Below are 57,671 nucleotides of genomic sequence, written 5' to 3'. Positions count from 1 at the left end.
CTTGAGGCCGCCCTCGCGGTCGTACAGGCCGGTGCCGAAGCCCGGCGTCTTCAGCGCGTAGTCGATCGCGGTGTCGACCGGCGCCTTCACGGCGTAGTCGTGGGCGGTGGCGCCGTCACGGATCGAGTCCCAGGCGTCGGGGATGTTGATGAGACCCGCACCCTCCTCGTACGCCTGGACGCCCTTGATGTGGTCGGCGGTCGACGTCAGCGCGGTGCGCAGGGTGGCCGGGGTGAGGTCGAGGCCCTTCTGCTTCGCGGCGCTGATCAGCAGGGCGGAGGCGCCCGCGGCCTGCGGCGACGCCATCGAGGTGCCCTGGAGCATCGAGTAGCCGGCCGGCAGGGTGTAGCCCGCCTCGGCGACCGGGGCGCCCGGCAGCCAGGTCTGGGTGGAGTTGATGGAGGCGCCGGGCGCGGTCAGCGTCGGCGTGAAGCCGCCGTCCTCACGCGGGCCGCGCGAGGAGAAGGGCAGCAGCGCGTACTTCTTCTCCACCTGCGAGCCGTAGTTGGCTGCCCAGGTCTCCTTGGAGATGGAGGCACCGACCGAGATGACCTTGTCGGCCAGGCCCGGGTCGCCGATGGTGTTCGCGCCGGGTCCGGAGTTGCCCGCGGAGATCACCAGCTGGACGCCGTAGGTGTCGATGAGACGCGTGTAGAGCTCGCTGCGCGCGTTGTTGCCGTCGTTGAGCGCCGGCAGACCGCCGATGGACATGTTGACGATGTCGACGCCGCGGTTGGCGACGAGGTCGATCATGCCCTCGGTGAGCGCGACGTTGGTGCAGCCGCCGGTCCAGGTGCAGGCGCGCGAGGAGACGATCTTCGCGCCGGGAGCCGCGCCGTTCATCTTCCCGCCGAACAGGCCGTTCGCTGAGGTGATGCCCGCGACGTGGGTGCCGTGCTCGGACTCGATGACGCCGATGTTGACGAAGTCGCGCTTCTGGCCGACCCAGTCGCCGCCGTACGGGTCCATCGGGACGTCCTTGCGGATCTCCACGACGAAGGGCTGGCGCTCGACGACGTCCGTCGCCGGGTTGTCGGTACCGAAGTAGCCGATCTGGAAGCCGTCCTTGTACGGCTTCATCGGCTTGTCGTCGGTGAAGTCGCCGTTGTTGTTCAGGTCGACGGTGACCGTGCCCGCCGCCGCGTCGTAGAGCACGCCCCACACGTCGGTGGTGTCGCCGTCGCGGTTCGCGTCGCCCTTGGCGTCACCGCCGGCCGTCGCCGCCTCGCGGAAGGTGTTGATCTCGTACGAGCCCGCCGGCGCCGTCCATGTCCGGCCGCTGTACGTGAAGGTGGGCCCGGTCACGGGGGTGGTCATCGGGCGCCAGGTCGCGTCGCTGTCGAGGATCGGGTCCGTCGAGGTCACCCAGTCGACGATCTTGCGCTCGCCGGTGGTGGTCTTCTGGAGCGCGGGGTGGCCGAGGTCGACGCCCGAGTCCAGGATGCCGATGGTGACCCCGCGGCCGTCCGCCTTCGGGTGGTCCTTCACGAAGTCGACGGCACCCGTCTCGAAGGACGGGTTGTACGGGTTCTCGGCGGGGGTGTTCTTGCCGGGGGCGCGGGATGCGGTGGCCGTGGCGGTGTTGCTGCCGTGCTTCGCGGTGTCGGCGCTCGGCGTCGGGTCGTCCAGCGCGATCTCCTGGCGCAGGTCGATCCCGTGCACCGAGGACAGTTTCGCGGCGGCGGCGATGGCCGCGTCCGCGCGGCCCGTCGGGACGGTCGCCCGGACGTAGCCGAGCTTGTCGTAGGTGCGGCCCACCGAACCGCCCTTGACCGCGTCCAGCTCCTTGGCGACCTGCTCGGTCAGGCCGGGGGCCGTGGCGATCATCATCGTGACGTTCTTGTCGCCGTTGGCCTTGGCCTCGGTGAGGAGGTCGGCGTCGCTCGAACCGAGTTTGGCGGCGGCGGACTTGGTGCCCGGGTCGGCCGTGGGCGCGGCCGGGTCCGCGGAGAAGGCCATGGGTATCGGCCCGGCCGCGGAGAGGGCGGCCACCAGGCCGGCGGCCACGGCGATGCGGGCCACGCGTCTCGCGCCGGATATCGGAGCGCGCTGAGGGTCGGAGATCATCTGCATCCCTTGTAGGTAAAGGAACGAGCGTGGAGCGTCCGGTTCCGCCGGTTGTGACGGACCGGTCGCGACAGTCCGGTATGTGGGCCCGGATGACCGCTCAGCTTTACCTAAGGGGCAGTTGTTTGGGGAGAGTTGACCGAGGCGGGATGGAGTCATGGCGTACTTCCGCCATGCGCCACGTCGCTGATACGCCGTTATGGTTGGATATGCCGCGTGATCCAGGTGTCTGTCTTTGTCGATTCGGCGCCCTTTTGTGCGCGTGCTGTGGTGGGACGCTTCCGTGCGGAGACCGCGGGGTGCCGGTGGGCCTCGTCGCGCGCGCCGTTCCGGGGGGCGGGAGCCGCGCCGCGCACTGGCGATGACGCTCCCCCTACCCCGCAAGGTGAACGCGGAGTGACCGGCCCCCGGCGGTTCGGACAGGGCTCCATGGACGCGCAGGGTGCGCCAAGATCCACGTACGGTGATCGGTGCCGGGCGTTGCTGCCGAGTTAACGCGCAGGTCACCCCCGCTGCCAACGATCCATGGTGAGCGGGGCGTTCGTTCCTACCGCCCCGCGACCACAGCCGACGCGTTCGCACTCGGGGAGACCGCGCCATGTCGCGCACACGCTCTGTCGCCGCCGTACCCGCTCTCAACCGCCGCACCCTGCTGGCCGCCACCGGAGCCCTGTCGCTCTCCGCCGGCGTCGGCCTCGCCCTGCGCCCGGAGGCCCCGGCGCACGCCGCGACCCCGGCACGGGAGACCGTCGCCGACTCCGTCGCGCAGTCCGAGGCCCGGTCGGCGGCGGTCACTCCGCTCGCCCCGCCCGAGCTGGTCCCCTACACCCGCGGCACCACGCTGCGCGGCGTAGCCGTCCCGCGCTCCGGCACCCCCGGGTACCGGCGGCTCGGCGACGGCGCCGGCTGGCAGCGCGTCGTCCGGGACGAACTGGCCGCGGGCAAGCAGGGCCGCACCGACCGGCGTACCGCGCTCGCCTCGTTCGTGCAGCTCACCGACCTGCACCTGACCGACGCCCAGCACCCGCTGCGCCTGGAGTACCTGCGCGCCCAGAACAAGAGCTTCTGGCGTCCCCAGGAGACCCTGACCGTCGCCGGAGCCGTCTCCCTCGTGGAGCGGGTCAACTCCCTGCGCGGAGCCCCCGTCACCGGCTCCCCGCTGCACTTCGTCATGACCACCGGCGACAACACGGACAACAACTCCAAGACGGAGCTGGACTGGTTCCTGAAGGTCATGAGCGGCGGCCGCATCAGCCCGAACAGCGGCGACCCGCGGCACTACGAGGGGGTCCAGGCCAGCGGCCTCAAGACCTACTGGCAGCCGGACGCGGCCCTGCGCGACGCCGACAAGCAACTCGGGTTCCCGCGCATCCAGGGGTTCCTGCAGGCGGCCATCCGCGAGCTGCGCAGCCCCGGCCTGAGCCTGCCCTGGTACTCCACCGTCGGCAACCACGACGCCCTCCCGATGGGCTGCTACGGCACGCGGGGCGACTCGTACCTCACCGAGTTCGCCGTCGGCGGCAAGAAGCTGATGTCCCTGGGCGCGGCGGAGTGCGAGGCGCTCGCCAAGAGCATGAAGAAGGGCAGCAGCCCCAAGGGCGCCGAGGTCCACGCCCTGCTCAAGGCGCACACGCGGCAGATGCGCTCGGTCACCCCGGACGAGAACCGGGCCCCGTTCACGCCCGCCGAGTACCTCAAGGCGCACCTCGACCCGGCGCACACCGGCCCGGGCCCGATCGGCCACGGCTACTCCTCCGCGAACCTCTCCGCGGGCACCCAGTACTACACGTTCCGCATCGCCGAGGACGTCATCGGCGTCAGCCTCGACACCACCGACCCCGGCGGCCACTACGAGGGGTCCATCGGCACGACGCAACTGCGCTGGCTGGAGAAGGCGCTGCGCGACAACAAGGACGCCTACGTCATCGTCTTCAGCCACCACACCAGCAAGACGATGCGCAACATGAACGCCGACCCGGCCCACCCGGGGGAGAAGCGGCACGGCGGGGACGAGGTCGTCGCCCTCCTCGCGAACTTCAGCAACGTGCTGGCCTGGGTGAACGGTCACTCCCACAAGAACGACATCACCCCGCACGCCGCCCCGGGCAACCGCTCCTTCTGGGAGATCTCCACCGCCTCGCACGTCGACTTCCCCCAGCTCGCCCGCGTCATCGAACTGGTCGACAACAAGGACGGCACGCTCTCCCTGTTCACCACCCTCATCGAGTCCGCCGCCCCGCACGCCACGGACTTCTCCGACCTCAGCCAGACGGGCCTGGCCGCGCTCTACCGCGAGCTGTCCTTCAACACGCCCGGTGCCCGCACCGACCTCGCCGGCACCTCGCGCGACCGCAACACGGAGCTGATCCTCAAGAAGGGCTGAAAACCGCTCAACCCGCGCGGACCGGGCAACCCCGTGCCGCGCTCCCGGGTCCGTTCCCCCGACCACGTTCGACAGTGAGACGGGGGAAGACATGAGGGTACGTACGGGACTTGTGGGAGCGACCGCCGTGGCGATCGCCACGGCACTGGCGGGCACCGCGGTCGCGGCGCCCGCCGCGGGAGCGGGCCACGCGCCGACCCGGCAGGCCATGGAGGCGGCCGTGCGCGACGGTGTGCCGGGCGTGACGGCGACGGCCTCCGGCCGGCACGGCACCTGGGCGGCGACGGCGGGCACCGGAGACCTGCGCACCGGCGCTCCGCGCTCCACCGCCGACCACTACCGCGTCGGCAGCATCACCAAGACGTTCGTCTCCACCGTGCTGCTCCAACTGGAGGCGGAGGGGCGGCTGTCGCTGGACGACACGGTGGACCACTGGCTGCCCGGCGTGGTGCGGGGCAACGGCAACGACGGCAGGAAGATCACCCTCCGCCGGCTCCTCAACCACACGAGCGGAATCTTCGACTACACGGCCGACGACGACTTCGTGAGCACCTACTTCGCCAAGGACGGCTTCTTCCGGCACCGCTACGACACCGCGACACCGGAGCACCTCGTCGCGATCGCCCTGGCCCACCGACCGGAGTTCGCGCCGGGCACCTCCTGGAGCTACTCCAACACGAACTACATCCTCGCCGGAATGGTGATCCGCAAGGTCACCGGGCACTCCTACGCCACGGAGATCCGCGACCGCATCATCGAACCGCTCGGACTGCGCGGCACGTCGGTCCCCGGCACCACGGCGACGCTCCCGCAACCCAGCAGCAGGGCCTACTCCAAGCTGGCCAGGACCGCGACGGGACCGACGTACGACGTCACCACCCTCAACCCGACGCTCGCGGCCTCGGCGGGCGGCATGATCTCCGACAACGCCGACCTGAACCGCTTCTACACGGCCCTCCTGCGCGGCAGGCTGCTGCCGCGCAGGCAACTCGCCGAGATGAAGACGACGGTCCGCGTCGACGAGGTCCCGAACGCGGGCTACGGCCTCGGTCTCATCGACCGAGAACTGAGCTGCGGCGTCCATGTGTGGGGCCACGACGGCGGCATCCACGGCTCGACCTCCTCGGCCGTCACCACGGCCGACGGCCGGCACGCCCTCGCCTTCAACTTCAACGGGGACTGGTCGGGCGACAGCGACGCGGTGATCGAGGCGGAGTTCTGCGGGAAGCGGCCGGAGGCGGACCGCACGGCCCGGACCCCCTAGCCGCCGCAGGCCCTAGTCCGCGGTCGCCGCCGTGAAGGTCACCTTCGCGGTGTCGACCGTGGCCGCGTGCCGGCCCGGCGCGTCCTGTCCCCGCCAGTACAGGTTCGTGTGGGCGACGACCTCGGCGGGGGAGGGCGCGCCGTACGCGGTGAGGTCCTCCGTGGTGTGGGCGTCGCCGACCAGCGTGACGTCGTACCCGCGGGTGAAAGCGCCGTGCAGCGTGGAGCGGACACAGGCGTCGGTCTGGGCGCCGGTGACGACCAGGTGGCCGACGGCCCGCCGGGCGAGCACGTCCTCCAGGTCGGTGGCCTCGAACGAGTCGCCGTAGTTCTTGTGGACGAGGGGCTCGGTGTCCTCGCGGACCAGCTCCGGCACGTAGGTCCAGGCCTCGCTGCCGACCTTCATCTCGTCGTCGGAGTGCTGCACCCAGATCACCGGCACCGCCTCGGCGCGGGCCCTGGCGGCCAGGATGTTGATGTTCTCGATCACCTCGGCGCGGTTGTGGGCGGCGTCCACCGCGCCGTGCTGCATGTCGACCACCAGCAGTGCGGTGTTCGGGCGACCGGGCAGGGTCGTCATCGGGCTCTCCCGTCTGGCGTCCCGCTCGTCACGGCAGGCACGCCGGGCCATGGAACGCGTGTCGGCCCCACAGTAGAACGGCGCACTGACAACGCCTTCCGGGCAGGGGCCTTGCGAACCAGGGCCTTGCGAACCAGGGCACTCGGGCAAGGGCATTCGGACAAGGAGCGGGGACGGCGCACGGGAAGGGGCCCACGCCGTCGCGCGGGCCCCTTCCCTCCCCTCCTGCCGCACCCCGGTCCGTCACTACCGGGGCAGCACCACGACATGAGCCGCGGGATCGCGGTCGTCCGAAGCCATCAGCGCGGTACGGACGACCGTGGCCTGCTGCTCCATCGCCTCACGGAGCTTCTTCGGCGTGATGTGGACGACGGTGATCCCGAGCCGCTCCAGCACCTCGCGCTTGCGGGCGTACTCGGACCACAGCGCGTCCTCGTCCTGCCGGGGGGCGCGGGTGTCCAGCTCGACCGCCACCGCCTGCTCGGGCCAGTACGCGTCGAGGCCCCCGATGTGCGGGCCGCCGGGCAGCCGCAGGTCCACGTTCCACACCGGGTCGGGCAGACCGTGCTCGCGGACCATCCGGTACAGGCGGTCCTCCGCGATGGCCCGGCCCTCCGCCAGCAGTGAGTCCACCGCGTCCACCACGTGCGGGCGGCCGAGCAGCCGGGCCGCCGTCAACTCGCGCACCACGACCGCCGGTTCGCAGTGACCCCCGCGCACCGCTTCCGTCAGCAGCCGGCGCACGACGTCGGCGTCGGTGAGTTCCGCGACCGCGTCGGCGAGCGCGCGGGGCACCGGGGCGACCGGGACGCCGGTCACGAACGCGGGGGCGGGCAGCGAGGGTGTCCGCACGATCCGGACGCAGCCCGTCGAGCGCAGCCGCCGCAGCCGGGGCACCAGCACGTCGATCGTTTCGAGGGAGAGCAGCGGCGGCGCCGTGGTGAACCCGTGCAGGGCCAGCGCCGCCAGGCCGGTGACCAGCGCGTCCGCGAACGGCTGTGGGGCGTGCGGCTCCTCGGCGCCCGGCTGGACCGGGATGGAGGCCACCCGGTGGGGAGCGGGGGAGCGGGCGGTGTACAGCAGCGCGGCATGCAGCCGCTCCTCGGCGGTGGGCGGGCCGGGGTGGAGCAGGACCACACCCGGAAGGATCTGCTGCCAGGCTCCGCCCGCCCGGCACTGCTCGTTCGTCTCGGCGGCGCTGACGCCGTGGCTGCGCAGCTGAGTCGTGGTCAGGACCCGGCGCTGCACGTGGGACAGGTGACGGAGGGGGCGGGGGGAGAGCGGGGTGTTGTGGTTCATGATCCGGGGTTTCCCGCCCGGAAGCCGTCCTCTAACCGCTGTTACACGCTCGTCGACAAATCAGGACAAGCCCGTACTAAAGTACGGGCGTTCGAGTGCCGAAAGGCGCTGGTCCGGAGGGGAACTAATAGGGGTTACGGCTCTGAATACCTGTATTTCGTAACCAGTCCATCCGTCGGATGAAGTCACCGGAGAGGACACCGGACGAGGGCACCGGACGGGAGCATCGGACGCGGACGTGGCGAGGGCACCGGACGCGCGGAGCGCCGGTGCCCTCGAAGCGGTGTGCGTCGTGCGGGTGTTCAGCCCGCGGCGATGTCGCAGGCCTGACCGCGCAACGCCCGTGCCAGGTCGTCGCGGGACTCCAGCACGAGCCGGCGCAGCGCGGGGGCCGCGTCCTCGTGCGCGGCGAGCCACGCGTCCGTCGCCTCCAGGGTCTGCGGGGAGTCCTGGAGCCCGGGGAACAGACCCCTGACCACGTCCATGCCGATCTGGATGGACCGCTCCGCCCAGACCCGGTCGATCGCGGCGAAGTACCGGGCGGTGTAGGGCGCGAGCAGCTCGCGCCCGGACGGCTGGGCGAAGCCGGAGATGGTCGCCTCGACCAGGGCGTTGGACAGTGCGTCCGACTCCACGACGGCCGCCCAGGCCTGCGCCTTGACCGCCGCCGAGGGGCGGGCCGCCAGGCAGCGGACCTGGTGCCGCTTGCCCGACGCCGTGTCGTCGCGGGCGAGTTCGGCGGCGATCACCGGCTCGTCGGCCACGCCGTGCGCGGCCAGCGGCTCCAGGAACGCCCAGCGCAGTTCCTGGTCCACCTCCAGCCCGTCGATCTTCGCCGTTCCCTCCAACAGGCCCTGGAGCAGCTGGAGATCGGCCTCGCCCGACGCGACGTGGGCGAAGAAGCGGGCCCACGCGAGCTGGTGCTGGCCGCCCGGCTCGGTGAGCCGCAGCTCCTTGAGCGCGCCCTCGGCCAGCAGCCGTGCCCCCTCGGCACGCCAGTCGGGCGCCACGTAGTGGACGAGCGCGGCGTCCGCCCAGCCGTGCAGCGTCTGGAGGACGCCGATGTCGGACTCGCGGCCGGCGAAACGCAGCACGAGACCGATGAAGTCCCGGGCCGGCATCAGCGCGTCACGCGTGAGGTTCCACAGCGCCGACCAGCACAGGGCCCGCGCGAGCGGGTCGGTCATCTCGCCGAGGCCGTCCCGCAGGGTGTCCAGCGAACCCTCGTCGAAGCGGATCTTGCAGTACGTGAGGTCGTCGTCGTTGACGAGAACCAGGTCGGGGGCCTCGGCGCCGGCCAGGTCCGCGACGACCGTCCGCGGACCGTCCACGTCCACCTCGGCGCGCGCGTACCGGACGAGCGCGCCGTCGCCGCCCTCGCGCAGCGACTCACGCCGGTAGAGGCCCACGGCCACGCGGTGCGGGCGCAGTTCGGGGTGGGACTCGGCGGCCTCCTGGAGCACCGCCAGCTCGGTGACGCGGCCCTCGGAGCTCAACACCACCTGCGGAGTGAGGGAGTTGACCCCCGCCGTCTGCAGCCAGGAGCGGGCCCAGAGGGCCATGTCCCGTCCGCTGGTCTCCTCCAGCACCGACAGCAGGTCGCCGAGGCGCGTGTTGCCGTACGCGTTCCGCTTGAAGTAGCGGCGGGCGCCCTCCAGGAAGGCGTCCTGTCCGACGTACGCGACGAGCTGCTTGAGGACGGAGGCGCCCTTGGCGTAGGTGATGCCGTCGAAGTTGAGCTTGGCGTCCTGGAGGTCGCGGATGTCGGCGGTGATCGGATGCGTGGAGGGCAGCTGGTCGGCGCGGTAGGCCCAGGCCTTGCGACGGTTGGCGAAGGTGATCCAGGCGTCGGTGAAGCGGGTCGCGCCGACGTTGGCGAACGTGCCCATGAAGTCGGCGAAGGACTCCTTCAGCCACAGGTCGTCCCACCACACCATGGTGACGAGGTCGCCGAACCACATGTGCGCCATCTCGTGCAGGATGACGTTCGCCCGGGCCTCGTACGACGCCTGCGTCACGTTGCCGCGGAAGATGTACTCCTCGCGGAAGGTGACCAGGCCCGGGTTCTCCATCGCGCCGAGGTTGTACTCGGGCACGAACGCCTGGTCGTACTTCCCGAAGGGGTACGGGTAGTCGAAGTGGTCGTGGAAGAAGTCCAGTCCCTGCTTGGTCACCAGGAACACGTCGTCGGCGTCGAAGTGGGGGGCGAGGCCCTTGCGGCACATCGCGCCGAGCGGGATCTCCAGCGTCGTACCGTCGTCGAAGGTGCGCGTGTAGGAGTCCGTCACGTAGTGGTACGGGCCCGCGACGACCGCCGTGATGTACGTCGAGATCGGCTTGGTCTCGGCGAACCGCCAGACGCCGTCCGCGAGTTCGCCCGCGCCGTTGCTCCAGGCCGTCCAGCCCTCCGGTGCCCGGACCGCGAAACGGAACGGCGCCTTGAGGTCCGGCTGCTCGAAGTTGGCGAACACGCGCCGCGAGTCCGCCGGCTCGTACTGCGTGTACAGGTAGACCTCGCCGTCCTCGGGGTCGACGAAGCGGTGCATGCCCTCGCCGGTGCGGGAGTAGGCGCACTGGGCGTCCACCACGAGTTCGTTCTCCGCGGCGAGGTCCTCCAGCCGGATCCGCACACCGTCGAAGACCTCGCCCGGGTCGAGGTCCCGGCCGTTGAGCGAGACGGCCGTGACGCTCGGCGCGATCAGGTCCGCGAAGCTCGCGGCGCCCGGCTCGGCGCAGCGGAAGCGGAGCGTGGTGACCGACCGGAAGGTGCGGGGACCGCCGTCCGCGTCGCCGGGCTCCGTCTCGCCGATGGCCGAGCGCAGGTCGAGGAAGACGTCGTAGCTGTCGACGGACAGCAGTGCCGCCCGCTCCTGGGCCTCGTCGCGGGACAGGTTCTCACCGGGCACGGCTGCACTCCCTCATGGCGGCATAGACATGTGTGAACAGGACCGATCCTGCCATGTGCTCCTGTCACCGGACAGGGCGGCGCCGGGGCGCCGGCGGGACGGCGCGGGCGGGCGGGAAGGACGGAGCGGTGGCGCCGAGCGGGAATGGCGTGGACGGCCTCGTGCGTTGGACCCACAAAGACCGCGTTCCGAGGAGAGCCATGTCCGAGCAGACCGCTCAGCCCAGTTCCGGCAAGACCCCCGTCGACTTCTGGTTCGACCCGCTGTGCCCCTGGGCCTGGATGACCTCGCGGTGGGTGCTCGAAGTGGAGAAGGTCCGCGACATCGAGGTGCGCTGGCACATCATGAGCCTCGCCGTCCTGAACGAGCCGAAGCTGGACGAGCTGCCCGACCAGTACCGCGAGATGCTCTCGACCACCGCTTGGCAGCCGATCCGGGTCGTCACCGCCGCCTGGCAGAAGCACGGCGACGACATCCTGGGCCCGCTGTACACCGCGCTCGGCACCCGCATCCACAACGAGGGCGCGGGCCCGACCAAGGAGGCCATCGCGGCCGCCCTCGACGAGGTCGGGCTCCCCGCGGACCTGATCGACTACGCCGACCAGGACGACTTCGAGTTCGACGCCGAGCTGCGCGCCTCCCACAAGGAGGGCATCGAGAAGGTCGGCCAGGACGTCGGCACCCCGGTCATCGCCGTGCCCGGCGCCGACGGCGAGCAGATCGCCTTCTTCGGCCCCGTCGTCACCCCCGCGCCCAAGGGCGAGGAGGCCGCGAAGCTCTGGGACGGCACGCTCCTGGTCGCCTCGGTGCCGGGCTTCTACGAGCTCAAGCGCTCCCGTTCCGCGGGTCCGGACTTCAGCAACCTGTAGCCCGTCCCGGCCCGGCGCTCTCCGCCGGGCCGCCCGCTGTCCCCGGGGCCCGGCACGCGCCGGGCCCCGGTCGCGTGTCAGCCGGCGGCCTGGGCCTCGGGGAAGTCCCCGCCGTCCCGCCAGTTGATCCAGCGCTGGAAACGGCGGCAGCCCTTCCTGGTGCAGCGGTGAAAGGCGGCCGGGTCGTCCACCTCCAGGATCCGGCGCACGTGCGCCTCCTCGTCCTTGGTGAGCTTGCGGAACCGCTGCAGCGGCCCTCCGCAGTTCGGGCAGCGCACGTCCACGGCGACACCTCCGTGTGGAACCGGTCCGGGGGAGAGAGCGGGCACGAGGGCCGGAAGCGTCCGGGTGCCGGACGCCGGCCCCGCGAGCGTATGCGCTCCCTGGGTGGGCCCACGGTCCCAAAATCCGTCCCACGGCGACGCCCTTTCACCTCAAGCGCCCCCTGCGCAGCGGGTTCGGCCCCCATCGGGCGGCCTCGTCCGCACGAGGGCCCGGTTCCGGCCGCGCGTGTCCTGGAGTCGGGCCCCTTGTCCGCACCGGGGCGCAGGCCCGGGAACGGGAGAGCCCCCGCGAGTCATGTCCTCGCGGGGGCTTCCCTTCTTCCGCCCGCTCGGTGAAAGGTGAGAAGACGATCACGAGCAGGACGCTTCGACGTCCGGGCGCGTACGGACGGGCACGTACCCCGCCGCCACTATTGCGAATAGTTCGCAACTGCACGCTAGCAGCAACAGGAGGGGAGTGTGTGTCCGGGCGCGAACCGGATCTCCTGAGCTGTAGGAACCCCGCCCGGGTACGCCAAAGGGCCCCCACGCGACGTCGTCCTCGCGCGGGGGCCCCTTCGACGAGGCGGCAGGGCCGGTCAGGTGCGGGCGCGGGCCCGCTGGCGGACGTAGCCGACCGCCGCCAGGAACAGCGTCATGCCGCCCGTGGAGTAGAGCTGCACGCGGGTGTCCGGCTCCCGGGCCATCAGGACGAAGACGGCCACCATGCCGGCCAGCGCGACCCAGGTCAGCGCGGGGAACGCCCACATGCGCACGACCAGCTTCTGCGGCGCCTCCCGGTCCAGGTGGCGGCGCAGCCGCAGTTGGGAGACCGCGATGAACATCCAGACGACCAGGATCACCGCGCCGATCATGTTCAGCAGCCACGGGAAGACGTCGTCCGGGCGCCAGTAGCTGAGGACGACACAGGCGAAGCCGAAGACGCAGGAGACGAGCACGGCGATCCGCGGCACTCCCGACGAGACGCGGCCGAGCGCCTTCGGGCCCTGCCCGCGCTCGACCAGGGAGTAGGCGATGCGCGAGGAGCCGTAGATGTTCGCGTTCATCGCCGACAGCAGGGCCACGAGGATGACCACGTTCATCAGCTGCCCGGCGCCAGGAATGTCGAGGCGTTCGAGGGTGGCGACGTACGGGCCGCTGGCGACGACCGCCTCGGAGTCCCAGGGTACGAGCGTCACGATGACCGCCATCGAGCCGACATAGAAGAGCGCGATGCGCCACATCGCGGTGCGGACCGCGCTCGCGACGCCCTTGACCGGGTCCTGCGACTCGGCCGCCGCGATCGTCACGGTCTCCAGACCGCCGTACGCGAACACCGACGCGAGCAGGCCGATGACGAGCCCCTCACCGCCGTTCGGCAGGAAGCCGCCGTCGCCCGTGAGGTGCGCGGTGCCAGGCGCGTCCGTACCCGGCAGGACGCCGGTGATGGCCAGCACGCCGAGCACGAGGAACAGTGCGATGGCGCCGACCTTGAGCGCCGCGAACCAGAACTCGAACTCACCGAAGTTCTTCACCGAGGCGAGGTTGGCCACGCAGAAGACGACCATGAACAGGGCCACCCACGCCCACTCGGGCGTGCCGGGCAGCCAGCCGGTGACGATCTTCGCGGCGGCGATGCCCTCCAGGCCGACGGCCGTGCACAGCAGCACCCAGAAGGCCCAGCCCGCCGTGAAGCCGGCCCAGGGCCCGATCGCCCGCTCGGCGTGCGCCGAGAAGGATCCGGACGACGGATACGCGGCCGACATCTCGCCGAGCATCCGCATCACCAGCATGACGAGCAGACCCGAGACGGCGTACGCGATGACGATGGACGGACCGGCCGCGGCGATTCCGGCACCGGAGCCGACGAACAGTCCGGCGCCGATGACGCCGCCGAGGGCGATCATCGAGAGGTGGCGCTGTTTCAGACCGGGGGACAGGGGCGCCTCGGCGTCGGCGGAGCCGGGCGGGGTGTCGAGGGTGGTGCGGGACATGAGAGCGGGTGGTCCCTTACGTGCGAGTGCGTGCGAGCGGCAAAAACGCCCACAGTCTGGGCAGCCCCACCACCGGGAGGGCAAGGCCGCCCAGCATGCGGACGCGATCCGTACGGAGCGTGAGGTTCCGTTTACTTCGGGGTCGGGGTCGGGGTCGGGGTCGGGGTCGGGGTCGGGTCCGGCGGGGGTGGTGCGACCGCCGCGCACCCTTCGGCAGGACCGCCGGGATCCCTTTGGTGAGTCCCGACAGTCACGCCCGGCGCCGGAACGCGGCATGGACCACGTCACCGCAGTGACCAGCATCACTTCCGCACGGGTGTACCGGCCGTTCTTTGTGAGGAGCCCACCAAGCTCCCGATCCGCCCTTTGTCGAGCGCTGACGGTGATCACCCGTACGCCCCTGGGATAGCGTCACCGTGTCCCGACCTGCCCTCCCCCCGAACTCCTCAGGAGTCCGGGGGTATCCCCCTCGCCGGAGTCCCCATGAGCACCGCTGCCGTCACGTCCTCCCGACCCGGCGAGGTCCTCGCCGACCTCCTCCCGGCCTCCCGCGTCCGCGACGTCGCCCTCGTGATCGGCGGTGCCGCGCTCACCGGACTCGCCGCCCAGATCTCGCTGCCCGTCCCGGGGTCCCCCGTGCCGGTGACCGGCCAGACCTTCGCCGCACTGCTCGTCGGCACGGCACTCGGCGCGCGCCGCGGTTTCCTGTCGCTCGCGGTGTACGCGCTGGTCGGCATGGCCGGCGTCCCGTGGTTCGCGGGCGGCGGCTCGGGTGCCGCGGCGCCGTCCTTCGGCTACGTCCTCGGCATGCTGCTCGCGTCGACGGTCGTCGGGTCCCTGGCCCGCCGTGGCGCCGACCGCTCGGTCCTGCGCATGGCGGGCACGATGCTGATCGGCGAGGCGATCGTCTACGCGATCGGCGTCCCCTACCTGGCCCTGGCCACCGGCATGTCGGCGAGCGCGGCCGTCGCGGCGGGCCTCACGCCGTTCCTGATCGGGGACGCGCTCAAGGCCGCTCTGGCCATGGGCGTGCTGCCGACGGCGTGGAAGCTCGTCGACAAGAAATGACGCTCGGCGCGTAGTGCGGCTCATCGAGCGAGAAGTGACGTCCTGGAGGACGTGACGTCCAGCGGAAGAGACGTTCAGCGGAAGAGGCCCGCCCGGGGGTGTCCCACCCCCTCCGGCGGGCCTCTTCCGCGTTCTCACCCGTGGACGGGCCCGGCGGTCACGCCTCCTCGCGCGGCCTGCGGCGGACCCACCACATCCCCGCCGCTCCGGCCGAGATCAGGGCCGCGCCCGCCGCACCGAACGGCAGGACCGAACTGCCCGGGCCGGTCTTCGGCAGCGAGTCCCCGCCCGGTGCCACCGGCTTGTTGTCCGTGCCCAGCAGCAGCGGGGTGGCCGGCGCGTCGGGCGACGGGTTCGTCGTTCCGAACGGAACCGGTCCCTGCTGCCAGTAGGTCTTCTTCCCGTCGCTCGTCTGGACCGGAAGACAGATCTTTCCGGTCTTCCCCAGATCGAACGTGGCGTCGACGGCGTACGATTTCGACTTGCCCACCGCGAGATTGCCGACGGAACAGACGAAACCACTGTTCGAGCCCTCCGGGAGATCCTTTTCTCCCATCGCCGTGCAGCCCTTGACATTCTTGACCTTCAGGCCGTCGAAACCGACCACCAAAAGCCTGACGTCGCCGCTTTCCTTTGCCCCTTCGTTCTTTACCGTGGCGGTAATTGCCGTCTTCTGCGTACTGTTGTCGACCGAGATCTTCGACGGCAGCAACGTGGTCACCTCGACGCCCGCCGGCGCCTTGTCCATCGCCTTGCCGCCCTTGCCGCTGCCCGGTCCCTGGTCGTCCGCGACGGCGGTGTGGGAAAGGATCATCACGGCCGAGAAACATGCCGTGAGCACGGATCCCGTCATGGTCGTCGTGTAACGAGAACGCATGTTCGCCCCCCTTGGCTGCGCCTGAATTCGCAGTACTTGAAGAGGTACCACAAGATTTCTCCGCACTATGCTGGTACGGGCTGAAGTGTGACCATTGTGTTTCTGCTGTTACGGGCGAATGTGGCTGATGTTGAGGGGGTGGGGGGATTGTCGGCGAACGTACAGGGTGGTGTTCCGGGATTATTGGTGACCGGGCGCTATCGACTGGTCGAGAGTATTGGCCAGGGGGGAATGGGGCGGGTGTGGCGAGCCGCCGACGAAATGCTCGACCGGCAGGTCGCGGTCAAGGAAATGCGCATAGACGGACTTGATCCCGAGGACACCCGCACGCGCCGGGAGCGCACCCTGCGCGAGGCGCGGGCCACGGCCCGCATCGACCATCCGGGCGTCGTCCGCATCTACGACGTGGTGGACGCGAGCGAGCGGCTGTGGATCGTCATGGAACTTGTCGCAGGCCGCTCCCTCGAACGGGTCGTGGCCGAGGACGGCCCGCTGGACCCGCGTGAGGCCGCGCGCGTCGGCCTCGAACTGGTCGGCGCGCTGCGGCAGGTGCATGCCGGGGGAGTGCTGCACCGCGACATCAAGCCGGGCAACGTGCTGGTCGAGCGCGCCGGCCGGCGACGCGTCGTCCTCACCGACTTCGGCATCGCCGCGCTGCAGGACGCCGAGGCGCTCACCATGGCGGGGATGCTCGTCGGCTCCCCCGACTACATGGCGCCCGAGCGGATCTCCGGCCGCCCGCAGGGGCCACCCTCCGACGTGTGGTCACTCGGCGCCACCCTGTGCGCCGCCCTCGGCGGCCGTTCCCCGTTCTCGCGCGCCACCACGTACGCGACCCTGCACGCGGTCCTCTACGAGGAGCCGGTCCTCCCGGCGGCTGCCGGTGCGTTGCGGGACATCCTGGCCGCCCTCCTGGAGAAGGAGCCGGACACCCGGCCCGGCCTGGAGGAACTGGAGTCGGCCCTGGAGGAGATCGCCCGGCCCCCGGCCGCCGGCACGGCAGCCACCCGCCCGTTGACGGAGGGCCCGGAGTACGACTTCACCAACGGCGTCGAGTTCGGCCCCGCGTACGGCCGGACACGGAACGAAGACCTGGAGCGCCCCCCGGACTCCGGGCACGGACCCGGACGTCCTTCGGCCCCCGAGCAGGACGCGGGCCGCCCTTCCACCCCCGACCACGGCCCGGTCCCCCACCGCCCTTCGACCCCGGAACGGGACCGGACCCCGCAGAGTCCTTCGACTCCGGTACACGGCACGGCGACTCCGGGCGCCGGACACGGACGGGGCCACGAGCCCACGCCGGCCTCCGAGCCCGGTCAGCTCCCCGCGGCGACCCCGAGTCCCGATCACGCACCGGATCCTGCCCGCACCGCCGGCCCGCGTTCCGGGCAGGCACCGGCATCCGCACCCACGCCGGGCACCGGCCGCGGACGCGCTCCCGCTGCCGCTCCCGGCCCAGGGGGTGAACCGGACGCGGCTCCCCTCTCTCCTCCGCGTTCCGGGCAGGCTCCCGGGTCCGCACCCGAGCAGGACGCCCGCCACGGCGAGGGCCCCGGGGTGAGTCGGGGTCCCGATCGCGAACCCGACGCCGCCCGCGCCCCCCGTCCTGCCCGTGGACCTGATTCCAGCCCGGGTTACCAGCCCACCGTCGTCTCCCCGAGCGAGCCGATCCCCGAGAGCAGTCCGGTGCCGCCCGTGCGGGAGCCCGAGCCCCGGGCCACCGCTCCCTACACCCCTGTGCCGGCACCGTCCACCTCCTCGCCGCCCGCGTCGGCCCCGGCTCACGACTCCGCTCCAGGACGCCCCTCCGCATCCGGTTCCTCCGCATCCGAACCGCACTCGACGCACCAGCCCGTGGTGGACCGGAACCACGTGTCGGCCACGCCCGAGCCGACCTCGGGGCCCGTCCCCGACCCGTCGCCGACGCGCGAACCCGGCCGCGGGCGCCGCTCCTCGCGTCAACCCGCCCCCGATGCACGGCAGATGTCCGAGCCCGCCGCGGATCCCCCGGCCAGGTCGGCTCCTCCCGAGGCCGATTCGGAACGCGGACCGGAGAAGACTCCCGACCCGGAGCCCGCGCCCGCATCGTCACCCACGCGCGCGTTGCTGGATGCCCGGCGCATCCGGGCGACGCAGCTTCCCGCTGACCTTCCCGAAGCCACTCCGCCCCCGGAGGAGTCGCCCTCGGACGGCCCGGCGGAGTACTCCTCGCCCGTGGAGGACGTCCCCCTCGACGAGGGGACACCCACCGCCCCCCGGCAGCACCACTCCGTACAGGACGCCGTCCCGGTCACGCGCACGCCGGCCCGCACGAGTGCGCCCGACCTCCGGAAGCGCCCACGGGCACGTTCCGCGGCGGGTGTTGCGGCGAGCGACGCCGAGGCCCTCACCCGGGACCGCGATCTGCCGGCCACGGCCAACGTCTCCAGCGAGGCCGCGTCCGAGCCGAGTGGGGAACCCCGTTCGGAGACCCCGTCCCAGCTGCCCACAGCGCCGGTGTCCGTACTGCCGCGACCGGGTGAACTCCCGATCCCCGCAGCGCAGTCGGCTTCCGCGCCCGGCGCGGGGTACGGCGACGTCGACGTCGTGGGCAACGGCGGTGAGGGCGGCGGCGGGCCGGGGGGCCGGCGGGGTGGCAGGCGCCGTGTCGTCCTGGCAGCCGCCGGTGTGGTTGTCGCGGGGGCGGTCGCCGGGATCGTCATCGCGCTGTCGGGCAGCGGATCGCCCGAGGGCGGGAGTGCCGCGTCACCGGGAGCCTCGTCCGCGGCGACCGCCTCGTCCACGGGCGGAGGCCCCACGTCCGCCTCGCCCACCGTCGAGGGCACCTCGCGCCCGCCCAGCCTGCCCCCGGGAGCGCACCGGGAGGCCGGGGGATACGCGTGGGTGACGCCGAAGGGCTGGCGGCGCGATCTGCAGACGGGCTCGGAGGTGCACTACACCTCACCCGACGGCGCCCAGGAACTCGCGGCCAAGTCCTCCCTCGCCAAGGGGAACCTGATGGACACCTGGCAGACCTCGGAGCAGAACGCCCGGCAGGGCCAGGACTACCGGAAGATCCGGCTGGAGGAGACGACGTTCCAGGGCCGGCCCGCGATCGTCTGGGAGTACACGTTCACGATAAAGGGCGTGCGCTGGCACGCCCGGCTGCTCGGCTTCGACGTCGAGGGGAAGTCGTACCAGATCAACACCTGGTACCACCGGGACGTCGAGGACCAGGCCGTCGCGACCTACAACCAGGTCAAGAAGAGCTTCACCGTGCTGTGAACGTGGACGAGCGCCGAGCCCCGGGACGAGGAAGCGCGAGGAAGAGAAGACACCGGCAGGGGACACAGGCAGAGGGGCCCGCGGCGCAGTGCCGCGAGCCCCTCTCCCTTCAGGCCAGGAGGGCGGGTCAGGCGCCGACCTCGGCCTGCTCCTCGTCGCGCGACGCGCTCGGAAGCGGTCGCGCGGCCGAGGACGAACCCGCGCCGATCTTCTGCCGGACGACGGCGATGACCAGCACGATCGCCGCGACCAGCAGCGACAGCAGCACGGTCGTACGGCCGTCGTGCTCGGTGTCGGTCAGCATGTAGCCGAGGACGAAGACGATCACAGCCGCGGTCGCCCACGTCAGGTACGGGTAGAGCCACATCTTCACGACGAGCTTCTCCGGCGCCTCGCGCTCGATGATCTTCCGCATGCGCAGCTGCGAGAAGCAGATGACGAGCCACACGAACAGGGCGACCGCACCGGAGGAGTTCACCAGGAAGAGGAAGACCGAGTCCGGGAACTTGTAGTTGAAGAAGACGGCGACGAAGCCGAACACGACCGAGACGACGATGGCGATCATCGGCACACCGCGGCGGGTGGTCCGGGCGAAGGCCTTGGGCGCGTCCCCGCGCTCACCGAGCGAGAACGCCATCCGGGAGGCCGTGTAGAGACCGGAGTTGAGGCAGGACAGCACCGAGGTCAGCACGATGAAGTTCATGATCTGACCGGCGTGCGCGATCCCGAGGGAGTCCAGGGCGGCGACGTACGAGCCCTTGCCCTTGATCGACGGGTCGTTCCACGGCACCAGCGTGATGACGACGAGGATCGAGCCCAGGTAGAAGACGGCGATACGCCAGATGATGCTGTTCGTCGACTTGGTGACGGCCCGCTGCGGGTCCGAGGACTCGCCGGCCGCGAGCGTCGCGATCTCGCTGCCCATGAAGGAGAAGACGACCAGCAGCACACCGGTGAGGATCGCGCCGGGCCCGTGCGGCAGGAACCCGCCGTGCTCGCTCAGATTGCCCACCCCCGCCTTGTCGGCGTGGACCCCGGGCAGCACCCCGAAGATCGCGAGGGCGCCGACGACGATGAACGCGCCGATCGCCACGACCTTGATCCCGGCGAACCAGAACTCGAACTCGCCGTACGAGCCCACGGAGACCAGGTTCGTCGCGGTCAGGACGATCATCACGATGAGCGCCCAGCCCCACTGCGGTACGGCGGGCATCCATCCTTCGAGGATCGTGGCGCCGGCGGTGGCCTCCACGGCCAGCACCACCACCCAGAAGAACCAGTACAGCCAGCCGATGGAGAAGCCGGCCCAGCGGCCGAGGGCGCGGTCGGCGTGCGCGGAGAACGAACCCGAGGTCGGGTTGGCGGCGGACATCTCGCCGAGCATGCGCATCACCAGCACCACGAGCGTGCCGACGAGCGCGTACGAGAGGAGGATTCCGGGGCCCGTGGTGGCGATGCCGGTGCTGGAACCGACGAAGAGTCCGGCTCCGATGACACCGCCGATGGCGATCATCGTCAGGTGACGGTTCTTGAGTCCGGCCTGGAGGCCGCCGCCGGGTTCTCCGGGGCCTCCTGGCGCCTGTGCGGCCTTCGTGGGGGTCGGCTGCGAGGTCATGAGGGGGATTCCTTTGCGCCGGATGAGCAGATTCCCGTACACGGCGTCCCATCCGTACGAGCGGTGTACGGGGAACGCATCGCTCCATCGTGTGGACCGGCGTACGAGTTGGTCCAGTGAAACGGAGGCAAAGGAATTCGTGAACCTTTGAATCCAGATCGTTACTTGAGGTTTCCTTGAGGTTCTGTAGTATTGCTCACGTTTTTCCGCCGTCAGCCCCGGCGAGACCGGACCGGGAGGGGCGTGGCACACTCGGACCATGCGCGTGTATCTCGGCTCCGATCATGCCGGTCTCGAACTGAAGAACCACCTCGTCGAGTGGCTCAAGGCCGCGGGCCATGAGCCCGTCGACTGCGGGCCCCACATCTACGACGCCCAGGACGACTACCCGCCGTTCTGCCTCCGCGCCGCCGAGCGCACCGTGGCGGACCCGGACTCCCTCGGCATCGTCATCGGCGGCTCCGGCAACGGCGAGCAGATCGCCGCGAACAAGGTCGCCGGCGTACGGGCCGTACTCGCCTGGAGCGAGGAGACCGCCGCGCTGGGACGCGAGCACAACAACGCCAACGTGATGTCCGTCGGTGCCCGCATGCACACCGAGGAAGAGGCGACGAAGTTCGTCGAGACCTTCCTCGGCACCCCCTTCACCGGCGAGGAGCGGCACGTCCGCCGCATCCAGATGCTCGCGGACTACGAGACGACGCGGGAACTCCCGCCCATCCCGGCCCACCACCCGCAGCAGCCGTAGGACCGCGGAACCGTTCCGGGCCCGGGATTCCGGGCCCCGGGACGAAGGACAACCAGGAGGACCCGTGCCCGAAGGGCACACCATCCACCGGCTCGCCCAGGACTACCTCGGCGCGTTCGGCGGCCGCGCGGCCCGCGTCACCAGCCCCCAGGGCAAGTTCAGCGACGCCGCCGCCCTCCTCGACGGGTCCGTCCTCACCACGGCGGAGGCCCACGGCAAGCACCTCTTCCTCGGCTTCCGCGACGCCGAGTGGATCCACATCCACCTCGGCCTCTTCGGCAAGGTCGGCTTCGGCGCCACGCCCGCCCCGCCGCCCACCGACACCGTCCGCCTGCGCCTCGCGAACGACACCGTGTACGTCGACCTGCGCGGCCCCACCACCTGCGCCCTCATCACCGACGAGGAGAAGGGTGCGATACACGACCGGCTGGGCCCCGACCCGCTGCGCCCCGACGCCGACCCCGCGGCGGCCCACCGCCGGATCTCCCGCAGCCGTACGACGATCGCCGCCCTGCTGATGGACCAGAAGGTCATCGCGGGCGTGGGCAACGTCTACCGCGCCGAGGTCCTCTTCCGGCACGGCATCGATCCCTACCGGGCGGGCAAGGACCTCCGGGCGCGGGAGTGGGACGCGATCTGGGCGGACCTCGTGGCCCTCATGCGCGAGGGCGTCCGCACCAACCGCATCGACACGGTCCGCCCGGAACACACCCCCGACGCCATGGGCCGGCCGCCGCGCGTGGACGACCACGGCGGCGAGGTCTACGTGTACCGCAGGGCCAACCTGCCCTGTCACCTCTGCGGTGGCGAGATCCGCACCGCCGCTCTCGCCGCCCGCAACCTGTTCTGGTGCCCGGCCTGCCAGCAGGCCTGACACCGGTCCGGCCCGGAGCCCAGGCCTTCTCTAGAACCCGTGCGGCAGCCAGGGCGCGACCACCGAGGTGAACGCCGTCGACGCCTCCGCCAGCGCACCCTGGCGCAGCTCCCGCACCCGCCCGGCCGCCGCGAGCGAGGCGAGCGGTACACCGCCCAGGTACGCCGCACCCAACTCCCGTACGGACAGCGCCAGATCGGGTGAATCCCCGGTCCGGACGCACGAGGCGCCCTTCGCGTCACCGGTGAGCCGCCAACACCCCTCGTTCCAGGGGCCGAAGGAGTCCTCGACCTCCAACACCACGTCCACCGGCGCCTGATACGTCCGCGCCTCCAGCGCCGCGCCGACGTCGACGAGCCGCACATGCAGCGCGTCCTTCATCCGCACCTGACAGCGCCGGATGTCCGAGACCAGGTGCTGCCAGTCCTCGTCCACGGGACGGCCCCGGGTGCGCAGCGTCGTCGTCAGGTCGACGTCGAACAGGAACCGCCACAGGGCAGCCCGCGCCGGCGGGTCGATCCCCTCCAGGTCCTCCAGCCGCACCACGCCGTCGTGCCCCGCCGGACCCCAGCCCGGCTTGACCCGGAAGCGCGTGTAGCCGACCGCCGAGCCGTCCCGCTCGGCGACCACACACTGCAGAGGGGACGCGCCGTCCCGCTCGCCCTCCGGGTCGAGCACCTGGAGCCGCTCCCAGCCCGGCTGCCGGGCCAGCATCCCGGGACGTTCCGGCACACGCAGCGCGTACACCGCCTCGCACAGGTCGAGGACGTCGCCCGGCGCCGCGTATCGCAGTCGTACGTCGTCGGTCCCGGCCGGTACGGACAGCCGCACGCGGTCGGTGTCGATCTCGGCGCCGATCTGCAGGGTCCCGATGCCGTAGCCGAACCGGCCGTAGATCGCCGGTTCCGACGCGGTCAGCACCGCGATCGGCTCGTTTCCCGCACGGAGATCGTCCAGCTGCCGCCGCATCATCGCGGTGAGCACCCCGCGCCGCCGGTGCGTCGCGGCGACACTCACCATCGTCACCCCGGCGGCCGGCACCGAGGCGCCGCCCGGGACGGTGACGCGGAAGGAGAAGGCCCCCGCCGTACCCACACACTCCTCGCCGTCCCACACGCCGAGCGAACGGTCGTACTCTGTGAGCGCGTTCCACAGTTCGCGCTCCTCGGACGACTCCGCCACACCTCCGAACGCGCGGATCAGGTTCTCGTACCACTTGTCCCAGTCGGCCTGCCGGAGCACCCGGACGTCAGTCGTCATAGCCCATGCCTACCAGGGCAATGCGGTACGAGCGAGGGAATTTCGCCCGCTGCCGAGCCCCTGACCGGAACGTGTCGGTGAAGTTCTCTGTGAAGTTGAGCGCTCGGACGGGGGACAAGTGGGACCTCCCGTGCCAAGCACCTGGTCCGATGGATAGGGTCCCGAACTAATGGCAGCAGGACGAGAGCGGCGCTCGGAGGCCGATACGTTCGCGGCCCGGTTGAAGAAGCAGTGGCACCGGGCCCGCACAGGGCTGCGCAGATCCGCCGTGGACTACTTCCGCGGCGACGGTTCCGACTGGATCGCCCTCGCCGGCCTGCTCATCACGATCCCCTTGATCGCCGCCACCACTCTGGTGAACTCGGTGTGGTGCTCACCCGCCGTCCTCGTCCTGCCGATCGTCGCCGGCGGCCTGCTGCTCCGCCCGGCGAGCCTGCTCGGGCTGTACGCGGCGGCCGCCACCGCGCTCATAGTCGAGTCCGTGAAGCTCGGCCCCTATACGGAGGGCCCCTCCCGGGTCACTCCCGGTGTGGTCCTGGTCGTCGCGGCCTGCGGTTTCTTCGGCCTGCTGATCGCCCAGTTCCGCAGCCGGGTCGGCGTGCCGTGGCGACGCGGCGGCACCATGCTCTTCGACCTGCGCGAACGCATCCGGGTGCAGAGCAAGCTGCCGCAGCTCCCCGTGGGCTGGCACCGCGAGATGGCGCTGCGCCCGGCGGGCGGCCAGTCGTTCTCCGGCGACTTCGTCGTGGCCGCCCGGACGAACGGCGGCCGGACCCTCGAAGTCGTCCTCACGGACGTCTCCGGCAAGGGGATGGACGCCGGCTCCCGTGCCCTGCTGCTGTCCGGAGCCTTCGGCGGCCTGCTCGGCTCGCTCCCGCCGCACGCCTTCCTCACCGCCGCCAACGGTTATCTGCTCCGGCAGGACTGGGACGAGGGCTTCGCCACCTCGATCCACCTGGTGCTCGACCTCGACTCGGGCGACTACGAACTCTTCTCCGCCGGGCACCCGCCGGGCCTCCAGCTCAGCGCGGGCAGCGGCCGCTGGGAGGAGAAGGCCGCGGAGGGCCCCCTCCTCGGTGTGTACGACGGTGCCCAGTTCGACCCGGTGAAGGGCTCACTCCGGCCCGGAGACGTGTTGATGCTGTTCACGGACGGTCTGGTCGAAACCGCCGAACGCGACATCGTCGAGGGCATCGACCGGCTCACCGGCGAGGCCGACCGCTATGTCGCCGGCGGCTTCCACGGAGCCGCCTGGCATCTCATCGAGGCCGTCGCCAAGGACGTCAACGACGACCGGGCCCTGCTGCTGATCTGCCGCGAGGGCCTGACCCCGGTGCGTTGACCCGGGGCCCGATCCGCGGCCCGGTCGGGACGGCAGGCCCCGGACGTCAGGGTTTTTCGGCAAGAAGGCGGCAGCGGCGTGTTCCGAGGGGACACTGAACCCGTGACGCAACCTCTCCTGACCCTCGCCGAAGTCGAGGCGCTCGCCCGCACGGCGCACGCCGCCCAGACCGACAAGGCCGGCCGCCCGTACGCCGAGCACCTCCAGGCGGTGGCGGACGGCGTCCGCGAACGCGGCGGCGACGAAGACCAGATAGCGGCGGCCTGGCTGCACGACGCCGTCGAGGACGACGCCCTCTCCGAGGAGTGGCTGACCGAAGCCGCGCTGACCCCTCGTACGAAGGACATCGTGCTGGCGCTCACCAAACAGGACGGCGAGTCCGCGGAGGCCTACGCGCGCCGCATCCGCACCACCCGCGGCGCCCTCCTGGTCAAGGCTTCCGACCTGGCGCACAACGCGGACCCGGTCCGCCTCGCGGTCCTCGACGAGCACACCCGGGCCCGCCTGACGAAGAAGTACGCGGCGATGCGCTCCCTGCTGGGACTCCCGCCCGCCTGAACGGCCGTACCCGCGCCGCCACCCGGCCGCTTCGTGCCGCTGTCCGGAGAGCACACCCGCGCCCACGCACGAGGGCGGGCCCGGGATCTCTCCCGGGCCCGCCCTCCGTCATGTCCCTCGCCGACCGGCCGCGCAGTGGCGGGTCGGTTCCCGCCGGCCGGTCGTGCGCCGTCTCCCTAGGCGTTGGCCTTGGCCCGCTCCCGGGCCAGTTCCGCCGCGTCCTGCTTGAAGGCCCACGCCATCTCCGGCTCCATCGCGAAGCGGAACATCCGCTGGACGGGCCGGGTGCACAGCACGGTGATCAACGCCGCCGCGACGACCGTCACGAAGATCTCGCCGACGGGGGTCTGCACCCAGCTGTGGTCGAGCCAGTTCCACTGCCGGGAGGCGCGGACCACGAACCCGTGTAGCAGGTAGCCGTACAGCGTGCCGGCGCCGAGCGCCGTGAACCAGTACTGACGCCCGGGGACCCAGGCGAAGAAGCACGCGGTGAGCAGGAGCGAGCAGCCGAAGAGCGCCAGCGTCATGACCACACCCGCCCACCACGGAGCACCGAGTTCCTGCGCCGCGTCGCGGTGGTAGAACCAGGAGTCGTTCATGCGCGGCGCCGCCCAGTAGCCCACGGCCAGGGCGACGGCGACGACGGGCACCGACAGGACGCGCACCTCGCGGCGGCGCACCATCTGGAAGTGCTCGGGCTTCATGACCAGGCCGAGCACGAAGAACGGCAGGAACTGCAGGACCCGTTGGAGGTCGAGGTCGTTGCCGATCTCCGGCGAGACGCACGCGAGCGCGGAGAGGCCCAGCGCCAGCGGCACGGGCCAGCGGACCAGCTTCCACAGCGGGGCCGTCAGCCGCCAGATGAACAGCGCGATCAGGAACCAGGTGAGATACCAGGGATCGAGCAGACTGATCGTCTGGTCCGCGTTGCCTCCGACATAGCGGTCGAACACCGAGTACGCGGTCTCGAAGAGGACGTAGGGGACGACGACGCCGGTGACGAGCCGCTTCAGGCGGTCGGGGCGCATGTCGAAGTTCCGCGAGAAGTAGCCGGAGATGATGATGAAGGCCGGCATGTGGAAGCCGTAGACGATGACATAGAGCGCGTCGACCGTGCGGCTCTGTCCCTTGAGCGGCTCCCAGGTGTGGCCCATGGCCACGAGCACGATCGCCAGGTACTTGGCGTTGTCGAAGAAGGCGTCGCGGCTCTTGCCGGACTTGCCGCCCGGTGCGGGGCCCGCGGTCGCGGGGGCTGCCGCGGGGGGCGGCTGGGGCCAGCGCGGGCTCGGCACCCCGTCCTTCGGTTGCACCGCCGGAGGGAGTGGCGACCCGGTGCGGCCCTGGGGTCGGAGTGTGTTGGTCACAGGCCCTCCCGCCACGAACTTCCGGGGGCGGTCCTGAGCCTCGCTGCGCATACGGGAGACGTGGCGTGGTGGGACATCTGAGGCACCCTAGCGTTCTCTGTGTGTTCTCGTAAAACCTTCGATCTCATTCCTGCTATCGCCTGCGTCTACCCCGGATTTGAAGATGTGTGCCTGTCGATTCGTACAAGATCGCGTATGCCGATTCCCTTGCCAGGAAGGGGTGTTCTGTCCCGCTTCATCCTGACTAAATAGTGCATAACGCCCGCGGGCGACTCTGGTCTTATGTCCGGTTCATTAGGCTTTAGTTACCCGTCTCGGGCACCCGTGGTGTGCCTGTGGCAACAATTCGAATTACCTGCGAACAGGGTGTGTGGACATGGCAACGACCTCTATTAATTGACTGTGAGAGCCGCGGTCGAATTGCCGTACGAGGCTTCGGAGTCGGCTCCCGGCGTGAGGGCGCGGACGGGCGCGCGCCGCCGTGAACCGGTGGGTCCTTGGTCAGCTCTTGGGTCTGTCCTTGGCCAACGATGCGTCACCTGCCGCATACGAACGGCTCGTTGGTGGCACGATGGTTCTGGCGGGGGTGTGCGGGGCTGCACCTCCGGGCCGGGAGTGCGGGACCGACCGTAGGGTGTGATCAGTTGTGGCCATTTCGCTGTCAGTGGTGCTGCTGTTGGCGATCATCCTCGTGGTACTGATCCGAGGAGGATCGATCAAGGCGGGACCTGCCATCGTCGCGGTGCTCTTCGGCTTCTTCCTCGCGTCGACCGGCATGGCCCCGTCCATCAACCGGTTCCTCAACTCGATAGCGGAGACGATCAACTCGATCAGTTTCTGAGGCCGCCGGCCACCGAACCTTCCGCGGACACCTGCGACGGGGGTCGCCTCGGCGTCGGCATCCGGGGATCCCTGCGAGCGGGTCACCCCTGATGCGGCCCTCGGGGCCTCGACGGGCGGGACGCGGGGAGCGGCGGCGGCCGACCGGCACACGCAAAGCCCCGGGAACGACCGAGGGCCAGGCAGAGGAACGAACCTCTGGCCTGGCCCTACGTCATATGGAGCGGGCGACGGGAATCGAACCCGCGTAGCTAGTTTGGAAGACTAGGGCTCTACCATTGAGCTACGCCCGCACAGGGTGCGCCGCAGGTCAGCGACCGCGGCACTGGATGCATCGTAGCGGGTCGGCCCCCCTCGGCGCACACCCCGATTCCGTCCGCGTCATCCGCCGTGTCGGCCCCGCGAAATGCGGCAGCCGCACCGCTTGCGGGCATGTACCCTACGTGTCGCACCGACGGGGTGTGGCGCAGCTTGGTAGCGCGTCCGCTTTGGGAGCGGAAGGCCGTGGGTTCAAATCCCGCCACCCCGACCACCGGCAGAACAGCCGGGGCCCTGCCTCGGCAAGATCGCCTTTTGGGGCGTGTACCGCCTGCGGCTAGTATGCAAACTGCGTGCCCGTATGTCTGCACTGTTACGTCTCTCAAGGGCCGCGCATCCGCCCCGGGCACGTGCCCGACCGGCAGAAGCACGCAGCAGAACCCCCCAAGAAGTCAGCCACAAGGAGACCGAACCGTGAAGAGCGCCGTGGAGACCCTGAACCCGACTCGGGTTCGGCTCACTGTCGAGGTGCCCTTCGAGGAGCTCAAGGACAGCCTCGACGCGGCGTACAAGAAGATCAACCAGCAGGTCACGGTGAAGGGGTTCCGGAAGGGCAAGATCCCGGCGCGCATCATCGACCAGCGGTTCGGTCGCGGCGCCGTGCTCGAAGAGGCCGTCAACGACGCGCTCCCGAAGTTCTACACCGAAGCGGTCAACGAGGCTGAGCTGAACGTCCTCGGCCAGCCCGAGGTCGACATCACCGAGCTGAAGGACGGCGAGACGCTGAACTTCACCGCCGAGGTCGACATCCGTCCCGCTATCGAGATCCCGGACTACTCGGGCATCGAGGTCGAGGTCGACGCGGTCGAGGTCAGCGACGAGGACGTCGAGAAGGCCGTGTCCGACCTGCGTGAGCGCTTCGCCTCGACCTCCCCGGTCGAGCGCGCCGCCCAGGACGACGACGTCGTCACCCTCGACCTGGAGGCCAAGGTCGACGGCGAGGTCCTCGAGGACGGCGTCGCCAGCGGCGTCTCGTACACCATCGGCTCGGGCGAGCTGCTCGACGGCATCGACGAGGCCGTGAAGGGCCTGGAGGCCGGTGGCGAGACCACCTTCGCCTCCGAGCTCAAGGGCGGCTCCGCCACGGGCAAGGAGGCCGAGGTCACCGTCAAGGTCACCCAGGTCGCCGCCCGTGAACTGCCCGAGCTGGACGACGAGTTCGCGCAGCTCGCCTCCGAGTTCGACACCCTCGACGAGCTGAAGGCCGACAGCCGCAAGCGCCTCGAGAACATGAAGCAGTACGACCAGGCCACGCAGGCCCAGGAGCGCGTCCTGGAGAAGCTGCTCGAGCTCGTCGAGGTGCCCGTCCCCGAGAAGCTGCTCGCGGACGAGATCAACACCCGCAAGCACAACCTCGAGCACCACCAGCTCGGCCAGATGGGCCTCGACCTCGCGAAGTACCTGGAGATCCAGGGCAAGACCGAGGAAGAGTTCGACGCCGAGACCAAGGAAGCCGCGGTCAAGGGCATCAAGACGCAGTTCGTCCTCGACGAGCTCGTCAACAAGGAGAAGCTGAACGTCAACCAGGAGGAGCTCACCGAGCACCTCATGCGGCGCGCGCAGTCCTCCGGCATGTCCCCCGACCAGTTCGCGCAGGCCGTCGTCGAGGGCGGTCAGGTCCCGATGCTCGTCGGCGAGGTCGCCCGCGGCAAGGCCCTCGCGGTCGTCGTCGAGGCCGCCACGGTCAAGGACACCAACGGTGAGGTCGTCGACCTGGACGACGACGAGGACGAGACGGCCGAGACCGTCGAGGCCGGCACCGAGGACGAGGCCACCACCGAGGCCGAGGACAAGCCCGAGGCCTGATCACCTCATCTTGTACGCCTGAACGCCGATGGGCCCCGGAGACGCTTTCGTCGCCGGGGCCCATCGGCGTACCCAGGGGTGCCCGGAACCGCGCGCAACCCCGCCGTGCCGCCCCCGCCCCGCGGCCCGGACGCAGTGGACAGTGCGGCCGTTCGAGGGCCCCACGGGCTCCCGCAGCCCCTCCGGAGGCGGGACCAAAACCCCGGTCAGGGCAGCGCAGCGCATGCGCTCACAGCGAACAGTTCCCTCTGCGGGATTCCCCGGAGGGACCCGCGCGTTAGGGTCCATGAATACGAGGGCAGGGGAGTCCCCGAAGCCGCCCCGAGCGGTGTATAGCACCGGGGTCCCACGCCCCCAGCAGAAGACGTGAGACGGCCCGGCGCCGTCGTAAGACGAGCAGGTGGATACGTGACGAATCTGATGCCCACAGCTGCCGGCGACCCCATCGGTGGTGGCCTCGGCGACCAGGTCTACAACCGACTGCTCGGCGAGCGGATCATCTTCCTCGGCCAGGCGGTCGACGATGACATCGCCAACAAGATCACGGCGCAGCTGCTGCTCCTTGCCTCCGACCCGGACAAGGACATCTACCTCTACATCAACAGCCCCGGCGGATCGATCACGGCCGGCATGGCGATCTACGACACCATGCAGTACATCAAGAACGACGTGGTGACGATCGCGATGGGCATGGCGGCCTCGATGGGCCAGTTCCTGCTCAGCGCGGGTACGCCCGGCAAGCGCTTCGCCCTGCCGAACGCCGAGATCCTGATCCACCAGCCGTCCGCGGGTCTCGCGGGCTCGGCCTCGGACATCAAGATCCACGCCGAGCGGCTGCTGCACACCAAGAAGCGGATGGCGGAGCTGACCTCCTTCCACACCGGTCAGACCGTCGAGCAGATCACTCGTGACTCGGACCGCGACCGCTGGTTCGACCCGATCGAGGCCAAGCAGTACGGCCTCATCGACGACATCATGCCCACCGCTGCCGGAATGCCGGGCGGCGGCGGCACCGGGGCGGCGTAAGCCCCTCCAGCGCCCCCGGAGGCGGCGCAGGGCCCCTCGTCGCCCCCGGGTGACACAGGGCCCCGGCGCGGCCCCCAGCCGACCGCTCAGCCCTTTTCAGGCTTTTCAGGAGACACAGTGAACGACTTCCCCGGCAGCGGCCTCTTCGCCCGCACTGAGGCCGAGTACACCGGTCCTCGTGCGGAGTCCCGCTACGTCATCCCGCGCTTCGTCGAGCGCACCTCGCAGGGCGTGCGTGAGTACGACCCGTACGCGAAGCTGTTCGAGGAGCGCGTGATCTTCCTCGGCGTGCAGATCGACGACGCCTCAGCCAACGACGTCATGGCGCAGCTGCTGTGCCTGGAGTCGATGGACCCCGACCGTGACATCTCGGTCTACATCAACAGCCCCGGTGGCTCGTTCACGGCCCTCACGGCCATCTACGACACGATGCAGTTCGTGAAGCCGGACGTCCAGACGGTCTGCATGGGTCAGGCCGCCTCGGCCGCCGCGATCCTGCTGGCCGCCGGCACCCCGGGCAAGCGCATGGCGCTCCCGAACGCCCGCGTGCTGATCCACCAGCCCTACAGCGAGACCGGCCGCGGACAGGTCTCGGACCTCGAGATCGCCGCCAAGGAGATCCTCCGGATGCGTTCGCAGCTGGAAGACATGCTGGCCAGGCACTCGACCACGCCGATCGAGAAGATCCGCGAGGACATCGAGCGGGACAAGATCCTCACGGCTGAGGACGCGCTCGCGTACGGCCTGATCGACCAGATCATCTCCACCCGGAAGATGAACAACTCGGCGGTTGTCTGACGTACCGCTGTATCGTCTGCCGTTCCCTGGCGCGGTTCGCTGCGAAGTGAACCGCGCCGAGGGGGGCCCGAACGAGGGGCTCGGCAAGGTACCGTCGGACATAAGGCAGCACCAGGAGCCGCTGGATCCAGGCGACTCCCAGGCGAAGGGGAAGCACACCGTGGCACGCATCGGTGACGGCGGCGATCTGCTCAAGTGCTCGTTCTGTGGCAAGAGCCAGAAGCAGGTCAAGAAGCTCATCGCAGGCCCCGGTGTGTACATCTGCGACGAGTGCATCGATCTCTGCAACGAGATCATCGAGGAAGAACTCGCGGAGACGAGCGAGGTGCGCTGGGAGGAACTCCCCAAGCCCCGCGAGATCTACGAGTTCCTCGAGGGCTACGTGGTCGGGCAGGAGTCCGCCAAGAAGGCGCTCTCCGTCGCGGTGTACAACCACTACAAGCGCGTCCAGGCCGGCGAGAACAGCGCGGGCCAGAACCGCGAGGACGCCATCGAGTTGGCGAAGTCCAACATCCTTCTGCTGGGCCCCACGGGTTCCGGCAAGACGCTCCTCGCCCAGACCCTCGCGCGCATGCTGAACGTTCCGTTCGCCATCGCGGACGCGACGGCGCTGACGGAGGCGGGATACGTCGGCGAGGACGTCGAGAACATCCTGCTGAAGCTCATCCAGGCCGCCGACTACGACGTCAAGAAGGCCGAGACCGGGATCATCTACATCGACGAGATCGACAAGGTGGCCCGCAAGAGCGAGAACCCGTCGATCACGCGTGACGTGTCCGGCGAGGGTGTCCAGCAGGCCCTGCTCAAGATCCTCGAGGGCACGACGGCCTCGGTCCCGCCGCAGGGCGGCCGCAAGCACCCGCACCAGGAGTTCATCCAGATCGACACGACGAACGTCCTGTTCATCGTGGGCGGAGCCTTCGCGGGCCTGGAGAAGCTCATCGAGTCCCGGGCGGGCGCCAAGGGCATCGGCTTCGGCGCGACGATCCGCTCGAAGCGGGAGCTGGAGTCCAAGGACCAGTTCGAGGACGTCATGCCGGAGGACCTGGTCAAGTTCGGCATGATCCCCGAGTTCATCGGGCGTCTCCCGGTGATCACCTCGGTCCACAACCTGGACCGCGAGGCCCTGCTGCAGATCCTGGTCGAGCCGCGCAACGCGCTGGTCAAGCAGTACCAGCGCCTCTTCGAACTCGACGGCGTGGAGCTGGACTTCGAGCGTGAGGCACTGGAGGCCATCGCCGACCAGGCCATCCTCCGCCAGACCGGCGCGCGAGGCCTGCGCGCGATCATGGAGGAAGTCCTCCAGGCCGTGATGTACGAGGTCCCGTCCCGCAAGGACGTCGCCCGCGTCGTCATCACCGCCGACGTCGTCCTGTCGAACGTCAACCCGACCCTGATCCCGAGGGACGCCCGCCGCGGCGGGCCGGGCGAGCAGAAGACGGCGTAACGCGACACCTGACGCAGAAGGGGCGCCCGGCGGAATTCCGCCGGGCGCCCCTTTCTCTTGAGCGAACACCGCCTGTCAGGGGGCCTGAGCGCGTAGCGGATACGCACGGAGGGGCGCGGCCGCCCGGCCGCGCCCCTCCTCATGCGCGGCGAACCGCTAGGCCTTGACGCGGACGTCCTTGCGGAACTTGGCGGTGAGGTCGGCCGCCTCACTCAGATCGGGGCTCTTGCCCGTCATGGCGGCGGCCAGGTCGACATCGATGATGACGCCGAGGGTGCTGTGGTCGCCCCAGATGCACACCGGCATGTGGATCTCGCTCGGACCGGATCCGGACGTGTCGGTGTCCTTGACCTTGGTCTCCTGGCACTTGAGCACCGCGCCGTCGAGACCGCTCGGCGTGTACGCCTTCGGGCTGCCGACGACCTCGCCGTCACCGTCCTTGGTGGCGCCCTTCTTCATCTCGGTGAACATGCCGTCGACGACCGCCTCGGGGTCGTCGATGTCGCCGTACACACCCATGAAGTTGATCATCTTCAGCGCCAGCGGGTTGTTCTTGTCCCCGGACTGGTATCCGGCGTGCACGTCCTGGGCGTTCTTCACGCCGTGCTTCTCGGCGTCCTTGACGTCGTTCGCGTCGAAGCCGCCGCTGTCGGCGTCGCTGGACTTCTTGTACTCACCGCCGAGGACCGTCGCCGGCGTCGTCAGCTTGTGCGGGCCGTCGTCCGCGACGTTCGCACCGCCGCCACCCCCGCCGATCGCGAAGTACACGCCCACGGCTATCGCCGCGACCACGGCGACGCCGCCGATGATCAGGCCCGTCTTCTTCTTGCCGCCGGACGGCACCGGCGGCATCGGGGCGGAGTTGTACGGGGGCTGGCCGTACGGGGGCTGCTGGCCGTACGGAGGGGTCTGCGGCTGGCCGGGCTGCGGGGCCTGCTGCGGGTAGCCGTAACCAGGCTGCGCCGGGGGGGCCTGCTGCGGGTACCCGTAGCCCGGCTGCGGAGCCTGCTGCGGCGGCTGACCGTAGGGGCCCGGCTGACCGTAGGGCCCCGGCTGTGGGGGCTGCCCGCCGCCCGGCTGACCGTACGGTCCGGGCTGCTGGGGCTGCCCGCCGTACGGGCCCGGCTGGTTGTAGCTCATTTCTGGGTTCCCCTCCAGATGCTTATGTGTTCCTGACATCCTGGCGCACAGGGCGAGGGGCCAGGTCTCCGGGGGCCGCACCGTTACGAAGTAATCCCGTTTCGGGACACGGGTGTGACGCCCCTAAACTGACCCCGTGACCGAGAACTCTCAGCAGCCGCAAGCAGCGCCCACCTCCGAACTGCCGACCCAGTACGCGCCGGCCGATGTAGAGGGGCCGCTCTACGAGCGCTGGGTAGAACGGGGTTACTTCGAGGCGGACGCCAAGAGCGACAAGCCGCCGTTCACGGTCGTCATCCCGCCGCCGAACGTCACGGGCTCCCTCCACCTCGGCCACGCCTTCGAGCACACCCTCATCGACGCCCTCACCCGCCGGAAGCGCATGCAGGGCTTCGAGACGCTGTGGCAGCCCGGCATGGACCACGCCGGCATCGCCACGCAGAACGTCGTCGAGCGGGAGCTCGGCAAGGAGGGCAAGTCCCGGCACGACCTCGGCCGGGAGGCGTTCGTCGAGCGTGTCTGGCAGTGGAAGGCCGAGTCCGGCGGGCAGATCTCCGGGCAGATGCGCCGCCTCGGCGACGGCGTCGCCTGGTCGCGTGAGCGCTTCACCATGGACGAGGGCCTCTCCCAGTCCGTCCAGACCATCTTCAAGAAGCTCTACGACGACGAGCTGATCTACCGCGCCGAGCGCATCATCAACTGGTGCCCCCGCTGTCTGACCGCCATCTCGGACATCGAGGTCGAGTACCAGGACGACGACGGCGAGCTGGTCTCCATGAAGTACGGGGACGGGGACGACGCCATCGTCGTCGCCACCACCCGTGCCGAGACGATGCTCGGTGACACCGCCGTCGCCGTCCACCCCGACGACGAGCGGTACAGGCACCTCGTCGGCAAGCTCATCCGCCTCCCGCTGACCGAACGGTTCATCCCGGTCGTCGCGGACGAGCACGTCGACCCCGAGTTCGGCACCGGCGCCGTCAAGGTGACGCCCGCCCACGACCCGAACGACTTCGAGATCGGGCAGCGCCACGACCTGCCCAACATCGCCGTCATGGACGAGCACGCCGTCATCACGGTCCCCGGTCCCTTCCAGGGCCTGGACCGTCTGGAGGCCCGCTCCGCCATCGTCGCCGCCCTGCGCGCCGACGGCCGGATCGTCGCCGAGAAGCGGCCCTACCTCCACTCGGTCGGCCACTGCTCGCGCTGCAAGACCACCATCGAGCCGCGCCTGTCCATGCAGTGGTGGGTCAAGGTCGGCCCGCTCGCGAAGGCCGCCGGCGACGCGGTCCGCGACGGCAAGGTCAAGATCCACCCGCAGGAGATGGAGAAGCGCTACTTCGACTGGGTCGACAACCTCCACGACTGGTGCATCTCGCGGCAGTTGTGGTGGGGCCACCGCATTCCGGTCTGGTACGGGCCGGGCGGCGAGATCGTCTGCGTCGGCCCGGACGACGAGGCCCCCACGGGCGAGGGCTGGCACCAGGACACCGACGTCCTCGACACCTGGTTCTCCTCCGGCCTGTGGCCGTTCTCCACGCTCGGCTGGCCCGAACAGACCGAGAGCCTCGCGAAGTTCTACCCGAACTCCGTCCTCGTCACCGGCTACGACATCCTCTTCTTCTGGGTCGCCCGGATGATGATGTTCGGCCTGTACGCGATGGACGGCACCCCGCCGTTCCACACCATCGCCCTGCACGGCATGGTCCGCGACCAGTTCGGCAAGAAGATGTCCAAGTCCTTCGGGAACGCGGTCAACCCGCTGGACTGGATGGACAAGTACGGCAGCGACGCCCTCCGTTTCACGCTCGCGCGCGGTGCCAACCCCGGCGTCGACGTGCCGATCGGCGAGGACTGGGTCCAGGGCTCGCGCAACTTCGCGAACAAGATCTGGAACGCCACCCGCTTCGCGCTGATGAACGGCGCGACGGTCGAGGGCGAACTCCCGCCCGCCGAGGAGCTGTCGGCCACCGACCGCTGGATCCTGTCCCGGCTGAACGCCACGGTCGCCGAAGTGGACGCCCTCTACGACGACTTCCAGTTCGCCAAGCTGTCGGACGCCCTGTTCCACTTCGCCTGGGACGAGGTCTTCGACTGGTACGTCGAGCTGTCCAAGACGACGTTCATGGCGGGCGGCGAGCCGGCGAAGGTCTCCGGCCGGGTCCTCGGAGAGGTCCTCGACGTCACACTGCGGCTGCTCCATCCGATCGTCCCGTTCGTCACGGACACGCTCTGGACGACCCTCACGGGTGGCGAGTCCGTCGTCATCGCCGAGTGGCCCAAGGACAGCGGCTTCCGCGACCCCGCCGCCGAGCGGGAGATCGAGTCCCTCCAGTCGGTGATCACCGAGGTCCGCCGCTTCCGCAACGACCAGGGCCTCCAGCCCGGTCAGCGGGTCCCGGCCCGGCTGGCCCTCGACGGGACGGCGCTGGCCCCCCACGAGGCGGCCATCCGCCAGTTGCTGCGTCTCCAGCCGGAGGGTGACAGCTTCGCGGCCACCGCGACCCTGCCGGTGGCCGGGGCCACGGTCGCGCTCGACCTGTCGGGCACGATCGACGTCGCCGCCGAGCGCAAGCGGCTCGCCAAGGACCTCGCCGCCGCCGAGAAGGAGAAGGCCCAGGCGAACGCCAAGCTCGGCAACGAGGCGTTCCTGGCGAAGGCCCCCGATCAGGTGGTGGACAAGATCCGCACGCGCCTGGCCAAGGCGGACGAGGACATCGCCCGCATCCAGGACCAGCTGACGCGCCTGCCCCAGGCGTAGTCACTCGGCCCCGCGCAGACGAAGGCCCCCGGACCACTCGGTCCCGGGGGCCTTCGCCGTGCGGGGCCAGCCTTCCTGGCCCCCTCCGCCCCTGCCCGTCCCCTGCCCAGGGCGCCGCCCCACGACCCGGCTTCGGCCTGAACGGCCTTGTCCCCAATCGCCGGACGGGCCAAGAGGTTCAGCCCCTCCGGCGCCCCGCGTCGGGCAGGAGCGCAGGGGGCGCAAACCCCCACACGCCCGCACACCCCGCCCTCTCCGTAGACTGGCCCCGTGAGCGACCTCCCCCCGCACGACAGCAGCGCGTCCGACGACCCGGAGCGTGATCCGCTCGGTCTCTTCGAGGAGATCGTCGAGGCCGAGACCGACCGAGACCCCGATCTCGCGGTGATCGCGGCAGGCAGCCGCACCCTGCGTACCCAGGGCCACGACGACCGGCAGGCCGATGTGCCCGCCCGCCCCATCGACCCCGAGGTCGACAAGGCGTTGCGCGAGGTCGAGACGGAACTGGCCGGCCGCTGGGGCGAGACCAAGCTGGAGCCCTCCGTCGACCGGATCGCCGCCCTGATGGACGTCCTCGGCGAGCCGCAGCGCGCGTACCCCTCGATCCACATCACGGGCACGAACGGCAAGACGTCCACGGCCCGCATGATCGAGGCGCTGCTGAGCTCCTTCGACCTGCGCACCGGGCGCTACACCAGCCCGCACGTCCAGTCGGTCACCGAGCGGATCAGCCTGGACGGGGCGCCGATCTCCGCCGAGCGGTTCATCGAGACGTACAACGACATCAAGCCGTACATCGAGATGGTCGACGGTCAGCAGGAGTACCGGCTGTCCTTCTTCGAGGTGCTGACCGGCATGGCCTACGCGGCCTTCGCCGACGCGCCCGTGGACGTCGCCGTCGTCGAGGTCGGCATGGGCGGCAGCTGGGACGCCACGAACGTGATCGACGGCGACGTCGCCGTCGTGACCCCCATCGACCTCGACCACACCGACCGGCTCGGCGAGACGCCCGGTGAGATCGCCGTCGAGAAGGCCGGGATCGTCAAGCAGGACTCCACCGTGATCCTGGCCCAGCAGCCGGTCGACGCGGCCCAGGTGCTGCTGAAGAAGGCCGTCGAGGTCAACGCGACCGTGGCCCGCGAGGGCCTGGAGTTCGGCGTCGTCGCACGCCACGTCGCGGTCGGCGGACAGCTCCTGACGCTGCGCGGTCTCGGCGGGGAGTACGAAGAGGTGTTCCTGCCGCTGCACGGCGGCTACCAGGCGCACAACGCGGCCGTGGCGCTCGCCGCGGTCGAGGCGTTCTTCGGCGTCGGCTCGGCGCACGCCGAGCGGCTGGACATCGACACCGTGCGCAAGGCGTTCGCCTCCGTCACCTCGCCGGGACGGCTGGAGATCGTCCGCCGGTCGCCGACCGTGGTGCTCGACGCCGCGCACAACCCGGCCGGCGCCCGGGCCACCGCCGAGGCGGTGAGCGAGGTGTTCGACTTCAGCAGGCTCATCGGGGTCGTCGGCGCGAGCGGCGACAAGAACGTACGGGAGCTGCTGGAGGCCTTCGAGCCGATCTTCGCCGAGGTCGTCGTCACGCAGAACTCCAGCCACCGCGCGATGGACGCGGACGAGCTGGCCGGGATCGCCGTCGAGGTCTTCGGCGACGACCGGGTGCAGGTCGAGCCGCGGCTCGACGACGCGCTGGAGGCCGCGATCACGCTCGCCGAGGAAGAGGGCGAGTACGCGGGCGGCGGCGTGCTGGTCACCGGATCCGTCATCACGGTCGGCGAGGCCCGACTGCTCCTGGGGAGGGGCTGACTGTCGTGCGTACGCTCTGTGCTTCCACGCTGATCGGCGAGTTCTTCGTCATCGGTTTCGCCGGGCTCGTCGCCATGAAGGAACCCGATCTGTCCACGGCCACGGTCTGGACGGTCTGCGGGATCCTGATGGCGCTGAGCGTGCTGTTGTGCGGCATGATCACGCGGCCCGGCGGTGTCCAGCTCGGCTGGGCGCTGCAGATCCTGCTGATCGCCGGGGGCTTCTTCGTCCCGTCGATGTTCGTCCTGGGCGCGATCTTCGCCGCCCTGTGGTGGGCGTCCGTCCACTACGGGCGGAAGATCGACGAGGCCAAGGCGCGGTTCGCCGCCCAGGCCGAGTCTGCGGGGGAGCGGACCCCGTCCCAGTCGCAGGCCCAGGCGGAGGCGGGCGGAACGCCGGCGTAGTCCCGTCCGGAGGGGGCGGCGACACACCGGCGTAGGCCGGTCGTGGGACGGGAGGGTGGCGCGTGCCGGTATCACCTGACGCTGCGTGACAGCGCCCCCGACACGCCCTGTAGCCTCGGTCACCCGCACATTTGTGACCTGAAGGAGCCACCCAGTGAGCCAGCGCACCCTCGTCCTGCTCAAGCCCGACGCCGTCCGTCGCGGCCTGACCGGCGAGATCATCAGCCGTATCGAGCGGAAGGCCGGCTGGCAGATCACCGCGCTGGAGCTGCGGACCCTGGACCAGGAGACGCTGGAGCAGCACTACGGCGAGCACAAGGGCAAGCCCTTCTACGAGCCGCTGGTGCAGTTCATGGCGTCCGGCCCCGTCGTGGCGCTGATCGTCGAGGGCGAGCGGGTCATCGAGGGCGTGCGCGCCCTCGCCGGTCCCACCGACCCGATCGCCGCCGCCCCCGGTTCCATCCGCGGTGACTTCGGCGTGATCGTCCGCGAGAACCTGATCCACGCCTCCGACTCCGAGGAGTCCGCCGAGCGCGAGGTGAAGATCTTCTTCCCCGGCCGCGGCTGAGCGTCGCGGCGACGCCGCGCTCCGCGTACGGAGGGTCGCGTCCGCCGTCCGGTGGATCTCCCGAGCGCGTCGCGTGGCAAATTTTCGAGAATTTTTCTGAGAGGGCGTCAGCCGCTCTCGGACTGCCTGACCTGGGGCGGCCGTGGAATTTCCGGCCGTCCCGTGGCATATGCGTGCCGATCGGGGGAACGCGTGCCCCTGATGGCCCGTCTCCACAAGCGAGGCGGCTCGTCATCTGCTGACAATGGCGAAGACCCTCGCGCAGTGTTCGGGCAGGCGCGTCTACGATGGAAGCCTTCACGTCACTGCACCCACCTCGCCGTCCTAAAAAGCCGTCAAAGCTCCACTTGGGAAGGCCAGACGAATCCTGATGGGGAACTCAATGTCGTTCATCGGCCGTGACATGGCTGTCGACCTCGGGACCGCCAACACGCTGGTGTACGTCAGGGGTCGCGGGATCGTACTCAACGAGCCGTCCGTCGTCGCGATCAACACCAACACCGGTGGCATCCTCGCGGTCGGCTCGGAAGCGAAGAAGATGATCGGGCGGACCCCCGGCAACATCGTTGCCGTGCGTCCGCTGAGGGACGGTGTCATCGCCGACTTCGAGATCACCGAGCGCATGCTCCGCTACTTCATCCTGAAGATCCACAAGCGGCGCTACCTCGCCCGCCCCCGTGTCGTCGTCTGCGTGCCCTCCGGCATCACAGGCGTCGAGCGCCGTGCCGTCATCGAGGCGTCGTCCCAGGCCGGGGCCCGTCAGGTGCACATCATCGAGGAGCCCATGGCCGCGGCCATCGGCTCCGGCCTGCCGGTCCACGAGGCCACGGGCAACATGGTGGTGGACATCGGCGGCGGCACCACGGAGGTCGCGGTCATCTCGCTCGGCGGCATCGTCACCGCCCAGTCCATCCGCGTCGCGGGCGACGAACTGGACAACGCGATCATCCAGCACATCAAGAAGGAGTACTCCCTCCTTCTCGGTGAGCGGACGGCCGAACAGATCAAGATCACGATCGGTTCGGCGTACGACCTCGACAATGACGAACACACCGAAATCCGCGGCCGGGACCTCGTTTCCGGGCTGCCCAAGACCGTCGTCATCTCCGCGGCCGAAGTACGCAAGGCCATCGAAGAACCGGTCAACGCGATCATCGACGCCGTGAAGACGACCCTCGACAAGTGCCCGCCGGAGCTCTCCGGTGACGTGATGGACCGCGGAATCGTTCTGACCGGCGGCGGAGCCCTGCTGCGCGGCCTGGACGAGCGACTGCGCCGCGAGACCGGCATGCCGATCCACATCGCCGAGGACCCGCTCGACAGCGTGGCGCTCGGCGCCGGGAAGTGCGTCGAGGAATTCGAGGCGCTCCAGCAGGTTCTGGACGCCCAGCCGCGCAGATGAGGTAACACTTCGATTCCGCCGTACGAGATGATCTCTTCTCGTACGGCGGATCATTGGTGTGGAGGCATAAACTCCTGCGACATAGAGACATAACCTCTCCCATAACACTCACCCCGTCCGCCACCCCATCACCCCAGCCTCACCGCACCCACGGGCAGGCTTCTCGCCCGGGGTGCGCCCCTGTTGACCCATTTCGACGAGGAAGGCACGGCCGCCGCACGTGAGGGACACACGAGAGAGCCGGCTGCTCCTGGTGCTGCTGATCGCCATCGCGTTCGCACTGATCACGGTGGACATCCGCGGCGGACAGGACTCACCGGTCGACGGTGCCCGCCAGGCCGCCGCGACGGTCTTCGGCCCGATCGAGAACGGGGTGTCGTCCGCGGTCGACCCCGTCGGCAACGCCGTCGCCGCGGTCCGCGACTCGGGCGACCGCCACAACCGCGTCGCCCAACTGGAGCACGACAACGCGGCGTTGAAGGCGAAGCTCGGCAGCGACGACCGCAACCGCAGCCGCCTCAAGCAGCTCAACAAGATGATCAAGGTGGCCGGCGAGGGCCAGTACGGGATCAAGGGCGCCGAGGTGATCGCCATAGGAGCGGCCCAGGGTTTCTCCTGGACCGTCACCATCGACGTCGGCGCCCACGACGGCATCAAGCGTGACATGACCGTCCTGAACGGCGACGGACTCGTCGGCCGCGTCACCACCGTCGGCCCGGACACCGCCACGGTCCTGCTGGCCAACGACCCCGACTTCACCGTCGGCACGCGCATGGAGTCGAGCGACGAACTCGGCTTCGCCTCGGGACAGGGCGACAGCCCGCTGCGCGTCGAACTCCTCAACGCCAAGGCGAAGATCAAGAAGGGCGACCGGCTGATCACCTTCGGCTCGCAGGCCGACAAGCCGTTCGTACCCGGCGTGCCCGTCGGCACCGTCTCCCGGGTTGACCCCTCCGGCGGCGGCCTGACCCGCACGGTCTACGTCAAGCCGTTCGTCTCGTTCACCAAGCTCGACATCCTCGGGGTCGTCGTGACCGCCCCGAAGAGCGACCCGCGCGACGCCGTGCTGCCCCCGAAACCGAAACCCACGCCCACGCCGACGGTGACCGTCACGGTCACCCCCTCGGCGAGCGCCCCCGTCGACGGCCAGCAGCAGTAGCAGGAGGAGCCGAATCCCATGCGTTTCAACAGGATGCTGCTCTCCGTCACCCTGGTGGTCGTCGCCCTGGTGATCCAGGTGAGCGTTCTTGCCCGTCTCCATCTCCCGGGCGCCGTCCCGGACCTGGTGCTGCTGACCGTGATCGCCCTCGCCATGGTCTACGGCCACGTCGGCGGCGCGCTCATCGGCTTCGGCGCCGGCCTGCTGTCCGACGTCGTCCCGCCCGCCGACCACGCCGCCGGGCGCTACGCGCTGGTCCTGTGCGTCATCGGCTACTGCGCCGGCCTGGTCAAGCCGGAGAACGGCCGGCTCAAGTCGGCCACCGGCCCGATGGCCGTGGTCGTCGTCGCCGCGATCGGCTCCACCCTGCTCTACGCGGGAGTCGGCGCCCTCGTCGGCGACACCGCCGCCCGCCATGTCGGGCTCACCAGCCTGCTGTTCACCGCCGCCCTCTACGACCTGCTGCTCGCGCCGTTCGTCGTCCCCGTGGTCATGGCACTCGCCCGGCGCGCCGAGAACGACCCACTCTCCGAGGGCGGCTCGGCGGCCAAGGCCACGGACGTCTCGACGGGCTGGCTGTCCTCCGGCACCGGGCTGCGCATCGGCAGCCAGCGCAGCGGACTGCGCGTGAAGGCGGCCAAGGCGCGGGTCGCCCGCGCGGGACGTATCAAGGGGGTGAAGCGCCTGTGAGGACACCGAGGAGATCCGTCCGGCCGTCGTCCCAAGCGCCGCACGGATCACGGAACTTGGCCGACGACAGGCTCGCCGCGCACAGGTTCGCCGTGTACTCGTATGTCACGTACACACACTGAGAGGGGGAGGCACAAGCAGTGACCAACATCCCGGAGACCGGCCGGACCCCACGGGTCCAGATCCGGCTCGTCGTCATCCAGATTCTCGTACTCTCCCTCCTCGGCACCCTGGGCGGCCGCCTCTGGTACCTCCAGATCCGCAACGGCGACGAATACGCCAAGGAAGCCTCCGGCAACCACGTCCAGCAGGTCGTCCAGCCCGCCGTGCGCGGCTCGATCCTCGACGCGCGGGGCGTGCCGATCGCCGACAACGAGACCCGGCTCGTGGTCTCCGCCTCGCGCACCGACCTGCTGAAGATGCGGGACGACGGCCAGGCCGTCCTCACCAAGCTCGCCGGGGTCCTGGGCATGAAGCCCAAGGACGTCATGGAGAAGGTCCGCCTCTGCGACGCCAAGACGCCGCAGCCCTGCTGGAACGGCTCGCCCTACCAGCCCATCCCCATCACCGACGAGGCGACCGCCAAGCAGGCCCTCCAGATCCGCGAGCGCTCCGAGGACTTCCCCGGCATCAGCGCCGAACCCGAGGCCGTCCGCCGCTACGCCGCCCCCGGACAGGCCAACACCGCCCAGGTGCTCGGCTACCTCTCGCCCGTCACCGACGACGAGATCACCAAGGCCAAGGACACCGACTCCCCGTACCTGCGTTCCGACCAGGTCGGACGGTCGGGCCTGGAGCGCGAGTACGACAAGGAACTGCGCGGCAAGGCAGGCGTCACCCGCTACGAGGTCGACAACCTCGGCCGCGTCATCGGCCAGGCCAAGAGCGACAAGGCCGAGCCCGGCGAGAACCTCGTCACCAGCATCGACTCCCGGGTCCAGCGGGTCGCGGAGTACGAGCTGAACGACGCCATGAAGGTCGCCCGCACCCAGTTCGACAAGATCACCGGCGAGAACTACAAGGCCGACTCCGGGGCCGTCGTGGTGATGGAGGCCAAGACCGGCCGCGTCGTCGCCATGGCGTCCAACCCGTCGTACGACCCGAACGCCTGGGTCGGCGGCATCTCGGGCAAGGACTACACCGCGCTCACCGGCAAGAAGTCCAACTACCCGCTGCTGAACCGGGCGATCCAGGGCCAGTCCGCGCCCGGCTCGACGTTCAAGGTCATCTCCACGGCCGCCGCGGTCGAGGCCGGGTACGCCTTCGACGGGCACTACCCGTGCACGAGTTCCTACTCGGTCGGCAGCCAGGTCTTCAAGAACTTCGAGGGGGAGAGCTTCGGTCCCATCTCGCTCGGCCGGGCGCTCGAGGTCTCCTGCGACACCGTCTTCTACGGCCTCTCCGACAGCGAGTGGAAGCGGGACGGGGGCATCAGCCCGAAGAAGACCCCCAAGGACTACTTCTACAAGGCCGCCCACCAGTTCGGTCTCGGCAAGGAGACCGGCATCGACCTCCCCAACGAGGTCACCGGCCGCGTCCCCGACCGCAAGTGGAAGGCGGACTACTGGAAGGCCAACAAGGCCGTCTGGTGCAAGACCGGCAAGAAGGGCGGCAGTTACGTCGAGCAGATCGCGTACGAGAACTGCCTCGAAGGCAACCGGATGCGCGAGGGCGACTCGATCAACTACTCCATCGGTCAGGGTGACACCCTCGTCACCCCGATCCAGGAGGCGGCCATCTACTCCGCGGTCTCCAACGGCGGCACCCTGTACGCCCCGACCATCGGCAAGGCCCTCGTCAGCCCCGACGGCAAGACCGTCCAGGAGATCAAGCCGAAGAAGAACGGCAAGCTGCCGGTCGACCAGGCGACGCTCAGGGGGATAAACGATGCCTTCGCGGGCGTCGTCACCCGCGGAACCGCCGCCTGGAAGTTCGGCGGCTGGCCCCAGGACAAGATCCCGCTGCACGCCAAGACCGGTACCGCCGAGGTCTACGGCAAGCAGACGACGTCCTGGCTCGCCACGTACTCCAAGGACTACACGATCATCATGACGATCTCCCAGGCCGGTACGGGCTCGGGAGCGTCCGGTGAGGCCGTGCGCAAGATCTACAACGCCCTCTACGGTGTCTCCGCGGACGGCGACATCGACAAGAAGAAGGCCCTCCTGTCCAGCCCGCAGAAGAGCCTGCCGAAGATCGAGCGCGACGGCTCGATCGACTCCCCGGACGTCTCCAAGGACCCGGTCAAGGATCTGAAGGCGAACGACGCCCTCCGGGACGGGACCACGGACCCCGGCCAGGACCTGCCCGCGGGCACCACGCCCTCACCGACCGCCGCCAACCGCGACACCCGCAGGCGCACGGCCCGCCGGGGGAAGCCGCGGGGGAAGAGGGTCCTGACATGACGACCGCGGCGACCAACGGCTTGAGGATCCTGACATGACCGGAGCCAACAACTTCTCCGTCTCCGGGTACGGACCCGAGCGCGCGGGCTGGACGCGGCTGTTCGCCCGCGACTCGCTCGCCCGCCGGCTCGACTGGCCGATACTGCTGTCGGCCGTCGCGCTCTCCCTGATCGGCGCGGCCCTCGTCTACTCGGCGACCCGCAACCGCACCGAGATCAACCAGGGCGACCCGTACTTCTTCCTCATCCGCCACCTGATGAACACGGGCATCGGCGTCGGCCTGATGATCGGCACGATCTGGCTCGGCCACCGCACCCTGCGCACGGCCGTGCCGATCCTGTACGGCCTCTCGGTCTTCCTGATCCTGTTGGTGCTGACCCCGCTCGGCGCGACCATCAACGGCCAGCGCAACTGGCTCGTCGCGGGCGGACTGTCGCTCCAGCCCGCCGAGTTCATCAAGATCACGATCATCCTGGGCATGGCGATGCTGCTGGCCACCCGAGTCGACGCGGGTGACAAGCAGTACCCCGACCACCGCACGGTGCTCCAGGCACTGGGCCTGGCGGCCGTCCCGATGATGATCGTGCTGCTCATGCCCGACCTCGGCACCATCATGGTCGCGGTCATCATCGTGCTCGGCGTGCTGCTGTCCTCCGGTGCCTCCAACCGCTGGGTGTTCGGCCTGATCGGCGCGGGCGCCCTCGGCGCGATCGCCGTCTGGCAGCTCAAGATCCTCGACGAGTACCAGATCAACCGCTTCGCCGCCTTCGCCAACCCCGACCTCGACCCGGCGGGCGTCGGCTACAACACCAACCAGGCCCGCATCGCCATCGGTTCCGGCGGCCTCTTCGGCACCGGCCTCGGCCAGGGCTCGCAGACGACCGGCCAGTTCGTGCCCGAGCAGCAGACCGACTTCGTCTTCACCGTCGCCGGTGAGGAACTCGGCTTCGTCGGCGCGGGCCTGATCCTGGTGCTCCTCGGCGTGGTCCTGTGGCGCGCCTGCCGCATCGCCCGCGAGACGACCGAGCTGTACGGCACGATCGTCGCCGCCGGCATCATCGCCTGGTTCGCTTTCCAGGCCTTCGAGAACATCGGCATGACGCTCGGCATCATGCCGGTCGCCGGTCTCCCCCTGCCGTTCGTCTCCTACGGCGGATCCTCCATGTTCGCCGTCTGGGTCGCGGTGGGGCTGTTGCAGTCGATCAGGGTGCAGCGGCCGATGTCGGCATAGGTGCCCCGGGGCGGCCGGGCGGCGATGACCCCGGAGGTCCGGCCGCTCCCCGGCCGCCCTGCCGCACCGGCCGGCACCGCAAGCCGGCCAGGAGAGGCTGATCAGGGACTGCCCAGGGCCCCGAATCACGTCTAGATTCGGTTCATGGCGGACACGAAACGCGAGATCGAGCGCAAGTACGAGGGTCCCGCAACCGAGAACGGCACCGAGAGCCTCCCGGACCTCAGCGGTGTCCCCGGAGTGGCCGCCGTCGTCGACAAGGGCGTCGCCGAACTCGACGCCACCTACTACGACACCCCCGACCAGCGCCTCGCCGCCGCGTCCCTCACCCTGCGCCGCCGCACCGGGGGCGCGGACGCCGGCTGGCACCTCAAACTCCCCGTCTCCGAGGGCGTACGCGACGAGATCCGCGCGCCCCTCTCCGACACCGTGCCCCGCGCCCTGTCCGGCCTCGTCCGCTCCCGCGTGCGCGACACCGAACTCGTCCCCCTCGTCCGCCTGTTGTCCGCCCGCGACGTACGCCACCTCGTCGACGGCTCCGGCGCCCTGCTCGCCGAGGTCAGCCTCGACCGGGTCCGCGCGGAGCGGCTCGACGGAGGCGGGGGCACCGCCGCCTGGACCGAGATCGAGGTGGAACTGGCCGACGACGGCGACCCCGCCTTCCTCGACAAGGTCGAGAAGAAGCTCCGCAAGGCGGGCCTCCACCGCTCCGCCGCACCCTCCAAACTCGCCAAGGCCCTGGCCGAGACCGGCAAGCAGTCCGGCAAGCAGTCCGGCAAACGGTCCGGCAAGCGGGCACAGGAGGGCGGGCGCGCGGCGGACCCCGTCACCGCGGGCGACCACGTCCTCGCCCACCTCCGCGCCCAGCGCGACGCCATCGTCGAACTCGACCCCGCCGTCCGCCGCGACGTCCACGACTCCGTGCACAGCATGCGGGTCGCCACCCGCCGCATGCGCGGCACCTTCGGCTCGTACGCCAAGGTCCTCGACCCCGCCGTCACCGGACCCATCGGCGAGGAGCTGAAGTGGCTGGCCGGCGAGCTCGGCGTCGACCGCGACCGGGAGGTCCTCACCGAGCGCCTCACCCAGGCCCTCGCCGAACTGCCGCGCACCCTGGTCGGCGGGCCCGTCCGCGCCCGGCTGCGCACCTGGGCGCACGCCCGCCACGGCGGCTCCCGGCGTCGCCTGCTCGCCGTCCTCGACGGCAAGCGGTACCTGGCCCTGCTGGCCGCCCTCGACACCCTCGTGACCGACCCGCCGCTGCTCGGGGCCGCCGCCGGGGACCCCGAAAAGGTGATCGCCAAGGCGGTCCGCAGGGACTTCGCGAAGGTTTCCGGACTCGTCGGGCAGGCCCTCGACGGGCAGCCCGGCACCGACCGCGACCTCGCGATGCACGAGGCCCGCAAGAAGGCCAAGCGTGCCCGCTACTCCGCCGAGGCCGCCGTCCCCGCGCTGGACGCTCCGGCCGCCCGACTCGCCAAGGCGATGAAGTCGCTCCAGGGCCTCCTCGGCGACCACCAGGACAGCGTGATGACCCGTGAGGCCCTGCGGGAACTGGCGGCCCTGGCCCACGCGGCGGGGGAGAGCTCCTTCACGTACGGCGTGCTGTACGGGCGCGAGGAGCAGCGCGCGGCGGCGGTCGAGGCGGCGCTGCCGGAGGCCTGGAGGGCGACGCTGGAGCAGGCGTCCGTCTGACGCCGGCCACCCGCGGACGGCCGACCGTGGACGGAGGGGCTTCCCACCCGCGTTACGCTGGATGGTCACCCCTGTCGGCTCACGAAGGTTCGCGAGATGTCTGCCGAAACCGCTGTGTCGGTCTTCCCACAGCTCGAAGCCCTGCTCCCGCATGTGCAGAAGCCCATTCAGTACGTCGGCGGAGAACTCAACTCCACGGTGAAGCCGTGGGAGGAGTGCGACGTCCGCTGGGCGCTCATGTACCCCGACGCGTACGAGGTCGGCCTGCCCAACCAGGGCGTCATGATCCTCTACGAAGTGCTGAACGAGCGCGAGGGCGTCCTCGCCGAGCGCACCTACAGCGTCTGGCCCGACCTGGAGGAGCTGATGCGCGAGCACCGGGTCCCCCAGTTCACCGTGGACAGCCACCGCCCGGTGAAGGCCTTCGACGTGTTCGGCCTGTCCTTCTCCACGGAGCTGGGCTACACGAACATGCTGACCGCCCTCGACCTGGCCGGCATCCCGCTGGAGTCGAAGGACCGCACCCTCGACGACCCGATCGTGCTGGCCGGCGGGCACGCCGCGTTCAACCCCGAGCCGATCGCCGCCTTCATCGACGCGGCGGTCATCGGCGACGGCGAGCAGGCCGTGCTCGACATGACGGAGATCATCCGGACCTGGAAGGCAGAGGGCCGCCCCGGAGGCCGCGAGGAGGTCCTCTTCCGCCTTGCGAGGACCGGCAACGTCTACATCCCGGCCTTCTACGACGTCGAGTACCTCCCCGACGGCCGGATCGCCCGCGTCGTGCCCAACAAGTCGGGCGTCCCGTGGCGGGTGTCCAAGCACACCGTCATGGACCTCGACGAGTGGCCGTACCCGAAGCAGCCCCTCGTGCCGCTCGCCGAGACCGTCCACGAGCGCATGTCCGTGGAGATCTTCCGCGGCTGCACGCGCGGCTGCCGCTTCTGCCAGGCGGGCATGATCACCCGCCCGGTGCGCGAGCGTTCCATCACGGGCATCGGCGAGATGGTGGAGAAGGGCCTGAAGGCGACCGGCTTCGAGGAGGTCGGCCTGCTCTCCCTGTCCTCCGCCGACCACTCGGAGATCGCCGACATCGCCAAGGGCCTCGCGGACCGGTACGAGGAGGACAAGGTCGGCCTCTCCCTGCCCTCCACCCGCGTGGACGCCTTCAACGTCGACCTGGCCAACGAACTGACCCGCAACGGCCGACGGTCGGGTCTGACCTTCGCGCCCGAGGGCGGCTCCGAGCGCCTGCGCAAGGTCATCAACAAGATGGTCTCGGAGGAGGACCTCATCCGGACCGTCTCCACCGCCTACGGCAACGGCTGGCGCCAGGTGAAGCTGTACTTCATGTGCGGCCTGCCGACCGAGACGGACGAGGACGTCCTGCAGATCGCCGACATGGCGATGAAGGTGATCGCCGAGGGCCGCAAGGTCTCCGGCCAGAACGACATCCGCTGCACGGTCTCGATCGGCGGCTTCGTGCCCAAGCCCCACACCCCCTTCCAGTGGGCGCCGCAGCTCTCCGCCGAGGACACGGACGCCCGCCTCACGAAGCTCCGCGACAAGATCCGCGGCGACAAGAAGTACGGCCGCTCGATCGGCTTCCGCTACCACGACGGCAAGCCCGGCATCATCGAGGGACTGCTGTCCCGCGGCGACCGCCGCATCGGCTCCGTCATCCGCGCCGTCTACGAGGACGGCGGCCGCTTCGACGGCTGGCGCGAGCACTTCTCGTACGAGCGCTGGATGCGCTGCGCCGACAAGACGCTCCCCGACTTCGGTGTGGACCTCGACTGGTACACGACCCGCGAGCGCTCCTACGAGGAGGTCCTGCCCTGGGACCACCTGGACTCCGGTCTCGACAAGGACTGGCTCTGGGAGGACTGGCAGGACTCCCTCGACGAGACCGAGGTCGAGGACTGCCGCTGGACCCCTTGCTTCGACTGCGGGGTGTGTCCTCAGCTGGACACGAGTATTCAGATCGGCCCGACCGGCAAGAAGTTGCTGCCGTTGACGGTCAAGAACACGGCTCCGGCGGCCAGTGGGCACGCGCACTGAGAGCCGGTGTGTCGCGGAACCGAACGAGGCGTCCCCTTCCCGACGGGAAGGGGACGCCTCGTTCGTGCGCGGGCCCGGGTCAGGCGTGGCCCGTTCCCGGGCCGTAGGCCGCCGCGATGTCCTTGGACGCGGCCCAGCGGCTGTAGGTGGGGGACTGCGGCCAGCCGTCGGGGGAGTCCTGCCATTCCTCCTGGCGTCCGTACGGCAGGAGGTCGATGAGCGCGAAGGTGTGGCTCAGCTGCTCGGTGCCGCGGCCGGCGGTGTGCCAGGTGCGGTAGACGGTGTCGCCGTCGCGCAGGAACACGTTGACGGCGAAGCCGCCGTCGGGCGGGGCTCCGACGTCCGCCCCGAACGGGCTGTCGGCCGTCGAGTACCACGGCATCCGGTTGCCGACCCGCTCCTTGTAGGCGAGCGCCTCGTCGATGGGCCCCTGGGTGACGACGACGAAGCGGGCGTCGTACTGGTCGAGGAACTCCAGGCGGGTGTACTGCGAGGTGAACCCCGTACAGCCCGGGCACTGCCATTCCTGGCCGGCGAACCACATGTGGTTGTAGACGATCAGCTGCCGCTCGCCCTCGAAGACGTCCGCGAGCCGGACGGGTCCGTCCGGCCCCTCCAGCGTGTACGCGGGCATCTCGACCATCGGCAGGCGGCGGCGCTCGGCCGCGACGGCGTCGAGCTCCCGCGTCGCGGCCTTCTCCCGTGCCCGCAGGGTCTCCAGCCGGTTCTCCCAGGTCGCGGTGTCGACGACAGGTGGTAGTGCGCTCATGGTCCCCTCACAGAGCTCGTACGCGACTTATCCCTTGCGCAGACTCAGACTCCGCGAGGGGCGGGAACTCATCGGCCGGCGCCGCGGCCGACGAGGTGACGCCGGGTGCCCGTGTGTCGCATCCATCGGGGTGGTCGCTGCGTCTAGGCAGGTATGGATCTGGAAAAACCGTCTGCCGCGTCGGCCGAGCTGCCAGGGCCGCCCGGGGTGGCGGCCGAGGGCTGTCTCGCCGTCGCGATCCGCGTTCCCGTCCGGATCGTGGTGCTCGTGCTCGTCGTGCCGGTGCGCATGCTGTGGGACGCGTGCGTCGTCGGTGGAAGGCTTCTCCGGGACACCGTGCTGCGCGCGCTGGGGCGGGTCGTCGGCTGGGTGGCGCGGGCCCTGTTCGTCCGGCCGTGGGTGGCCCTGTGGCGGTACGTCGTCGTGCCGGCCGGCACCGTGCTGGCCTGGCTGGGACGGGTGCTGCTCGTCGTGCCGGCGGTGTGGCTGTACCGCGCGGTCCTGACCCCGCTCGGTCACGCGCTCGCCTGGTTCGCCGGCGGTGTCGGGCTGGTGCTGGGCTGGATGTACGCGCGGCTGCTCACGCCCGTGGGACACGCGGTCGCCGCCCTGCTGAGGGGCATCGGGCTGGTCCTGGCCGCTGTCGGCGGCGGACTCTGGACGGCTGTCGCCTGGCTGGCGCGTCACCTGGTGGTCGTGCCGGCCCGGTGGCTCCACACGTGGGTGCTCACGCCCGTGGCCAGGGCGGTCGTCCTGCTGCTCACCGGGCTCGTGTGGGTCGTCCGGATGATCCTGCTCGGCATCGGCGCCGTCTTCTACTGGACGGCACGCCTTCTGCTGGTGCTGCCCGCGCTCGCGCTGTGGCGCTGGGTGCTCGTCCCGGTCGGCCGCGTCCTCGCCGTCGTCGGACGGGAGGTCGGCGAGGCCCTCGGGCACGCGTGGCGTGTCGCCGGACACATCTCGCTCGCCGTCGGACGGTTCCTCGGACGGCTCCTGCGGTGGACCCTCGTGGATCCGGCCCGCTGGGCCTACCGGACGGTGCTGACGCCGGTTGGGCACACCGTCCGCGACCTGGTGCTCGAGCCCGCCGCCGAGGCGGCACGCAGCGCGGGGCGGACGGCACGCCAGGCCCTGGCCGCCGCCCGCGACGGCGCGCGCCAGGCCCGCGCCGACTTCCGCCGTCTGCTCCTCGGCACACCCAGGGAGCCACAGCTCGTCACGGCGCCGGAATCACGGCCCGCCCCACCCCCGGAAACATGGGCCGGCACCCCCCGGGAGACGGAGCAGCCCGGTCCGCGGGAACCAGTCGCGGGCGGGACACGTACTCTAGGTAGCAGTACGACCGCACTCACGAAGGACTGAACGACACTGGGCAAGCGACAGCCCGAAGGCCCGCCTCCCGCTCCGGCGGTGCAGCGCGTCCGACTGCGCTACACCAAGCGCGGCCGCCTCCGGTTCACCAGCCACCGTGATTTCCAGCGCGCTTTCGAGCGCGCCCTGCGCCGTGCCGCCGTACCGATGGCGTACTCGGCGGGGTTCACGCCGCACCCCAAGGTGTCGTACGCCAATGCCGCACCCACCGGCACGGGCAGCGAGGCGGAGTACCTGGAGATCGCGCTCACCGAGGCGCGCGACCCGGAGAAGCTGCGTGAGCTCCTCGACGAGTCGATGCCCTCGGGCCTCGACATCATCGAGGCGGTGGAGGCCCGCACCTCGGGTCTCGCCGACCGGCTCACCGCTTCCGTGTGGGAGCTGCGGCTCGACGGCGTGGAACCGGCCGAGGCGGAGCGCGCGGTGGCGGCGTTCACGGCGGCCGAGGCCGTCGAGGTCAGCCGCAAGACCAAGAATGGCGTACGGACGTTCGATGCCCGGAGCGCCGTGGCGGGTCTTGAGACGGTCCCCGGGACGCACGGTCCCCAGGCTGATAGGCCGAGCGACCAGGCCTGTGCGATACTGCGGCTGGTTGTTCGGCACGTGACGCCTGCCGTTCGACCCGACGACGTCCTGTCCGGTCTTCGCGCCGTGGCCGACCTGGCGCCGCCGGTCGCCGCAGCGGTGACCAGGCTGGCGCAGGGGCTGTTCGATGAAGAGACCGGCACGGTGACCGACCCGCTCGCGCCCGACCGCGAGGCAGTCGCAGCCGCCCCAGCCGATCGCACAGGGGCCGCCGAAACTGCCGCCGCGAAGGCGTCGGCGTAAGGAAGTCCGCGTAAGGACGCACGTCGTAGCGCCGCCCTCGTATCCGGGAGCCACCTGGGTCGGGCAGCGCACCCCACCAGAAGACTTTCGCCAGGCCGTACGCACACATGGCGTACGGAACCGGCGAGACAGGACACAGAGAGCTCCCGTGCGGCGCCCGCGCCCCGGACGGCGGCACCGCGCATCGCGCGAGCCGCGGACGTCACCGGCACTGCCGGACCAGGCGCGGCGCCCGGGAGCCTGACGGGAGATCCACCCGCATGCTCGAGCCGACCGAAGCCGCCGAGCCCTCCACGGGCTCCGACGACAACAACAACAGCCCCAGCGACACGCTGCCGCCGCGGCGCCGCCGCCGTGCGGCGTCGCGCCCCGCCGGTCCTCCGACCGCCGCCTCCGAGGCCGCGGCCGAGACCACCGCGCCGGCCATACCGGCTGTCGCGTCCGCAGAATCCGTCGCGGACGAACCCGACCCCGCCGCCACGGACCCCGTGGACGCCGAGGCCGAGGAGACGGACGAGGCGGCCCAGGCCCCCGCCGTCGACACCGAGGACGCCGCACCGCGCCGTACGCGCCGCCGTGCCACCCGCCGTGTCTCGGCCCCCGCCGGTGTGCCGGTGGCCGACGAGGCCGCCGAGACGGTGATGCCCGCCCCCGCGGCCGTCGCCGAGCCCGCCGCCCAGGCGGCCGAGGAGACCCCGGCCCCCGTCGAGGAGCCCGCTCCCGCCGGCCGTACGCGCCGCCGCGCCACGCGCCGGGTCGCCGCGCCCGCCGCTGCCGAGGCCGCCGAGACGGTGACGGCACCCGCCGAGCCCGTCGCCGCCCCCGCGGAGGCCGAGGCGCCCGCCGAAACGGTGGAGGCGGAAGCGGAAGAGGACGCCGCTCCCCGCCGCGCCACCCGTCGTCGTGCCACCCGGCGCGTCTCCGCCCCGGCCGGCGCGGCCGAGGGCGACGCCGCCGACGAGCGTGTGGAGGCGCCCGTGACCAGCGACAGCAAGCCCGCGGAGTCCGAGCGTCGCGAGGCCGTACAGGCGGACGCCCCGGCTGCCGAGGACGATGCCCCGCGCCGTGGCCGCCGCCGCGCCACCCGCAAGGCCGCCGGCGGCTTCTCGGCGCCCGCGCCGAAGGAGACCGAGGACTCCTCGCGGCGTCCCGGCCGTCCCGCCGTCGCCGTCTTCCAGGCGCCGGTGTTCGCCGAGCCGATGTTCCAGACGCCGGAGCGCGCTGCCGCAGCCGCCGCCGCCGAGGCGGCGGGAGCGAGCACCGAGGAGCCCGAGCCCGTGGAGGCCCCCGAGCCGGCCGAGGCCGTCGAGGAGCCCACCGGCGGCCGTCGCCGTCGCCGTCGCCGCGCCGTCGAGGACGAGCCGGTGACCGTGGCCGCCGAGGAGCCGCAGGACGCCCAGGAGCCGGAGGAGTCCCCCGAGGACGCCGAGGACACCGCCGAGGGTGACGACAGCGAGGAGGAGTCCGCGGGCTCCCGTCGCCGTCGCCGTCGCGGCGGCCGTCGTCGTCGCCGTGGCGACTCCGCCGACTCGGACCACGAGTCCGGCGACGCCTACTCCACCGACGAGGACGAGGCCGCCGAGCAGGCCGAGCAGGACGCCGAGGACACCGCCGAGCAGGTCGAGGAGGACGCCGAGGAGTCCGACGACGACGAGCGCGGGGAGTCGGGCGGCTCCAGCAGCTCCCGTCGCCGTCGTCGCCGTCGCCGTCGCGCCGGTGACTCCGGTGGCGACGGCGAGTCGAGCGACAACGACCCCGAGCGCACGGTCGTCAAGGTCCGCGAGCCCCGTGGCAAGAGGGACGAGCGGCCCGGCGACGCGGTGGACGAGGTCCAGTCCATCAAGGGCTCGACCCGTCTGGAGGCGAAGAAGCAGCGCCGCCGCGAGGGCCGTGAGCAGGGCCGCCGCCGCGTCCCGATCATCACCGAGGCCGAGTTCCTGGCCCGCCGTGAGGCCGTCGAGCGGGTGATGGTCGTCCGCCAGAGCGGCGAGCGCACCCAGATCGGCGTCCTCGAGGACAACGTGCTCGTCGAGCACTACGTCAACAAGGAGCAGTCGACCTCGTACGTCGGCAACGTCTACCTGGGCAAGGTCCAGAACGTGCTGCCGTCGATGGAGGCCGCCTTCATCGACATCGGCAAGGGCCGCAACGCCGTGCTCTACGCCGGTGAGGTCAACTTCGAGGCGCTCGGCATGGCCCACGGGCCGCGCCGCATCGAGTCCGCCCTCAAGTCCGGCCAGTCGGTCCTCGTGCAGGTCACCAAGGACCCGATCGGCCACAAGGGCGCACGTCTGACCAGCCAGGTCTCCCTCCCGGGCCGCTACCTCGTGTACGTGCCCGAGGGCTCCATGACCGGTATCAGCCGCAAGCTGCCCGACACCGAGCGCGCGCGTCTGAAGACCATCCTCAAGAAGATCGTCCCCGAGGACGCGGGCGTCATCGTGCGCACCGCCGCCGAGGGCGCGAGCGAGGACGAGCTGCGCCGCGACGTCGAGCGTCTGCAGGCGCAGTGGGAGGACATCGAGAAGAAGGCGAAGAGCGGCAACGCCCCGACGCTGCTCTACGGCGAGCCGGACATGACCGTCCGCGTCGTCCGCGACATCTTCAACGAGGACTTCTCCAAGGTCATCGTCAGCGGTGACGAGGCGTGGGACACCATCCACGGCTACGTCGCGCACGTGGCGCCCGACCTGACCGACCGTCTCTCGAAGTGGACCTCCGAGGTCGACGTCTTCGCGACCTACCGGATCGACGAGCAGCTGATGAAGGCGCTGGACCGCAAGGTCTGGCTGCCCAGCGGCGGTTCGCTGGTGATCGACAAGACCGAGGCGATGGTCGTCGTCGACGTCAACACCGGCAAGTTCACCGGCCAGGGCGGCAACCTCGAAGAGACCGTGACCAGGAACAACCTGGAGGCGGCCGAGGAGATCGTGCGCCAGCTGCGGCTGCGCGACCTGGGCGGCATCGTCGTCATCGACTTCATCGACATGGTCCTGGAGTCCAACCGCGACCTGGTCCTGCGCCGCCTGCTGGAATGCCTGGGCCGCGACCGTACGAAGCACCAGGTCGCCGAGGTGACCTCGCTGGGTCTGGTCCAGATGACCCGTAAGCGGGTCGGCCAGGGCCTGCTGGAGTCGTTCTCCGAGACCTGCGTCCACTGCAACGGCCGCGGTGTCATCGTGCACATGGAGCAGCCGACGTCCGTCGGTGGCGGCGGCAAGCGCAAGAAGCGCGGCCGTGGTGGCGCCGAGCAGGTCCACGAGCACGACCACGACCACGACACGCACGAGACGGCCGAGGAGCCGGAGACGGTCGAGACGGAGGCCGAGGTGGCCGCCGAGGTCGCCGCGCCCATCGCGGTCGAGCCGGACTTCCAGCCGGACGAGGAGCTGTACGGCAGCGCCGCCGAGGCGGAGGCCGCGGCCGGCCGCGGTCGTTCGCGCCGCCGTGCCACGCGTCGCGCGTCGGCTCCGGCCGGTGCGCCGAAGGCCGAGGAGCGCGCTCCCCGGAGCCGCCGTGAGGAGCGGGCCGAGCGGGCCGCAGCCCGGTCCCGTGAGGCCGCCGAGGCCGAGCCGGCCGCGATCGAGGACCCGGTCGTCGAGGCCCCTGCCGCCGAGCAGCCGGTCGCCGAGCAGCCGGTCGTCGAGGCTCCCGTCGAGCCGGCTCCGGCCGCCGTCGTCGAGGAGGACGCAGCCCCCAAGGGTCGTACGCGCCGTCGTGCCACCCGGAAGGTGTCGGCGCCTGCCGGTTCGCCCAAGGAGGCCGAGGAGACCGTGGTCACGGTCACGGAGCCCGCTCCGGCGCCGGTCGCCGAGGTGCCCGAGGCGCAGCCCGAGCCGGTGGCCGAGGCCCCCGCCGAGAGCGCCGCCCCGGCCCGTACGCGCCGCCGTGCCGTGCGCAAGGCCACCGCGCCGACCGCGTCCGAGGAGGCGGCCGTCGTGGTCGTCGCGTCGGCCGCCGCCGAGCCGGCCCCCGAGCCCACCGCGACGGAGGCCGCCGAGGCCGACGCCGAGGCGCCGGCCGGCAAGAAGACGGCCGCGCGCAAGACGGCCAAGAAGGCGCCCGCGAAGAAGGCCGCCGCCAAGAAGACCGTGGCGGCCAAGAAGACGGCCGCGAAGAAGACCACCACGGCCAAGAAGGCGACCGTGAAGAAGACGGCCGCCAAGTCCACGGCGAAGAAGACCGTGGCCGCGGAGCAGACCGCTCCCACCGTCACGGCCTCGGCCGACGAGGGCTGAACCAGTCCCTGACCTGAGTGTGGTCCCGCCCTCAGGGCGGGACCACACTGGGTTCCGGGCCCGGCTCACCCTGCCGGGCCCGCGCTTCGTTCCCCCTCAGAAGTCCCCATAGAAGTCCCCATAGATGTCCCACGGATACGGACAGCCGCGTCCTGGGGCGTACGGCCCTGTGTGCCCCGGCGGACTGTCCGGAGCAAGGAGAGATTCGCGATGATAGGTCTCGTGCTGGCGGCAGGCGCCGGACGGCGTCTGCGTCCCTACACCGACACTCTGCCGAAGGCTCTGGTGCCGGTGGGTCCGGAGGGTGCGGAGGA

The 57,671-nt window shown here is 70.6% G+C and carries 41 protein-coding genes and 2 tRNA genes (1 of these 43 running past the window's edge); 30 read left to right on the top strand and 13 right to left on the bottom strand.

The features are described 5' to 3' along the window. Window positions 1–2,067, bottom strand: partial view of a S8 family serine peptidase gene (locus tag ACIRQH_RS21435; protein WP_388930968.1) — the 5' portion only. 1,242 nt of this gene lie to the left of the window's left edge; the window shows 2,067 of its 3,309 coding nt (coding positions 1–2,067); the start codon lies at window positions 2,065–2,067; its stop codon lies beyond the left edge, outside the window. Between the two features lie 598 nt (window positions 2,068–2,665). Between ACIRQH_RS21435 and ACIRQH_RS21430 the strand changes: the two genes are divergently transcribed. Together ACIRQH_RS21430 and ACIRQH_RS21425 are read left to right on the top strand one after the other, a co-directional pair. After that, on the top strand, window positions 2,666–4,450 hold the full coding sequence (locus ACIRQH_RS21430) for a TIGR03767 family metallophosphoesterase (protein WP_388877821.1): 1,785 nt from the start codon (window positions 2,666–2,668) through the stop codon (window positions 4,448–4,450). Between the two features lie 91 nt (window positions 4,451–4,541). Beyond that, window positions 4,542–5,714, top strand: coding sequence for a serine hydrolase domain-containing protein (locus tag ACIRQH_RS21425; RefSeq protein WP_388877818.1), 1,173 nt, complete (start codon window positions 4,542–4,544; stop codon window positions 5,712–5,714). A gap of 12 nt (window positions 5,715–5,726) precedes the next feature. Here ACIRQH_RS21425 and ACIRQH_RS21420 read toward each other — a convergent pair whose 3' ends face one another. The 3 genes from ACIRQH_RS21420 to pepN form a co-directional block, all read right to left on the bottom strand. Continuing rightward, complete coding sequence (locus tag ACIRQH_RS21420; protein WP_358819334.1) at window positions 5,727–6,293, bottom strand: isochorismatase family protein; 567 nt, start codon at window positions 6,291–6,293, stop codon at window positions 5,727–5,729. Between the two features lie 246 nt (window positions 6,294–6,539). Then, the gene (locus tag ACIRQH_RS21415) at window positions 6,540–7,592 is read right to left on the bottom strand and encodes a hypothetical protein (protein ID WP_358819333.1); all 1,053 of its coding nucleotides are present in this window, start codon (window positions 7,590–7,592) and stop codon (window positions 6,540–6,542) included. 302 nt (window positions 7,593–7,894) lie between these two features. Then, window positions 7,895–10,498 carry an aminopeptidase N gene (gene pepN / locus ACIRQH_RS21410; protein ID WP_388877815.1) on the bottom strand — a complete coding sequence of 868 codons (2,604 nt, stop codon included), beginning with the start codon at window positions 10,496–10,498 and terminating at the stop codon, window positions 7,895–7,897. A gap of 200 nt (window positions 10,499–10,698) precedes the next feature. Here pepN and ACIRQH_RS21405 point away from each other — a divergent pair, with 200 nt between their 5' ends. Next, complete coding sequence (locus tag ACIRQH_RS21405) at window positions 10,699–11,367, top strand: DsbA family protein (RefSeq protein ID WP_358819331.1); 669 nt, start codon at window positions 10,699–10,701, stop codon at window positions 11,365–11,367. Window positions 11,368–11,444: 77 nt separating this feature from the next. On the opposite strand, the gene ACIRQH_RS21400 is transcribed toward ACIRQH_RS21405, so the two are convergent. After that, window positions 11,445–11,651, bottom strand: coding sequence for a hypothetical protein (locus tag ACIRQH_RS21400; protein WP_358819330.1), 207 nt, complete (start codon window positions 11,649–11,651; stop codon window positions 11,445–11,447). Between the two features lie 578 nt (window positions 11,652–12,229). Continuing rightward, the gene (locus ACIRQH_RS21395) at window positions 12,230–13,624 is read right to left on the bottom strand and encodes an amino acid permease (RefSeq protein WP_358819329.1); all 1,395 of its coding nucleotides are present in this window, start codon (window positions 13,622–13,624) and stop codon (window positions 12,230–12,232) included. A gap of 483 nt (window positions 13,625–14,107) precedes the next feature. Between ACIRQH_RS21395 and ACIRQH_RS21390 the strand changes: the two genes are divergently transcribed. Next, window positions 14,108–14,692, top strand: a complete 585-nt coding sequence (locus ACIRQH_RS21390) for a biotin transporter BioY (protein ID WP_358819328.1) — start codon at window positions 14,108–14,110, stop codon at window positions 14,690–14,692. 157 nt (window positions 14,693–14,849) lie between these two features. Here ACIRQH_RS21390 and ACIRQH_RS21385 read toward each other — a convergent pair whose 3' ends face one another. Further along, window positions 14,850–15,569 carry an LPXTG cell wall anchor domain-containing protein gene (locus ACIRQH_RS21385; RefSeq protein ID WP_358819367.1) on the bottom strand — a complete coding sequence of 240 codons (720 nt, stop codon included), beginning with the start codon at window positions 15,567–15,569 and terminating at the stop codon, window positions 14,850–14,852. 240 nt (window positions 15,570–15,809) lie between these two features. Here ACIRQH_RS21385 and ACIRQH_RS21380 point away from each other — a divergent pair, with 240 nt between their 5' ends. Next, a complete protein-coding gene (locus ACIRQH_RS21380) occupies window positions 15,810–18,833 on the top strand; it encodes a protein kinase (RefSeq protein WP_404226806.1) in 3,024 nt (1,007 codons plus the stop codon). A 127-nt stretch (window positions 18,834–18,960) separates the two neighbouring features. Here the strand turns inward: ACIRQH_RS21380 and ACIRQH_RS21375 are convergent, their stop codons facing one another. Next, on the bottom strand, window positions 18,961–20,448 hold the full coding sequence (locus tag ACIRQH_RS21375; RefSeq protein WP_358819326.1) for an amino acid permease: 1,488 nt from the start codon (window positions 20,446–20,448) through the stop codon (window positions 18,961–18,963). A gap of 259 nt (window positions 20,449–20,707) precedes the next feature. On the opposite strand from ACIRQH_RS21375, the gene ACIRQH_RS21370 reads away from it, so the two are divergent. Then, window positions 20,708–21,196 carry a ribose-5-phosphate isomerase gene (locus tag ACIRQH_RS21370; protein ID WP_358819325.1) on the top strand — a complete coding sequence of 163 codons (489 nt, stop codon included), beginning with the start codon at window positions 20,708–20,710 and terminating at the stop codon, window positions 21,194–21,196. Window positions 21,197–21,260: 64 nt separating this feature from the next. After that, a complete protein-coding gene (locus tag ACIRQH_RS21365) occupies window positions 21,261–22,070 on the top strand; it encodes an Fpg/Nei family DNA glycosylase (RefSeq protein WP_388877808.1) in 810 nt (269 codons plus the stop codon). A 30-nt stretch (window positions 22,071–22,100) separates the two neighbouring features. Here ACIRQH_RS21365 and ACIRQH_RS21360 read toward each other — a convergent pair whose 3' ends face one another. Next, the gene (locus tag ACIRQH_RS21360; protein ID WP_404226805.1) at window positions 22,101–23,330 is read right to left on the bottom strand and encodes a GNAT family N-acetyltransferase; all 1,230 of its coding nucleotides are present in this window, start codon (window positions 23,328–23,330) and stop codon (window positions 22,101–22,103) included. 169 nt (window positions 23,331–23,499) lie between these two features. Between ACIRQH_RS21360 and ACIRQH_RS21355 the strand changes: the two genes are divergently transcribed. Further along, window positions 23,500–24,672, top strand: a complete 1,173-nt coding sequence (locus ACIRQH_RS21355) for a PP2C family protein-serine/threonine phosphatase (RefSeq protein WP_358819322.1) — start codon at window positions 23,500–23,502, stop codon at window positions 24,670–24,672. Window positions 24,673–24,774: 102 nt separating this feature from the next. Then, entirely contained in the window at window positions 24,775–25,230 is a 456-nt protein-coding gene (locus ACIRQH_RS21350) for an HD domain-containing protein (RefSeq protein WP_164369325.1), read from the top strand. 176 nt (window positions 25,231–25,406) lie between these two features. On the opposite strand, the gene ACIRQH_RS21345 is transcribed toward ACIRQH_RS21350, so the two are convergent. Then, window positions 25,407–26,594: an acyltransferase family protein gene (locus ACIRQH_RS21345; protein ID WP_358819321.1), complete on the bottom strand. Its 1,188-nt coding sequence runs from the start codon at window positions 26,592–26,594 to the stop codon at window positions 25,407–25,409. Between the two features lie 646 nt (window positions 26,595–27,240). Between ACIRQH_RS21345 and ACIRQH_RS21340 the strand changes: the two genes are divergently transcribed. After that, window positions 27,241–27,435, top strand: a complete 195-nt coding sequence (locus ACIRQH_RS21340) for a hypothetical protein (protein ID WP_016435177.1) — start codon at window positions 27,241–27,243, stop codon at window positions 27,433–27,435. Between the two features lie 218 nt (window positions 27,436–27,653). Here ACIRQH_RS21340 and ACIRQH_RS21335 read toward each other — a convergent pair. Then, window positions 27,654–27,727: transfer RNA gene (locus ACIRQH_RS21335), tRNA-Gly, on the bottom strand. Between the two features lie 162 nt (window positions 27,728–27,889). Between ACIRQH_RS21335 and ACIRQH_RS21330 the strand changes: the two genes are divergently transcribed. From ACIRQH_RS21330 to clpX, 5 genes are all read left to right on the top strand, one after another. Then, window positions 27,890–27,966: transfer RNA gene (locus ACIRQH_RS21330), tRNA-Pro, on the top strand. 200 nt (window positions 27,967–28,166) lie between these two features. Then, complete coding sequence (tig, locus tag ACIRQH_RS21325; RefSeq protein WP_358819304.1) at window positions 28,167–29,558, top strand: trigger factor; 1,392 nt, start codon at window positions 28,167–28,169, stop codon at window positions 29,556–29,558. Window positions 29,559–29,978: 420 nt separating this feature from the next. After that, window positions 29,979–30,584, top strand: a complete 606-nt coding sequence (locus ACIRQH_RS21320; protein WP_261708795.1) for an ATP-dependent Clp protease proteolytic subunit — start codon at window positions 29,979–29,981, stop codon at window positions 30,582–30,584. A gap of 117 nt (window positions 30,585–30,701) precedes the next feature. Next, entirely contained in the window at window positions 30,702–31,382 is a 681-nt protein-coding gene (locus tag ACIRQH_RS21315; RefSeq protein WP_355863422.1) for an ATP-dependent Clp protease proteolytic subunit, read from the top strand. A 160-nt stretch (window positions 31,383–31,542) separates the two neighbouring features. After that, a complete protein-coding gene (gene clpX / locus ACIRQH_RS21310) occupies window positions 31,543–32,829 on the top strand; it encodes an ATP-dependent Clp protease ATP-binding subunit ClpX (protein ID WP_081221566.1) in 1,287 nt (428 codons plus the stop codon). Between the two features lie 156 nt (window positions 32,830–32,985). Here the strand turns inward: clpX and ACIRQH_RS21305 are convergent, their stop codons facing one another. After that, window positions 32,986–33,969, bottom strand: coding sequence for a hypothetical protein (locus tag ACIRQH_RS21305; RefSeq protein ID WP_358819303.1), 984 nt, complete (start codon window positions 33,967–33,969; stop codon window positions 32,986–32,988). A 136-nt stretch (window positions 33,970–34,105) separates the two neighbouring features. Here ACIRQH_RS21305 and ACIRQH_RS21300 point away from each other — a divergent pair, with 136 nt between their 5' ends. From ACIRQH_RS21300 to ACIRQH_RS21250, 11 genes are all read left to right on the top strand, one after another. After that, window positions 34,106–36,730, top strand: coding sequence for a valine--tRNA ligase (locus ACIRQH_RS21300; RefSeq protein WP_358819302.1), 2,625 nt, complete (start codon window positions 34,106–34,108; stop codon window positions 36,728–36,730). Window positions 36,731–37,000: 270 nt separating this feature from the next. Beyond that, window positions 37,001–38,536 (top strand): bifunctional folylpolyglutamate synthase/dihydrofolate synthase, encoded by a 1,536-nt coding sequence (locus ACIRQH_RS21295; RefSeq protein WP_404226804.1) that lies wholly within the window; start codon window positions 37,001–37,003, stop codon window positions 38,534–38,536. A 5-nt stretch (window positions 38,537–38,541) separates the two neighbouring features. Beyond that, window positions 38,542–38,940: a DUF4233 domain-containing protein gene (locus tag ACIRQH_RS21290; protein WP_358819300.1), complete on the top strand. Its 399-nt coding sequence runs from the start codon at window positions 38,542–38,544 to the stop codon at window positions 38,938–38,940. 154 nt (window positions 38,941–39,094) lie between these two features. Then, window positions 39,095–39,508 carry a nucleoside-diphosphate kinase gene (gene ndk, locus ACIRQH_RS21285; protein ID WP_358819299.1) on the top strand — a complete coding sequence of 138 codons (414 nt, stop codon included), beginning with the start codon at window positions 39,095–39,097 and terminating at the stop codon, window positions 39,506–39,508. 382 nt (window positions 39,509–39,890) lie between these two features. Further along, window positions 39,891–40,910: a rod shape-determining protein gene (locus tag ACIRQH_RS21280; protein WP_168528104.1), complete on the top strand. Its 1,020-nt coding sequence runs from the start codon at window positions 39,891–39,893 to the stop codon at window positions 40,908–40,910. Between the two features lie 220 nt (window positions 40,911–41,130). Beyond that, a complete protein-coding gene (mreC, locus tag ACIRQH_RS21275; protein WP_358819298.1) occupies window positions 41,131–42,069 on the top strand; it encodes a rod shape-determining protein MreC in 939 nt (312 codons plus the stop codon). An 18-nt stretch (window positions 42,070–42,087) separates the two neighbouring features. Next, complete coding sequence (gene mreD / locus ACIRQH_RS21270; protein WP_358819297.1) at window positions 42,088–42,759, top strand: rod shape-determining protein MreD; 672 nt, start codon at window positions 42,088–42,090, stop codon at window positions 42,757–42,759. Window positions 42,760–42,899: 140 nt separating this feature from the next. Beyond that, complete coding sequence (mrdA, locus tag ACIRQH_RS21265) at window positions 42,900–45,164, top strand: penicillin-binding protein 2 (RefSeq protein ID WP_358819296.1); 2,265 nt, start codon at window positions 42,900–42,902, stop codon at window positions 45,162–45,164. A gap of 34 nt (window positions 45,165–45,198) precedes the next feature. Beyond that, window positions 45,199–46,395: a rod shape-determining protein RodA gene (gene rodA, locus ACIRQH_RS21260; protein ID WP_358819295.1), complete on the top strand. Its 1,197-nt coding sequence runs from the start codon at window positions 45,199–45,201 to the stop codon at window positions 46,393–46,395. 144 nt (window positions 46,396–46,539) lie between these two features. Next, complete coding sequence (locus ACIRQH_RS21255) at window positions 46,540–48,090, top strand: CHAD domain-containing protein (RefSeq protein WP_404226803.1); 1,551 nt, start codon at window positions 46,540–46,542, stop codon at window positions 48,088–48,090. A 96-nt stretch (window positions 48,091–48,186) separates the two neighbouring features. Then, a complete protein-coding gene (locus ACIRQH_RS21250; RefSeq protein ID WP_388877786.1) occupies window positions 48,187–50,151 on the top strand; it encodes a TIGR03960 family B12-binding radical SAM protein in 1,965 nt (654 codons plus the stop codon). Between the two features lie 79 nt (window positions 50,152–50,230). Here the strand turns inward: ACIRQH_RS21250 and ACIRQH_RS21245 are convergent, their stop codons facing one another. Beyond that, window positions 50,231–50,920, bottom strand: a complete 690-nt coding sequence (locus tag ACIRQH_RS21245) for a DUF899 domain-containing protein (protein ID WP_388877783.1) — start codon at window positions 50,918–50,920, stop codon at window positions 50,231–50,233. Between the two features lie 153 nt (window positions 50,921–51,073). On the opposite strand from ACIRQH_RS21245, the gene ACIRQH_RS21240 reads away from it, so the two are divergent. The 4 genes from ACIRQH_RS21240 to ACIRQH_RS21225 all read left to right on the top strand — a co-directional run. Further along, window positions 51,074–52,282: a hypothetical protein gene (locus ACIRQH_RS21240; protein WP_404226802.1), complete on the top strand. Its 1,209-nt coding sequence runs from the start codon at window positions 51,074–51,076 to the stop codon at window positions 52,280–52,282. Between the two features lie 48 nt (window positions 52,283–52,330). Then, a complete protein-coding gene (locus ACIRQH_RS21235; RefSeq protein WP_388877777.1) occupies window positions 52,331–53,119 on the top strand; it encodes a TIGR03936 family radical SAM-associated protein in 789 nt (262 codons plus the stop codon). A gap of 260 nt (window positions 53,120–53,379) precedes the next feature. Beyond that, window positions 53,380–57,357: an Rne/Rng family ribonuclease gene (locus ACIRQH_RS21230; protein ID WP_404226801.1), complete on the top strand. Its 3,978-nt coding sequence runs from the start codon at window positions 53,380–53,382 to the stop codon at window positions 57,355–57,357. A gap of 210 nt (window positions 57,358–57,567) precedes the next feature. Further along, on the top strand, window positions 57,568–57,671 hold a 104-nt coding region (locus tag ACIRQH_RS21225), incomplete at its 3' end, for a sugar phosphate nucleotidyltransferase (protein WP_358820751.1).

This window comes from Streptomyces sp. NPDC102279 (assembly GCF_044766365.1).
Lineage (GTDB): Bacteria > Actinomycetota > Actinomycetes > Streptomycetales > Streptomycetaceae > Streptomyces.
This window is presented reverse-complemented; position numbering and strand designations above follow the sequence as displayed.

Bases quoted from the DNA above. Each gene is read 5' to 3' on its own strand.
- ACIRQH_RS21245 (WP_388877783.1), bottom strand. From the start codon at position 50,920: ATGAGCGCACTACCACCTGTCGTCGACACCGCGACCTGGGAGAACCGG.
- ACIRQH_RS21390 (WP_358819328.1), top strand. From the start codon at position 14,108: ATGAGCACCGCTGCCGTCACGTCCTCCCGACCCGGCGAGGTCCTCGCC.
- ACIRQH_RS21430 (WP_388877821.1), top strand. From the start codon at position 2,666: ATGTCGCGCACACGCTCTGTCGCCGCCGTACCCGCTCTCAACCGCCGC.
- ACIRQH_RS21420 (WP_358819334.1), bottom strand. From the start codon at position 6,293: ATGACGACCCTGCCCGGTCGCCCGAACACCGCACTGCTGGTGGTCGAC.
- mreD (WP_358819297.1), top strand. From the start codon at position 42,088: ATGCGTTTCAACAGGATGCTGCTCTCCGTCACCCTGGTGGTCGTCGCC.
- ACIRQH_RS21360 (WP_404226805.1), bottom strand. From the start codon at position 23,330: ATGACGACTGACGTCCGGGTGCTCCGGCAGGCCGACTGGGACAAGTGG.
- ACIRQH_RS21355 (WP_358819322.1), top strand. From the start codon at position 23,500: ATGGCAGCAGGACGAGAGCGGCGCTCGGAGGCCGATACGTTCGCGGCC.
- ACIRQH_RS21250 (WP_388877786.1), top strand. From the start codon at position 48,187: ATGTCTGCCGAAACCGCTGTGTCGGTCTTCCCACAGCTCGAAGCCCTG.
- ACIRQH_RS21305 (WP_358819303.1), bottom strand. From the start codon at position 33,969: ATGAGCTACAACCAGCCGGGCCCGTACGGCGGGCAGCCCCAGCAGCCC.
- ACIRQH_RS21395 (WP_358819329.1), bottom strand. From the start codon at position 13,624: ATGTCCCGCACCACCCTCGACACCCCGCCCGGCTCCGCCGACGCCGAG.
- ACIRQH_RS21415 (WP_358819333.1), bottom strand. From the start codon at position 7,592: ATGAACCACAACACCCCGCTCTCCCCCCGCCCCCTCCGTCACCTGTCC.
- ACIRQH_RS21255 (WP_404226803.1), top strand. From the start codon at position 46,540: ATGGCGGACACGAAACGCGAGATCGAGCGCAAGTACGAGGGTCCCGCA.
- rodA (WP_358819295.1), top strand. From the start codon at position 45,199: ATGACCGGAGCCAACAACTTCTCCGTCTCCGGGTACGGACCCGAGCGC.
- ACIRQH_RS21370 (WP_358819325.1), top strand. From the start codon at position 20,708: ATGCGCGTGTATCTCGGCTCCGATCATGCCGGTCTCGAACTGAAGAAC.
- ACIRQH_RS21375 (WP_358819326.1), bottom strand. From the start codon at position 20,448: ATGACCTCGCAGCCGACCCCCACGAAGGCCGCACAGGCGCCAGGAGGC.
- ACIRQH_RS21240 (WP_404226802.1), top strand. From the start codon at position 51,074: ATGGATCTGGAAAAACCGTCTGCCGCGTCGGCCGAGCTGCCAGGGCCG.
- ACIRQH_RS21405 (WP_358819331.1), top strand. From the start codon at position 10,699: ATGTCCGAGCAGACCGCTCAGCCCAGTTCCGGCAAGACCCCCGTCGAC.
- ACIRQH_RS21230 (WP_404226801.1), top strand. From the start codon at position 53,380: ATGCTCGAGCCGACCGAAGCCGCCGAGCCCTCCACGGGCTCCGACGAC.
- ACIRQH_RS21425 (WP_388877818.1), top strand. From the start codon at position 4,542: ATGAGGGTACGTACGGGACTTGTGGGAGCGACCGCCGTGGCGATCGCC.
- ACIRQH_RS21320 (WP_261708795.1), top strand. From the start codon at position 29,979: ATGCCCACAGCTGCCGGCGACCCCATCGGTGGTGGCCTCGGCGACCAG.
- ACIRQH_RS21280 (WP_168528104.1), top strand. From the start codon at position 39,891: ATGTCGTTCATCGGCCGTGACATGGCTGTCGACCTCGGGACCGCCAAC.
- ACIRQH_RS21385 (WP_358819367.1), bottom strand. From the start codon at position 15,569: ATGCGTTCTCGTTACACGACGACCATGACGGGATCCGTGCTCACGGCA.